This is a genomic window from Gordonia sp. DT218 (genome assembly GCF_049847105.1).
In the GTDB taxonomy this organism is placed as follows: domain Bacteria; phylum Actinomycetota; class Actinomycetes; order Mycobacteriales; family Mycobacteriaceae; genus Gordonia.
In genome coordinates this window covers 403094-460764 of record NZ_JBNCNS010000005.1, presented here as the reverse complement: position 1 = coordinate 460764, position 57671 = coordinate 403094, and the positions used below count along the sequence as shown (strand labels likewise).

The 57671-nt window shown below is 68.3% G+C and carries 48 protein-coding genes and 1 riboswitch (2 of these 49 running past the window's edge); of the genes, 1 reads left to right on the top strand and 47 read right to left on the bottom strand.

Features of this window, described 5'->3' with window-relative positions; translation table 11 throughout:
• The 33 genes from ppc to ACPXCG_RS20255 all read right to left on the bottom strand — a co-directional run.
• Window positions 1-1374, bottom strand: partial view of a phosphoenolpyruvate carboxylase gene (gene ppc / locus ACPXCG_RS20415; RefSeq protein WP_425793959.1) — the 5' portion only. It extends 1479 nt beyond the left edge of the window; only the first 1374 of its 2853 coding nucleotides appear in the window; the start codon lies at window positions 1372-1374; the stop codon falls past the left edge of the window.
• Between the two features lie 165 nt (window positions 1375-1539).
• Window positions 1540-1773: a preprotein translocase subunit SecG gene (gene secG, locus ACPXCG_RS20410; protein WP_164307914.1), complete on the bottom strand. Its 234-nt coding sequence runs from the start codon at window positions 1771-1773 to the stop codon at window positions 1540-1542.
• A gap of 305 nt (window positions 1774-2078) precedes the next feature.
• Entirely contained in the window at window positions 2079-2870 is a 792-nt protein-coding gene (gene tpiA / locus ACPXCG_RS20405; RefSeq protein ID WP_425793958.1) for a triose-phosphate isomerase, read from the bottom strand.
• Window positions 2870-4081, bottom strand: a complete 1212-nt coding sequence (locus ACPXCG_RS20400; RefSeq protein WP_425793957.1) for a phosphoglycerate kinase — start codon at window positions 4079-4081, stop codon at window positions 2870-2872. Before ACPXCG_RS20400 ends, tpiA begins: the two co-directional genes overlap by 1 nt.
• Window positions 4082-4116: 35 nt before the next feature.
• Entirely contained in the window at window positions 4117-5133 is a 1017-nt protein-coding gene (gene gap, locus ACPXCG_RS20395) for a type I glyceraldehyde-3-phosphate dehydrogenase (RefSeq protein WP_425793955.1), read from the bottom strand.
• A 147-nt stretch (window positions 5134-5280) separates the two neighbouring features.
• Complete coding sequence (gene whiA / locus ACPXCG_RS20390; protein ID WP_425794023.1) at window positions 5281-6258, bottom strand: DNA-binding protein WhiA; 978 nt, start codon at window positions 6256-6258, stop codon at window positions 5281-5283.
• 223 nt (window positions 6259-6481) lie between these two features.
• Window positions 6482-7507, bottom strand: coding sequence for a gluconeogenesis factor YvcK family protein (locus ACPXCG_RS20385; RefSeq protein WP_425793953.1), 1026 nt, complete (start codon window positions 7505-7507; stop codon window positions 6482-6484).
• A complete protein-coding gene (gene rapZ, locus ACPXCG_RS20380; protein WP_425793951.1) occupies window positions 7504-8436 on the bottom strand; it encodes an RNase adapter RapZ in 933 nt (310 codons plus the stop codon). The genes ACPXCG_RS20385 and rapZ overlap by 4 nt, the downstream gene beginning before the upstream one ends.
• Entirely contained in the window at window positions 8429-10498 is a 2070-nt protein-coding gene (gene uvrC, locus ACPXCG_RS20375) for an excinuclease ABC subunit UvrC (protein ID WP_425793949.1), read from the bottom strand. Before uvrC ends, rapZ begins: the two co-directional genes overlap by 8 nt.
• Before the next feature lie 146 nt (window positions 10499-10644).
• Window positions 10645-11052 carry a PH domain-containing protein gene (locus tag ACPXCG_RS20370; RefSeq protein WP_425794021.1) on the bottom strand — a complete coding sequence of 136 codons (408 nt, stop codon included), beginning with the start codon at window positions 11050-11052 and terminating at the stop codon, window positions 10645-10647.
• Window positions 11053-11099: 47 nt separating this feature from the next.
• Window positions 11100-11585 carry a 6,7-dimethyl-8-ribityllumazine synthase gene (gene ribH, locus ACPXCG_RS20365; RefSeq protein WP_425793947.1) on the bottom strand — a complete coding sequence of 162 codons (486 nt, stop codon included), beginning with the start codon at window positions 11583-11585 and terminating at the stop codon, window positions 11100-11102.
• The gene (locus ACPXCG_RS20360) at window positions 11582-12913 is read right to left on the bottom strand and encodes a bifunctional 3,4-dihydroxy-2-butanone-4-phosphate synthase/GTP cyclohydrolase II (RefSeq protein ID WP_425793945.1); all 1332 of its coding nucleotides are present in this window, start codon (window positions 12911-12913) and stop codon (window positions 11582-11584) included. The genes ribH and ACPXCG_RS20360 overlap by 4 nt, the downstream gene beginning before the upstream one ends.
• Before the next feature lie 3 nt (window positions 12914-12916).
• Entirely contained in the window at window positions 12917-13591 is a 675-nt protein-coding gene (locus ACPXCG_RS20355) for a riboflavin synthase (RefSeq protein WP_425793943.1), read from the bottom strand.
• 64 nt (window positions 13592-13655) lie between these two features.
• Window positions 13656-13813: riboswitch (FMN riboswitch) on the bottom strand.
• Between the two features lie 121 nt (window positions 13814-13934).
• Window positions 13935-14960 carry a bifunctional diaminohydroxyphosphoribosylaminopyrimidine deaminase/5-amino-6-(5-phosphoribosylamino)uracil reductase RibD gene (gene ribD / locus ACPXCG_RS20350; RefSeq protein ID WP_425793941.1) on the bottom strand — a complete coding sequence of 342 codons (1026 nt, stop codon included), beginning with the start codon at window positions 14958-14960 and terminating at the stop codon, window positions 13935-13937.
• A 7-nt stretch (window positions 14961-14967) separates the two neighbouring features.
• Complete coding sequence (gene rpe / locus ACPXCG_RS20345) at window positions 14968-15669, bottom strand: ribulose-phosphate 3-epimerase (protein ID WP_425793940.1); 702 nt, start codon at window positions 15667-15669, stop codon at window positions 14968-14970.
• A gap of 71 nt (window positions 15670-15740) precedes the next feature.
• Window positions 15741-17102: an RsmB/NOP family class I SAM-dependent RNA methyltransferase gene (locus tag ACPXCG_RS20340; RefSeq protein ID WP_425793939.1), complete on the bottom strand. Its 1362-nt coding sequence runs from the start codon at window positions 17100-17102 to the stop codon at window positions 15741-15743.
• Window positions 17099-18037 carry a methionyl-tRNA formyltransferase gene (gene fmt / locus ACPXCG_RS20335; protein WP_425793938.1) on the bottom strand — a complete coding sequence of 313 codons (939 nt, stop codon included), beginning with the start codon at window positions 18035-18037 and terminating at the stop codon, window positions 17099-17101. The genes ACPXCG_RS20340 and fmt overlap by 4 nt, the downstream gene beginning before the upstream one ends.
• 37 nt (window positions 18038-18074) lie before the next feature.
• Window positions 18075-20021: a primosomal protein N' gene (locus ACPXCG_RS20330; protein WP_425793937.1), complete on the bottom strand. Its 1947-nt coding sequence runs from the start codon at window positions 20019-20021 to the stop codon at window positions 18075-18077.
• A 47-nt stretch (window positions 20022-20068) separates the two neighbouring features.
• Window positions 20069-21280, bottom strand: coding sequence for a methionine adenosyltransferase (gene metK, locus ACPXCG_RS20325; RefSeq protein ID WP_425793936.1), 1212 nt, complete (start codon window positions 21278-21280; stop codon window positions 20069-20071).
• Window positions 21281-21476: 196 nt separating this feature from the next.
• Window positions 21477-22754 (bottom strand): bifunctional phosphopantothenoylcysteine decarboxylase/phosphopantothenate--cysteine ligase CoaBC, encoded by a 1278-nt coding sequence (gene coaBC, locus ACPXCG_RS20320; protein WP_425793935.1) that lies wholly within the window; start codon window positions 22752-22754, stop codon window positions 21477-21479.
• A 16-nt stretch (window positions 22755-22770) separates the two neighbouring features.
• Entirely contained in the window at window positions 22771-23070 is a 300-nt protein-coding gene (gene rpoZ / locus ACPXCG_RS20315) for a DNA-directed RNA polymerase subunit omega (RefSeq protein ID WP_425793934.1), read from the bottom strand.
• Between the two features lie 64 nt (window positions 23071-23134).
• Complete coding sequence (gmk, locus tag ACPXCG_RS20310) at window positions 23135-23779, bottom strand: guanylate kinase (RefSeq protein WP_425793933.1); 645 nt, start codon at window positions 23777-23779, stop codon at window positions 23135-23137.
• A gap of 46 nt (window positions 23780-23825) precedes the next feature.
• On the bottom strand, window positions 23826-24140 hold the full coding sequence (gene mihF / locus ACPXCG_RS20305) for an integration host factor, actinobacterial type (protein WP_012834141.1): 315 nt from the start codon (window positions 24138-24140) through the stop codon (window positions 23826-23828).
• A 646-nt stretch (window positions 24141-24786) separates the two neighbouring features.
• A complete protein-coding gene (pyrF, locus tag ACPXCG_RS20300) occupies window positions 24787-25623 on the bottom strand; it encodes an orotidine-5'-phosphate decarboxylase (RefSeq protein ID WP_425793931.1) in 837 nt (278 codons plus the stop codon).
• Window positions 25620-28955 (bottom strand): carbamoyl-phosphate synthase large subunit, encoded by a 3336-nt coding sequence (carB, locus tag ACPXCG_RS20295; RefSeq protein WP_425793930.1) that lies wholly within the window; start codon window positions 28953-28955, stop codon window positions 25620-25622. Before carB ends, pyrF begins: the two co-directional genes overlap by 4 nt.
• Entirely contained in the window at window positions 28955-30127 is a 1173-nt protein-coding gene (carA, locus tag ACPXCG_RS20290) for a glutamine-hydrolyzing carbamoyl-phosphate synthase small subunit (RefSeq protein ID WP_425793929.1), read from the bottom strand. The genes carB and carA overlap by 1 nt, the downstream gene beginning before the upstream one ends.
• Complete coding sequence (locus tag ACPXCG_RS20285; protein WP_425793928.1) at window positions 30124-30678, bottom strand: transporter; 555 nt, start codon at window positions 30676-30678, stop codon at window positions 30124-30126. Before ACPXCG_RS20285 ends, carA begins: the two co-directional genes overlap by 4 nt.
• Window positions 30675-32021 carry a dihydroorotase gene (locus tag ACPXCG_RS20280; protein WP_425793927.1) on the bottom strand — a complete coding sequence of 449 codons (1347 nt, stop codon included), beginning with the start codon at window positions 32019-32021 and terminating at the stop codon, window positions 30675-30677. Before ACPXCG_RS20280 ends, ACPXCG_RS20285 begins: the two co-directional genes overlap by 4 nt.
• Before the next feature lie 34 nt (window positions 32022-32055).
• Complete coding sequence (locus tag ACPXCG_RS20275) at window positions 32056-33012, bottom strand: aspartate carbamoyltransferase catalytic subunit (protein WP_425793926.1); 957 nt, start codon at window positions 33010-33012, stop codon at window positions 32056-32058.
• Window positions 33012-33632, bottom strand: a complete 621-nt coding sequence (pyrR, locus tag ACPXCG_RS20270) for a bifunctional pyr operon transcriptional regulator/uracil phosphoribosyltransferase PyrR (protein WP_425794020.1) — start codon at window positions 33630-33632, stop codon at window positions 33012-33014. Before pyrR ends, ACPXCG_RS20275 begins: the two co-directional genes overlap by 1 nt.
• Window positions 33633-33746: 114 nt before the next feature.
• On the bottom strand, window positions 33747-34244 hold the full coding sequence (gene nusB, locus ACPXCG_RS20265) for a transcription antitermination factor NusB (RefSeq protein ID WP_425793924.1): 498 nt from the start codon (window positions 34242-34244) through the stop codon (window positions 33747-33749).
• Window positions 34245-34259: 15 nt separating this feature from the next.
• On the bottom strand, window positions 34260-34823 hold the full coding sequence (gene efp / locus ACPXCG_RS20260) for an elongation factor P (protein WP_425793923.1): 564 nt from the start codon (window positions 34821-34823) through the stop codon (window positions 34260-34262).
• Between the two features lie 37 nt (window positions 34824-34860).
• Entirely contained in the window at window positions 34861-36003 is a 1143-nt protein-coding gene (locus ACPXCG_RS20255; RefSeq protein ID WP_425793921.1) for an aminopeptidase P family protein, read from the bottom strand.
• A gap of 109 nt (window positions 36004-36112) precedes the next feature.
• Between ACPXCG_RS20255 and ACPXCG_RS20250 the strand changes: the two genes are divergently transcribed.
• Window positions 36113-36607 carry a B-4DMT family transporter gene (locus ACPXCG_RS20250; RefSeq protein ID WP_425793919.1) on the top strand — a complete coding sequence of 165 codons (495 nt, stop codon included), beginning with the start codon at window positions 36113-36115 and terminating at the stop codon, window positions 36605-36607.
• Between the two features lie 70 nt (window positions 36608-36677).
• Here the strand turns inward: ACPXCG_RS20250 and aroB are convergent, their stop codons facing one another.
• From aroB to aspS, 14 genes are all read right to left on the bottom strand, one after another.
• A complete protein-coding gene (aroB, locus tag ACPXCG_RS20245; RefSeq protein ID WP_425793917.1) occupies window positions 36678-37784 on the bottom strand; it encodes a 3-dehydroquinate synthase in 1107 nt (368 codons plus the stop codon).
• Window positions 37781-38335 (bottom strand): shikimate kinase, encoded by a 555-nt coding sequence (locus ACPXCG_RS20240; RefSeq protein WP_425793916.1) that lies wholly within the window; start codon window positions 38333-38335, stop codon window positions 37781-37783. Before ACPXCG_RS20240 ends, aroB begins: the two co-directional genes overlap by 4 nt.
• Complete coding sequence (gene aroC / locus ACPXCG_RS20235; RefSeq protein ID WP_425793915.1) at window positions 38332-39540, bottom strand: chorismate synthase; 1209 nt, start codon at window positions 39538-39540, stop codon at window positions 38332-38334. Before aroC ends, ACPXCG_RS20240 begins: the two co-directional genes overlap by 4 nt.
• Before the next feature lie 40 nt (window positions 39541-39580).
• Window positions 39581-39967 (bottom strand): prepilin peptidase, encoded by a 387-nt coding sequence (locus ACPXCG_RS20230; RefSeq protein WP_425793914.1) that lies wholly within the window; start codon window positions 39965-39967, stop codon window positions 39581-39583.
• 119 nt (window positions 39968-40086) lie between these two features.
• Complete coding sequence (locus ACPXCG_RS20225; RefSeq protein WP_425793913.1) at window positions 40087-40917, bottom strand: shikimate dehydrogenase; 831 nt, start codon at window positions 40915-40917, stop codon at window positions 40087-40089.
• Window positions 40918-40921: 4 nt separating this feature from the next.
• Window positions 40922-42742: an endolytic transglycosylase MltG gene (locus ACPXCG_RS20220; RefSeq protein ID WP_425793912.1), complete on the bottom strand. Its 1821-nt coding sequence runs from the start codon at window positions 42740-42742 to the stop codon at window positions 40922-40924.
• Between the two features lie 100 nt (window positions 42743-42842).
• Complete coding sequence (ruvX, locus tag ACPXCG_RS20215; RefSeq protein ID WP_425793911.1) at window positions 42843-43274, bottom strand: Holliday junction resolvase RuvX; 432 nt, start codon at window positions 43272-43274, stop codon at window positions 42843-42845.
• Window positions 43271-45949, bottom strand: a complete 2679-nt coding sequence (alaS, locus tag ACPXCG_RS20210; protein WP_425793909.1) for an alanine--tRNA ligase — start codon at window positions 45947-45949, stop codon at window positions 43271-43273. Before alaS ends, ruvX begins: the two co-directional genes overlap by 4 nt.
• 208 nt (window positions 45950-46157) lie before the next feature.
• The gene (locus ACPXCG_RS20205; protein WP_425793908.1) at window positions 46158-47558 is read right to left on the bottom strand and encodes a replication-associated recombination protein A; all 1401 of its coding nucleotides are present in this window, start codon (window positions 47556-47558) and stop codon (window positions 46158-46160) included.
• A 9-nt stretch (window positions 47559-47567) separates the two neighbouring features.
• Window positions 47568-48728: a hypothetical protein gene (locus ACPXCG_RS20200; RefSeq protein WP_425793907.1), complete on the bottom strand. Its 1161-nt coding sequence runs from the start codon at window positions 48726-48728 to the stop codon at window positions 47568-47570.
• Between the two features lie 199 nt (window positions 48729-48927).
• Window positions 48928-49914 carry a transglutaminase family protein gene (locus tag ACPXCG_RS20195; protein WP_425793906.1) on the bottom strand — a complete coding sequence of 329 codons (987 nt, stop codon included), beginning with the start codon at window positions 49912-49914 and terminating at the stop codon, window positions 48928-48930.
• Window positions 49911-52670 carry a circularly permuted type 2 ATP-grasp protein gene (locus tag ACPXCG_RS20190; protein ID WP_425793904.1) on the bottom strand — a complete coding sequence of 920 codons (2760 nt, stop codon included), beginning with the start codon at window positions 52668-52670 and terminating at the stop codon, window positions 49911-49913. The genes ACPXCG_RS20195 and ACPXCG_RS20190 overlap by 4 nt, the downstream gene beginning before the upstream one ends.
• A complete protein-coding gene (locus ACPXCG_RS20185) occupies window positions 52667-56143 on the bottom strand; it encodes a DUF2126 domain-containing protein (protein ID WP_425793903.1) in 3477 nt (1158 codons plus the stop codon). The genes ACPXCG_RS20190 and ACPXCG_RS20185 overlap by 4 nt, the downstream gene beginning before the upstream one ends.
• Window positions 56144-56281: 138 nt before the next feature.
• A protein-coding gene (gene aspS / locus ACPXCG_RS20180) for an aspartate--tRNA ligase (RefSeq protein ID WP_425793901.1) crosses the window boundary here: on the bottom strand, window positions 56282-57671 show its 3' portion. Its footprint extends 434 nt past the window's final position; only the last 1390 of its 1824 coding nucleotides appear in the window; its start codon lies off the right edge, out of view — the gene reads right to left on this strand; it ends in the stop codon at window positions 56282-56284.

The following is a 57671-nucleotide window of genomic DNA, read 5'->3' as shown; positions in this document are numbered from 1 at the left end:
CAGCAGTTCGGCGATGATCTCCTCGTGCATGTCGGAGTTCTGCCGCATGTCCAGGCCGGAGAGGTTGAAACCGAAGGTCCGAACGCTCTCCCGCAACCGCGACAGACGGTCGTCGGCGATGGTGTCGTCGTGGTTGTCCCGCAGGGCGACGTCGATGATGTCGAGATCGCCGAGCAGATCGTCGGCCGAGCCGTAGGGGCTGCGGCCGTCGACCAGGAACAGTTCGCCCGACGACAGGAACTCGGTGTCGAACATTGTGTTCGCGGTCGCCGCCAGACGGGACCGGATGTGGCGCAGCGCCGCACGAAACGGTTCGTCGGCTGCCGGGTCGTCGGCGGATACATCGGCGAGTTCCAGCAGTGCATCGGTGGAGGTGATCAGCCGCGCGGACATGCTCAGTTCCTCCGCGAGCCGTTCGAGCTCGGCGAGATGGTGCGCCACCGCGGTCTCCGCGGCGCGTGTCGTCGCCATCGTCACGATCTCATCGGTGACGTACGGATTGCCGTCGCGGTCACCACCGATCCACGAACCCATCCGGATCATCGGGTCGTCGGCGAGACCCGCATCGGGGTAGGCAGATCGCAACGCCGCGCGCACCTTGGTGTTGATCTTCGGCACGACGTCGAAGAACGAGGCGTCGTAGTAGCGCAGGCCGGAACGGATCTCGTCCTGGATGGTCAGGCGTTCGAGGCGGATCAGTGCGGTCTGCCACAGCGTCAGTATCTGTCGCCGAATCCCTTCGGTGACCTCCGCATCCTCGTCCGCGGTCAGCTCGGTGCGGCCACGGAAACGCATCAGTTCGGTGATGCGATTCTGGGCCTCGAAGATCGTTCGGCGGCGTGTCTCGGTCGGGTGGGCGGTGATGACGGGGACCACGGTGGCGTCGGCGAGCGCACGACCCACTTGCTCGTCGGTCAATCCGGCAGCCGCGAGCTTGGCATAGGTGGCGGCCAGACTGCTGTCCTGGGGAGGGTCCCCGGCACGCACATGAATCGTCCGGCGACGCTCTCGGTGGATGTCCTCGGCGAGATTTGCCAGCAACGCGAAGTTGGTGAACGCGCGGATCACCGGCAACGCGACCCGGATGTCCAGATCGGTGAACATGTCGGCCAACACGTCGCGATCGATCTCCGAACGTCGGATCCGGAAGGCCGCGACCCGGGCGTTCTCGACGAGATCGAAGACCTCGGTGCCGGAATGCTCGCGAACCATGTCGCCGAGGATCCCGCCGAGCAGCCGGATGTCCTCACGCAACGGTTCGGTGAGGGCTCGACCCTCGTCGTCGACGGAGATGTGGTCGACGATGGAGATCGACGGCCGCCAGGCAGGCGCACCACGGGACGTGTTCGAGGCAGACGAGATCGCTTCGCTCATGACGTCCAGTATCCCGTCATTCGCGGGCGGGGGCATCTCGGGCCGGGATCCGGTCCGAGAGACCGCTGTCACCGCGGAAGGATTCGCCGTCAGATGCCGAACACCCCTCAGACGGGGTCAGTCCGGCCGCGGGCCGGACTGATCGAGGTGATGTCGGCGGGTCGCTCAGGAGAGCTTGATGTCGACGCCGATGCCGATGATGAAGATGAACCAGATGAGCCCGACGAAAACGGTCAGGCGGTCGAGGTTGCGCTCGACGACGCTCGACCCCGACAGGCTGGACTGCACACCGCCACCGAACAGCGACGACAGACCGCCGCCCTTGCCGCGGTGCAGCAACACCAGTACCACCATCAGCACGCTGGTGATGACCAATCCGATGTCGAGTGCGAGCTTCACGTGTAGTCAGTCCTGTTCGGTCGGGTACTTCGACCTTTGCGGTCGACAAAAGGCAACTGTGGCAGGTCACGCCCGCTGGACGGGCACAACCTGCCACAGTCTACGCGTCACGCCTCACCGACCCCGACCCTCCCCACCCCGTCACACCCCGTCCCCACCGCGCAGCCCATTCTGCAGCCGCGACGGTTCCCGTCATCCGCGACCCGGATTTGCCGTCGCGGATGACGGAAAGGGTCGCGGCTGCGGGGTACGTTCCGGGTGTTGGTGAGTGAGTGGGTGGGTGGGTTAGGGGGTTGGGGTGTGGGTCAGGGCAGTGGGCCGCCTGCGGCGATCGCCGACAGGGTCGCGAACTCGTCAGATTTCAACGAGGCGCCACCGACGAGAGCACCGTCGACATCCTGCTGGCCGACGATGTCGCCGACGTTCTTCGCGTTCACCGACCCGCCGTAGAGCACGCGGACCGAATCCGCGGTGGCGCCGTCGGCGATCTCACCGAGCGCACCGCGGATCGCGCCGCACACCTCCTGCGCATCGGCGGCGCTCGCCACGCGACCCGTTCCGATGGCCCACACCGGCTCGTAGGCGATGACGACCTTCGCGATCTCGTCGGCGCTCAGACCGGCGAGCGAGCCCTTCAGCTGGGTCACGTTGTACGCGACGTGTTCGCCCGACTCCCGGATCTCGAGTCCCTCTCCGATGCACACGATCGGCGTGAGTCCGTGCCGCAGTGCTGCCTTGGTCTTGCCGAGCACCACCTCATCGGTCTCGGCATGCAGGGTGCGGCGCTCGGAATGTCCGACGACCACGAACGTGCACCCCAGCTTGGCCAGGAAGGAACCGCTGATCTCGCCGGTGTACGCACCCGAATCGTGCTCCGACAGATCCTGCGCCCCGTAGGTGATCAGGAGCTTGTCGCCATCCACCACGGTCTGCACACTGCGGATGTCGGTGAACGGCGGCATGACCGTCACGTCGACCTTGTCGAAGTACTTTGCCGGCAGAGCGAAGGCGATCTTCTGGACCAGCGCGATAGCTTCGAGATGATTCAGGTTCATCTTCCAGTTGCCCGCGATCAGCGGTTTGCGTTTGGCCGCCATCAATTCTCCAAGACCTTCAGGCCGGGCAGTTCTTTGCCCTCCAGGTATTCCAACGACGCTCCGCCGCCGGTCGAGATGTGCGAGAAATCGCTGTCCGGCAATCCGAGGGTTCGTACCGCGGCAGCCGAGTCGCCACCTCCGACGACGGTGAATGCCCCGCCCTTGGTGGTGGCGGCGATGGCCTCCGCGACGCCCCGCGTACCCGCCGCGAACTTCTCGAATTCGAAGACGCCCGACGGCCCGTTCCAGAACACCGTCTCGGCGCCCGAGAGCACCGCGGCGAACCGCTTGACGGATTCCGGCCCGATGTCCAGACCCATCCACCCGTCGGGAATCTCCTCGACCGACACCGTCTTCGACTCTGCGTCGGCAGCGAACTTGTCGGCCACCACCACGTCGACCGGCAGTCGGATCACGTCACCGAACCGGTCCAGGAGGTCCTTGCACACACCGATCTGATCTTCTTGGAGCAGCGATGTGCCCACCGGATGCCCTTGCGCGGCAAGGAAGGTGAACGCCATGCCGCCGCCGATGACCAAGGTGTCGACCTTGGGAGCGAGCGCCTCGATCACGCCGAGCTTGTCCGAGACCTTCGATCCACCGAGGACGACCGCGTAGGGCCGGGAAACCTCGTGGGTCAGTTTCGACAACACTTCGACCTCGGCCTCGACGAGCTTCCCGGCATAGTGCGGGAGCAGCTTGGCGACGTCGTACACCGAGGCCTGTTTGCGATGCACCACACCGAAGCCGTCCGAGACGAAGGCACCGTCGTCGCCGACCAGCTCCACGAGCGCCTTGGCCAGCGAGTCCCGTTCCGCCTCGTCCTTGGAGGTCTCGCGCGGGTCGAACCGCACATTCTCCAGCAACAGGACGTCACCGTCGGTCAGCCCTTCGGCGCGGGCCAGCGCGTCGGTACCGACCACATCGCCCGCGAGCTGGACATTACGTCCGAGTTCGGCACCGAGTCGCTCGGCCACCGGCGCGAGCGAGTACTTGGGGTCGGGTTCGCCCTTCGGCCGGCCCAGATGCGCGGTGATGATCACCTTGGCACCTGCGTCGACCAGCGCCGACAGGGTCGGCAGTGAGGCCAGGATGCGGCCCGGATCGGTGATCGTCGTCCCGTCGAGAGGGACGTTGAAATCCGACCGGACCAGCACTCCCCGACCCGAAACGCCTTCTTCCAGAAGGTCTTTCAGCGTGGGTACGCCCATGGCAGGGTTGCTCCAGAGTCTTCGAGGGTGAGGTACTAGAGCGACTTGCCGACCAGGCCGGCGAGGTCGACGAGACGGTTCGAGTAGCCCCACTCGTTGTCGTACCAGGAGACGGCCTTGACCTGGTTGCCGATGACCTTGGTGAGTCCGGCGTCGAACAGCGACGAGTGCGGGTCGGTGACGATGTCACTCGACACGATCGGTGCGTCGTAGTACTTGAGGATGCCCTTGAGCGGCCCCTCGGCGGCAGCCTTCATGGCCGCGTTGACCTCGTCGGCACTCGGGGACTTCTCGAGGACCGCGGTGAGGTCGGTGACCGAGCCGGTGGGGATCGGGACACGCAGCGCGTAGCCGTCGAGTTTGCCCTTCAGTTCCGGGATGACCAACGAGATCGCCTTGGCCGCGCCCGTCGACGTGGGGACCACGTTGATCGCAGCGGCGCGCGCACGACGCAGGTCCTTGTGGGGACCGTCCTGCAGATTCTGATCCTGGGTGTAGGCATGCACGGTGGTCATCAGACCGGAGACGATGCCGAACTCGTCATTGAGGACCTTCGCGAACGGCCCGAGGCAGTTCGTGGTGCAGGACGCGTTCGAGATGATGTTCTGGCTGCCGTCGTACTTGTCGTCGTTGACGCCCATGACGATGGTGATGTCCTCGTCGCTGGCGGGCGCCGAGATGATGACCTTCTTGGCACCCGCGTCCAGGTGGCCCTGCGCCTTCGCACGGGCGGTGAAGATACCGGTGGATTCGACGACGACGTCGACGCCCAGGTCACCCCAGGGGAGGGCGGCAGGTCCTTCTTTGACCTCGAGCGCCTTGATGCGCTTGTCTCCGACGACGATGTAGTCGCCGTCGACGCTGACGTCCTCGGGGAAACGCCCGAGGATCGAGTCGAACTTGAGCAGGTGCGCGAGAGTCGCGTTGTCGGTCAGGTCATTGACCGCGACGATCTCGATATCGGTGGTCCCCAATGCCTTCTGTGCTTCTATGGCGCGGAAGAAGTTGCGGCCGATCCGGCCGAATCCGTTGACGCCTACCCGTACAGTCACTGTTGTGCTCCTTAGCGTGTTCATCATCGAGCGCTGCGGCCGGGGTCGCGGTCGGTGTTTGGCGAAGGTGAACGTACCCACGGCACACCTCAGCCTAGTAGGCCACCACACGATGAGTGATCTAAGGGGTTGATTGACCCGCCCGCCTCACGCTTCGTCGAGGAGGTCGGACGTCACCGCCGATTCGGTGTCCGGGATCCCGTCGGTGCGCGCCTTCTTGTCCGCCATCGACAGCAGCCGACGGATCCGTCCGGCCACCGCGTCTTTGGTCATCGGCGGATCCGCGAGCTGACCGAGTTCTTCCAGTGAGGCCTGACGATGGGTGACGCGCAATTGCCCGGCCGCGATCAGATGATCGGGGACCTCGTCCCCGAGGATGTCGAGCGCACGTTCCACCCGGGCCGCCGCCGCGACGGCGGCGCGCGCCGAACGCCGCAGGTTGGCGTCATCGAAGTTGGCCAATCTGTTTGCGGTGGCACGGACCTCGCGCCGCATCCGACGCTCCTCCCACACCAGCCGGGTGTCGTGGGCACCCATCCGGGTGAGCAGCGCACCGATGGCCTCTCCGTCGCGGATGACCACACGGTCGGCCCCACGCACCTCTCGGGCCTTGGCCGACACCCCGAGTCGCCGGGCCGCCCCGACGAGCGCCAGCGCGGCCTCCGGGCCGGGGCAGCTGACCTCGAGCGCCGATGACCGTCCAGGCTCGGTGAGCGAACCATGGGCGAGAAACGCACCGCGCCAGGCGGCTTCCGAATCCGCGACACTTCCGCCGACGACCTGGGCGGGTAACCCCCGGACCGGGCGTCCGCGCAGATCCAGCAGGCCGGTCTGCCGCGCGAGACCTTCGCCGTCCTTGGTGACACGAACGATGTAGCGCGCACCCTTGCGGATGCCGCCACTGCGCAGCACGTGGACGTCGGAGCCGTAGCCGTAGAGGTCGAAGATCTCTCGGCGAAGGCGACGGGCGACATTGCCGAGATCCACTTCGGCCTCCACCACCACCCGGCCCGCCACGATGTGCAGGCCGCCCGCGAATCGCAACAAGGCCGACACCTCGGCCTTGCGTGCACTCATCTGGGTCACGGTCAGTCGCGAAAGCTCATCCTTCACCGCCGCGGTCATCGCCACCGGTCCCTGCCCTCCTGTCACGGTCCTCCTGTCCCGGGTCGCGCCGTGGTCCCGCCGGGAGCCGTGCTCCGGTCGCGTCCGCGCCACTGCGTGCGGATCGCCGGGGTGCTCGCCCCCGAATCCCGGCCGCACGGTGGTCGACCTCGTACTCCTGACGTCTCACCGACATGTCGCCGTCATCGGTGGTCACGACTGAAGATTCTTGCGCCCGGACAGCTTATCGACCCAATTCACCTTCGCACAGTTCGTTCACCAGGGTGGCAACTTTCTCCGGGTCATGGACGTGCCGACCGGGAACCGCGAGGTCGCCGACATGGAGTTGTGCGCCGAACGACGCAGCGGCCCGCACCAGGTGATCCCGCTCACGGCCGGCCGGCACCGACGCGGCGTCGACGATCACGTCGTCGACCCGGAACACATCCGCGTGCGCATGCAGCACGTGCAGATGCCGTTCGACGGAGAAACCGGTCGTCTCCCCCGGTTCCGGTGCGAGGTTGACGAACAGTATCTTGCGGGCGGCGGTCTCCCGCAACGCATTCAGTTGGTCGGGTACGAGGACGTGCGGGATCACGCTGGAAAACCACGACCCGGGCCCGAGCACGACCACGTCGGCGTTCCGGATCGCCTCGACCGCCTCCGCACACGCCGGCGGCTCGGCCGGGAGCAGCCGGACCCGCCGCACCTTTCCCGGTGTGGTCGCCACCGCCACCTGCCCACGGATGCATCGGCTGATCCGCGGGTCGCTCTCCAGACCCGAGACGTCGGCCTCGATCTCCAGCGGGACCGTCGACATCGGCAGCACGCGGCCGTCGATGTCGAACACGTCGATCAGCTCGTCGAGCGCCGCCACCGGACTGCCGGTCACCTCGGTCAGGCCGGCCAACAGCAGATTGCCGATCGGGTGACCGGCGAGAGCGCCGTAACCCCCGAACCGATGCTGGAAGGTGTTGGTCCACAACTCGTGTCCGGCCGGATCGAGCCGGCCCGGCTGCCCCTCCCGGGCGGCCAGGGCGGCCGGCGCAGACATCAAGGCCGACAGCGCCATCCGCAGGTCACCCGGCGGGATGACGCCCAGCTCGGCCCGCAACCGGCCCGACGACCCGCCGTCGTCGGCGACGGTCACCACGGCGGTGACGTCGGGACTGAGGTACCGCATCGCGGTCAGGGTCGCGTACAGACCGTGACCGCCACCGAGCGCGACGATCCGCATCCGGCCCGGCTCGGCGCCGCCCCCGCGACTCATTCGCGCCCCAGATCACGGTGGATGACGCGCACGTCGTAGTTGGGCGCGCCGGTCCGATCCGTCATCGCCCGCAGACGGCGGCCGATCTCCTCGGCGATCGCGACGCTCCGGTGTTTGCCACCTGTGCATCCGATACTGATGGTCATGTACCGCTTGCCTTCTCGCAGGTAGCCGGTCGACACGATATCGAGGATCTCCAGGTAGAGATCGACGAAGTGTCCGGCGCCGTCCTGCCCGAGCACGTAGTCGCGTACGGCGTCGCCTCGTCCGTTCTGCTCTCGCAGTTCGGGCACCCAGTACGGATTCGGCAGAAACCGGGCATCTGCGACGAGGTCGGAGTCGATCGGCAGCCCGTACTTGAACCCGAAGGACTGCACAGCGACGCTCAGCAGGTTGTCGGCCTCGTCCGGGTACACGCCTTCGATGACCTCACGCAGTTTCGCGGCGGTCAGCGCCGACGTCTCCACCACCAGGTCGGCGGAACTCTTGATGGGCGCAAGGATGACCCGCTCGCGGGCGATCCCGTCGATCAGCGTCTCCCGTCCCTGCAATGGATGTCGACGTCGGACCTGCTCGAACCGGCGGACCAGGATCTGGTCGCTCGCATCGAGGAAGAGAACCTTCGTATGTGCGCCGGACGCCTCCAACGTCTTTCGCAGTCGGTCCAGTTGCCCGCCGATCTCGTCGTCGGATGCGCGGATCACCATCGCCAGCCGAGTGATGTCCGGATCGCTCGCCCGGACCATCTCGATCATCGTGGAGATCAACGTCGGGGGGACGTTGTCGGCGACGTACCAGCCGTCGTCCTCCAGCACGTTCGCCGCCGTCGATCGCCCGGCCCCGGACATCCCGGCCACGAACAACACCGTCAACTCGGACCGGGCGTCTGTGGCGGTGCCGTCGCCGGTCGCATCGGTTGGGTCAGTCACCCGTCGTCTCCTCCACTCGATCGGCTGTGTGCGCGTCGGCTGGTTTCGCATCGACTGTCGTGGCATCGGTGGTTGTGGCGTAGGTGTCGGTGGCATCCGTCGTCGTGGCGCCGGCCGGGGCCACGTCGTCCGCGAGCGCGGTACGGACCGCGCGGGCGGTGGCCATCCCGATACCGGGCACACCCGAGATGTCCTCCAGGGTCGCCTCCCGCAGGCGGGCGACCGAACCGAAATGGGTCACCAGCGCGGTGCGTCGGGTCCGTCCCAGGCCGGGCACCCCGTCGAGCACCGACTCGGTCATCCGCTTGCTGCGCTTGCTGCGATGGAAGGTGATCGCGAATCGGTGCGCCTCGTCCCGGACACGCTGCAGCAGGAACAGGGCCTCACTGGTCCGTGGCAGGATCACCGGTTCATCATCACCCGGAACCCATACCTCTTCCAGCCGTTTGGCCAACCCGATGACTGCCACGTCGTTCACACCGAGCTCGTCGAGCACCGACGCCGCGGCGTGGACCTGCGGCGCACCGCCGTCCACCACGAAAAGGTTTGGTGGGTAGGCGAATTTTCGGGGGCGCCCCGATTCCGGGTCGACGGCCGACTGTGCCGGGGCCTCCTGGTCCTGACGGTGCCGGAGAAAGCGGCGACGGGTGACCTCGGCGATCGACGCGACGTCATCCGAGCGGCCATCTCCGGCGGCGGCCCGGATCGAGTAGTGGCGGTAGTCCGATTTGCGCGGTAGACCGTCCTCGAACACCACCAGCGACGCCACCACGTCGGTGCCCTGCACATGCGAGATGTCGATGCACTCGATACGCAGGGGGGCCTGGTCCAGACCGAGTCCCTCCTGCAACTCGGTGAGCGCCGCCGAACGTGTCGTCAAGTCGCCTGCGCGTCGTAACTTGTGCTGTGCCAACGCCTCCGAGGCGTTGCGCCCGACCGTCTCGAACAGTGCCTTCTTGTCGCCGCGTTGCGGCACGCGCAGCGCGACCCTGCTGCCACGCAGATCCGACAGCCATTGCTGCAGATCCTCGTGCTCGTCGGGCAATTCGGGGACGAGGACCTCCCGCGGGATCGACTCGCCACGCAGTCGGTCGTCGTCGATCTGGACCGAGGCGTCGAGATCGGCCTGCGTGCCATAGAACTGGGTGACGAACTGCGCCACCTGCTCCCCCATCGAGTCGTCGTCCGCACGTTCCACCACCCAGCCGCGCTGACCACGCACGCGACCGTCGCGGACATGGAACACCTGGACGGACACCTCCAGATCGTCGCCGACCATGGCGACGACGTCCGCATCGGTCCCGTCGCCGAGGACCACCGCCTGCTTCTCCATCGCACGCCGCATCGCCGCCACGTCGTCGCGCAGCCTTGCCGCCTTTTCGAAATCGAGATCTTCTGCAGCCGAGCCCATTTCACGTTCGAGCCGGCGGATCATCTGATCCGTGCGACCGGCCAGGAAGTCGCAGAAGTCGTCCACGATCGCGCGATGTTCGTCGGCGGTGACCCGTCCCACGCACGGCGCCGAGCACTTGTCGATGTAGCCGAGCAGACAGGGACGGTCGATCTGCCTGTGTCGCTTGAAGACCCCGGTCGAACAGGTACGCGCCGGGAACACCCGCGTGAGCAGATCCACGGTCTCGCGAATCGCCCAGGCGTGGGAATACGGGCCGAAATAACGCACCCCGCGACGTCGGGGACCGCGGTAGACGAACAGCCGTGGATACTCCTCGTTCAGCGTGACGGCGAGGACCGGGTAACTCTTGTCGTCGCGATACCGGACGTTGAATCTCGGATCGAATTCCTTGATCCAGTTGTACTCGAGTTGCAGCGCCTCGACCTCGGTGCCGACCACCGTCCATTCCACCGACGACGCCGTGGTGACCATCTGCCGGGTACGGGGGTGCAGCGAAGCCAGGTCCGCGAAGTACGAGGTGAGTCGCGAGCGCAGGTTCTTGGCCTTGCCGACGTAGATGACCCGACCGTGCGCGTCGCGGAACTTGTAGACCCCGGGTTCGGTGGGAATCGTGCCCGCGGCTGGACGGTACGTTGTCGGGTCGGCCACGGATCCCAGGCTAGTCGAGGCCTGCGACGGGAATCGGCAGGGCGACCGGTCGGGGGCCGGCCCCGCGGTCTTCGGAGGTGAGATCTCGAACTCGACGGGCTCGATCCGGCGGATCGGCCTCCCAGCTGCGCTCGTCGACTACCCGATCAGCCGCCGGCGCGGTACTGCTCTGCCAGCTCCCGGAATCGCGTCATCGCGTCGACGGCACGATCGGAGTCCCAGGCCTGCACTGCGAGGACCGGTACGTGCTCGTCGGAGGGGAGCAACAGGCGCGCGGAGAAGCCCTTGTCCGGGTAGGTCATCCCGCGCACCCGGTCCCACCCGAACACCCGCTCACCGAACAGGTTGCGGATCGCCACGCCGGCCGGTCCCACCCGAAGCCTCGGCTGTGTGAACAGCAGGATCACGCCGGCTTCCACCAGCCCGATCAGGGCGAGCCCGAACTGGTCGGCGCCGCCGACATGCACACCGGTGTCCGAGATGGTCAGCAGTGCGGCGAAGGTGATGTGGATCGCGAGGACCACCACGGCCGCCACGATCGCCACACGCGGCATCCGGTGCGGCCGGTAGTCGAGGTCCCACGCCACGGTCGTACCGGCGCTCACCTGAGCTCACCCGGTGCCAGCGCTCGCAAGGTCAGCGCGGAGGCGAGCGCCGCTGTCGTCGCCTGGGCACCCTTGTCCTCCTTGGAGTCGGGCAGACCCGCCCGGGCCAGCGCCTGCTCCTCGGTCAGCGTCGTCAGCACCCCGTTGCCGACCGGCGTCGACTCGTCCAGCGACACCCGTGTCAGGCCTGCGGTCACCGCATCGCAGACGTAATCGAAATGTGGTGTCTCGCCCTTGATCACCACACCGAGAGCCACCACCGCATCATGGTTGCGAGCCAGCGCCTGCACGATCACCGGCAGCTCGATGGCCCCGGCCACATTCACGACCGTGGGATCGGTCACGCCGTGTTCGGCCGCGGCGCGCACGGCGCCGTCGAGCAGCGCGGTGCAGATCGTGGCGTGCCATTGGGACGAGACGATCGCCAGTCGAACCGCGCTCGCGTCGGCCAGATCCAAGGTGGGTTCACCGTGTCCGCTCACGCCGGCCCCGCCTCCCCGTCGCTCTCCACCCACTCGTCCAGACCCACCAGGTCGTGGCCCATCCGGTCACGCTTGGTCCGCAGGTACCGCAGGTTCTCCGAGTTCGCCCGGACGGGCATCGGCACGCGATCGACGATCTGCAGGCCGTACCCGTCGAGGCCGACTCGCTTGGCAGGGTTGTTCGTGAGCAGGCGCATCGAGCTGACGCCGAGGTCCACGAGGATCTGCGCGCCGAGCCCGTAATCGCGCGAGTCGGCGGGCAGGCCGAGCTGAAGGTTCGCATCGACGGTGTCCGATCCGGAGTCCTGCAGCTGATACGCCTGCAGTTTGTGGAGCAGGCCGATGCCGCGTCCCTCGTGACCCCGCATGTACAGCACGACGCCACGTCCCTCCGCCGCCACCATCTCCATCGCGGCATCGAGTTGGGGTCCGCAGTCACAGCGCAGGGACCCGAAGACGTCGCCGGTCAGGCACTCCGAATGCACGCGCACCAGAACGTCGTGGCCGTGTCCGTCCGGCCCCGAGATGTCGCCCTTGACCAGCGCCACATGCTCGACGTCGTCGTAGATGCTCGAGTACCCGACCGCACGGAAGTCACCGTGCCGGGTGGGGATGCGTGCCTCGGCGACCCGCACGACATGCTTCTCGTGGCGACGGCGCCATGCGATGAGATCGGCGATCGAGATGAGGGCCAGGTCGTGATCGTCGGCGAACACCCGGAGCTCATCGGTCTGCGCCATCGAGCCCTCGTCCTTCTGGCTGACGATCTCGCAGATCACCCCGGCGGTCGACAGCCCGGCGAGTCGGGAGAGGTCGACCGCTGCCTCGGTGTGTCCGGGACGGCGCAACACGCCGCCCTCCTTGGCACGCAGCGGCACCACATGGCCGGGCCGGGTGAAGTCGACCGCACTGCTGTCCGGATCGGCCAGGAGTCGCATCGTGGTGGCCCGGTCGGACGCGCTGATCCCGGTGCCGATGCCCTCGCGCGCGTCGACGGTGACCGTGTACGCCGTCCCGTGCTTGTCCTGGTTCATGGAGTACATCGGCGGAAGGCCGAGACGGTCGCAGTCCTCGCCGGCCAACGGCACACACAGATAGCCCGAGGTGTAGCGCACCATGAACGCGACGAGCTCCGGCGTCGCCTTCTCGGCGGCGAAGATCAGGTCGCCCTCGTTCTCGCGGTCCTCGTCGTCGACCACCACGACGGCCTTTCCGGCCGCGATGTCGGCGATCGCCCGCTCGACCGAGTCGAGCCGGACGTCGGCCTGCGCCACCCGGCCCGGCGGATCGGCAAGGTCGCCGCTGCCCACTGCTGCTTCACTCGTCATCATTCACTCCACTCCTGACGCGTCACGCACGCCATCGTCGCCTGCGACCGGCACCCGCGAGTCGACCTGGTCCCGCAGAGCGGGATGCAGGCGCTCGACGTACTTGGCGATCACGTCGACCTCGAGGTTCACCGGATTGCCCGTGGTGGCGACCCCGAGGTTGGTCTGTTTCAGCGTGGTGGGGATGAGGGAGATCTCGAACCACGACCCCGTCCCGGGGGAGGTGCCGAGTGCCGCGACGGTCAGTGAGACCCCGTCGACGGTGATCGAACCCTTCTCCACGATGTAGCGGCTCAGGTCGTCCGGGACGGCGATCCGCACGATCGTCCAATGGTCCGACGGAGTGACGGAGACGACCTCGCCCACGCCGTCGACGTGCCCCTGCACGATGTGACCCCCGAAACGTCCGCCGGCGGCCATCGCTCGTTCGAGATTCACGGGACTGCCGGTACCGAGTGCGGCGAGCGAACTGCGTCGCAGGGTCTCGGCCATCACATCGACGGTGAACTCGTCCGGTCCCTGCTCGACGACGGTCAGACACACGCCGTTGACCGCTATCGAGTCACCGAACTCGGCGTCGCTGGTCACAAGGGGTCCGCGGACGGTCAGTCGGGCGGCATCGGTCAGATCGTCTCGACGGACGATGGTGCCGAGTTCCTCGACGATCCCGGTAAACACGTGGCGCTCCTCAGTACTCGCTCGGAGCATGCAGCGAGGTGAGACGAGGGCGGCCGTCGGTGGTGCCCGTTCTCTCACATCCGGACTATGACCGTCGGCTCCGGATTCACACCGGATCTGCTGTCCCTGCCGGCCGGCAGGCGCTCGCGGGCTCGACATCCCCTCGTGTGGGAGGACACCATCACCGCCGGTGGGGAATCACACCCCGCCCCGAGAACTCTGTTATCGAAATTAGCACGCCCCAACTCACCGTGACATTTCGCGTCCGTCACAGGTGAGATCACGAGCACAGACCCGCCCGGCGCAGTGCAGCTCAATGCAGTGCAGCTCAGCGCAGTACAGCTCAGCGGGACAGACGCAGCAGCACATCGGAACCGAGCGTTTCGACCGAGCTGAGGGAAAAGCGCCTCGCGTCGGCCAGTGTCGCCACGTCGGGGACGGCCACCGACGCCGGGCCACCGCCGAGGACCATCGGTGCCACATACGCCTCGATCTCGTCGACGAGATCCGCGGCGAGGAATGCCCCGATGATGGACGGCCCGCCCTCCACGAGGACCCACAACGCGTCCGGGAGGTCGGCCAGCACCGCTGCCGGATCGTGGGTGCGGACGTGTCTCAGCGGCGCGTCGCCGTCGGCGACCTGCGCGGTCGCGGGGAGATCCCGCTGCCCCATCACCACCCGGATCGGCTGATGAGTACGCAAGTCGCCGTTGGCGTGTCGGGCCGTCAGGGCAGGGTCGTCGCGCAGCACGGTCCCGGTACCCACCACGATCGCGTCGAGCGTGGCGCGTTGTCGGTGCGCTCGGCGGCGGGCGAGCGCACCGGTGATCCACTGGCTGGTGCCGTCCGGTGCGGCGACTCGTCCGTCGATGCTCGCGGCGATCTTCGCAGTCACGAACGGGCGACCATGCCGTTGCCGGCACAGCCATCCCCGCAGTGGGCCGACCTCGGCCTGGCCGGCTCGGATACCGCCGACCACGGTCAGCCCGGCGTCGCGCATCGTCTGCGCTCCCCCGGCCGCGGCCGGATTCGGATCGTCGAGGGCGTAGTAGACGGCGGTGACGCCGGCATCGATGAGTGCTCGTGTGCAGGGGCCGGTGCGCCCGGTGTGATTGCAGGGCTCGAGCGTGACCACCGCCGTCGCCCCGGCGGCCGCCGCGCCGGCCGCGCGCAGGGCCATCACCTCGGCATGCGGGCCGCCGACCGGTTGGGTGAAGCCGCGGCCGAGTATCGCGCCGTCGGCAGACAGGATCACCGCACCCACCGGCGGATTGGGCGAGCTGGCACCCTGCGCGTGGCGCGACTCGTCGATGGCCAGATCCATCGCGCGCGCCATGTCCGTTCTTGCCGGCACCGGATCGTCGACCATGTCGCGGTCAGCCCGCACTCGCGCGCGCGGCCGCGGCCTGCGCGCGCAGTGCACCGACGGCGGCGCCGGGATCAGCGGCCCCGTAGACGGCCGACCCCGCCACGAAGCAGTCGATCCCCGCCTCGGCGGCCTGTTCGATGGTGTCGGCGTTGATGCCGCCGTCGATCTCGACGAGCAGCCGCAGACCCTCCGAGTCGACGATCTTCCGGATCGCGCGGGCCTTGGCCAGGACCTCGGGCATGAATTTCTGTCCGCCGAACCCGGGCTCCACACTCATGATGAGCAGCGTGTCGAAGTCGCGCACGATCTCCAGGTAGGGCTCGAGCGGGGTGCCCGGCTTGATGCTCAGACCAGCCTTGGCGCCTGCTGCCCGGACATCACGGGCGACGGCGACCGGATCGTCGGTGGCCTCGGCATGGAAGGTGACGTTGTAGGCGCCCGCCTCGGCGTACGGCGGAGCCCAGTGGCCCGGGTCCTCGATCATCAGATGACAGTCCAACGGGATGTCGGTCGCCTTCAGCAGGCTCTCCACCACCGGGAGTCCCAGCGTCAGGTTGGGCACGAAGTGGGCATCCATGACGTCCACGTGCAGCCAGTCGGCGCGATTGGTTCCCGACCCGGCGACGGCCTCGGCTTCGGCGGCGAGATTCGCGAAATCCGCGGAAAGGATGGACGGGGCGATCATCGGGGCAGATCCGGAATCACACATGGCCTCAGATTGTAGGGCGCACGGTCCGTCCGGCAGCGTCGGTCTCGGGTGTCGTCGGCGGGCAGCGGCGCTCAGCGCCGCAGGGCCGCCAGGAACATCGCGTCGGTGCCGTGGATATGCGGCCACAGCTGGACATGCGGCCCGTCGCCCAATGCGTCGGCGGACACCAACGGACGGGCGTCGATCTGCTCGACCTCCGGATGGGCGGCCAGGATGTCGGCGATCACCCCGGTCGTCTCGGCCGGGTGCGGTGAGCAGGTCGAATAGACGACCACGCCCCCGGGCCGGAGCAACCGCAGCGCCTCGGCGAGGAGTTCGCGCTGCAGCACGACGAGTTCGGCCACGTCGTCGGACGTGCGCCGCCACCGGGCCTCCGGCCGACGGCGCAGCGAACCGAGCCCGCTGCACGGCGCGTCCAGCAGAATGCGGTCATACCCCGGCGCCAATCCGCTCGAGCGCGCGTCGGCCACGTGCACATCGACCGGCAGGTCACGGACGACCTTGCGGATGAGTTCGGCACGATGATCTGACACCTCGACCGCGTCCAGGCGCGCACCGTCGATGTCGGCGATCGCCGCCACCAGCGCCGCCTTTCCCCCGGGGCCTGCGCACATGTCCAGCCAACGACCGGAGTCGTCGGCCACCTCGGCCACCGTCATCGCACGACCGACGAGCTGACTGCCTTCGTCCTGCACGCCGGCGTAGCCGTCGCGGACGGCCTCGAGGTCTCCCGGGTCACCACCCGGGAGATAAACGCAGTACGGCGAGTAGTGCCCCACCTCGCCGTCGCTGACCAGAGCCAGTTCCTCGGCCGTGATCAGACCCGGGCGGGCCACCAGGTGCACGGGCGGGCGTTCGTCGTCGGCGGCCAGCGCCGCCTGGAGTTGACCGGCGGAACCACCCAGAGCGTCATGGAACACCTGCGCGATCCACCGTGGGTGGGCGTAACGAAAGGCCAGGTTCCCGATCAGATCGTCGGCGATCGAGGGCGCGAGGTCGTCGATCCAGAGGTCCTCGTCACGCTGGGACACCTTGCGCAGCACCGCGTTCACGAAGCCCGCCGGGCCCATCCCCGCCTCTGATCGGATCAGGTCGACGGAGGTCGAGACCGCCGCATGTGCGCCGATCCGGGTGCGCAACAACTGGTAGACACCGAGCCGCAGTACATCGAGCACCCCACCGTCGATCTGGTCGACCGGACGATCGGCGGCCGAGGCGATGACCGCGTCGAGCAATCCCTGAGCGCGGGCCGAACCGTAGGTGAGCTCGGTGGCCAGGGCCGCGTCGCGACCGGTGATCCCCCTCTCCCGCAGCATCTTCGGCAGAATGAGGTTGGCATACGCATCCCGTTCGCGAACTGCCCGGAGGGTGTCCCGAGCCGCCGCCCGAGCGGGGTCCACCGACTTGTCGCGGATCATCGGCGAGCGCTTCATTCCACCACCGTCCCGTCTCCCAGATGTGCACCGCGCGCCCAATCCGCTGCCGGCATGGCCTTTTTCCCGGGCGGCTGCACCCAGGAGAGTCGCACGGGTCCGGTGGCCGTACCGATGTCCACCGAACGTTTCGCCACCACCAGCGCGCCGGGCGCGGGCCGGGCCGGGCCGTCGGAAACCTCGAGCGGCGACACCGGACCGACCTTGATACGGGCACCGTCGAGGGTGGTCCAGGCGCCGGGTGCCGGGGTGTGTGCCCGGATTCGTCGGTCGACGATGTGGGCGGGCAGATCCCATCGGATCCGCGCGTCGTCCACGTCGACCTTCGGTGCGTGACTGACGCCTGCGGCGGATTGGGCCACCGGGGTCAGCGTGCCCGACTCGACGCCGTCGAGCGTCGACAGCAACAGGTGCGCGCCCGCCTTCGACAGCCGTCCGAGCAGATCCCCGCTGGTGTCGGCAGACGCGATGTTCTCGGTGATCAGACCGTAGACCGGCCCCGTGTCCAGGCCTTCCTCCAACCGGAACGTACTCGCGCCGGTGATCTCGTCGCCCGCGGCGATCGCGTGCTGGACAGGTGCCGCGCCCCGCCAGGCGGGCAGCACCGAGAAGTGCAGGTTGATCCAACCATGGGTCGGCAGGTCCAGCAGGCCGGCGGGAACCAGCCCACCGTAGGCGACGACCGCTCCGCCATCGGGTCGCCAGGATCGCAGCCGGTCGAGCACCCCCGGATCGCTGAGCCGTCGCGGGGTGATCACGTCGAGGCCGTGTTCGTCGGCGAGGGACGCCACCGGCGACCGGACCACCGAACGACCGCGCCCCGACGCGGCATCGGGACGCGAGATCACCCCGACCACCTCGTGCTGCGGGGACTGCAGCAGTAGCTGCAGAGACGGCACCGCCACCTCCGGGGTTCCGGCGAATACGACCCTCATACGACCCTTTCGTCCCGGACGACGGTGATGTCCGTGCTCATCCGATCGTAGGGGGATCGAGCTGGACGCGGATCGGTCCGGTGTCATGATTCGCGTTGCGCCGCATCTGAGCGGCCACCAGCGCCGCGGCGAGGTCCTTGCCGTCGCGACGGTCGACGCGCAGCAGGATGCGCTCGACATCGCCGTCGAACGGATCGCCCGAGCCCGCCGGTGCCCGCACACCCGCCGGTAGCGGAACCGGGCCGAGTCGCTCTCCACCGTCGGGTAATCCGACCCCGTCGACAAAGGCGCCGATCGTCTCCGGCGGACCGTCGACCGAGGCCATGGTGACCGCGGGCGGAAAGCCGAGTTCGGCACGTTCGGCCAGCTCTAGTTGCGCGAAACCCACCGGGTCCCAACGGATCATGGCCTGGACCGGTGCGAGTCCGGCATCCGCGACGACGACCATGGTGCCGCCCTCGGCGTGCGGACGCACCAGTGCCCCGACCGCCATCCAGCGCCGTACCGCGTCCTCCGCGGCACGCAGATCAGCCCGATCCAGTTGTGCCCACGTGTCGAGCACCACAGCTGCTCCGTAGCCGCCGGCGACGACGGGTTCGGCCCCGGGTGTTGCCACCACGATCCGGGCGCCCGTCTCCACCTCGTCGAGGACCGACGCACCCCCGGAAGTCGCGACCGGGACTCCGGCGAAGGCACGACCGAGTTCTTCCGCGGTCCGGCGTGCGCCGGTGGTGAGTGCACGTACCTCGCTCCCCCCGCACTCGGCGCAGCGGAAGGACCTCTCCACCCGTCCGCACCAGCGGCACGACAACACGTTGCCCGCATCGAGCTGCACCGGCCCGTGACACGCCCGGCAGCGAGCGTGCGCCCGGCACCGCGCGCAGGCCAGCGAGGGCATGTAACCGCGGCGGGGAACGCTGAACAGCACCGGCGCATCGGCCGCCACCGCGGACCGCGCCGCCTCGAATGCCACTCCGGGGATACGGGCAGAGCGGGCCAGCGGGTCGCCCGCGACCCGTCGATCCTCGGCACTGAGCGCGATGACCCGGGCGGTGCGCGACCGAACTGTCGCACGATCGGCGACGAGGTCATGTGCCCAACCGGCGGTCACCAGTGACTGTGCCTCGGTGGTCCGTGCGAACCCGCCGATCACCAGGGCACACCGCTGCTGATGAGACCGCAGCACGGCAACCTCCCGAGGATGCGGATACGGCGCCCGCGGCTCGTTGAGACTGTCGTCGCCGTCGTCCCACACCACGACCAGACCGAGATCGTGCACCGGCGCGAACACCGCGCTCCGGGTACCGAGGACGACGTCGACCGATCCCCGGCGGATGGCCAGCCACCGCCGGTAACGGGCAGTCGGGCCGAGCCCGGCCGCCAGCGTGACACAGCGTTCCCCGAAGATCGGGCCGCATGCGGCCTCGAGACGATCGAGGTCGCGCTGATCCGGCACCACCAGGATCGCGCCGCGACCGGCCGCTGCCGCCGTAGCGGCCAGTTCGGCGAGGCGGGACGGCCAGTCCTCTCCCGGCGTCGCCTGCCAGATCGCCCGAGGATGACCCGAATGCATCGATGCAAGAAAGGAATCCGCGGTCGGATAGGTCATCGTCCAGGCCGAGGTGTCGGGCATCGCGACGGGTCCGGACGACCCCGGCACCGGGGCGTCCTCCTTCTCGGTCCGGGCGTGCCTCGGCGGGATGGCCAGCCGGACCACATCCGACATCGTGCCCGCGTAGCGGTCGGCGACGGCACGGCACAGCGTTGCGAGATCAGCACCGAGAACCGGCTCCGGGGACACCACCCGTTCGAGCCAGCCGAGTTTGCCGGTGTGGTCGCTCTCGGTCACGCGATCGAGGAGGTACCCGTCGACGAGCCGTCCGGCGAACCGCACGCGCACCCGGACGCCGGGAACGGCCGACACGTCCTGATCGGTGTCGATCAGATAGTCGAACGGCCGATCGAGATGGGCCAGCCCGAGCATCGGCAAGACCTTGCCGATCGGCCGCTCGGTGGCCCGCTCACGTGTGCTCAGAGGCCTGCGGCCGCCCGCAGCTTCTCGGCACGGTCGGTGCGCTCCCACGGGAGGTCGACGTCGGTGCGGCCGAAGTGACCATAGGCGGCGGTCGGTGCGTAGATCGGGCGCAGCAGATCGAGGTCGCGGATGATCGCCAGCGGGCGGAGATCGAACTCCTCGGCGATCACCTTCTCGATGACGGTGGGGTCGACGCGCTCGGTACCGAAGGTCTCGACGAAGAGCCCGACCGGTGCGGCCTTGCCGATCGCATACGCGACCTGGACCTCGATGCGCCCGGCCAGACCCGCGGCAACCGCGTTCTTGGCGACCCAGCGCATGGCGTACGCAGCACTGCGGTCGACCTTCGAGGGGTCCTTGCCCGAGAATGCACCACCGCCGTGGCGGGCCATCCCGCCATAGGTGTCGACAATGATCTTCCGCCCGGTGAGTCCGGCATCACCCATCGGGCCACCGAGGACGAACTTTCCGGTGGGATTGACCAGCAACCGGACCACCGAGGTGTCCAGGCCCGGCAGCGACAGGTCGGCGAGCACCGGCTCGAGCACCTTGGCGCGGATGTCGGGGGTGAGCATGTTGTCGAGGTCGATGTCGGCAGCGTGCTGGGTCGAGATCACCACGGTGTCGAGCCGGACCGGCTTGTCGCCGTCGTACTCGATGGTGACCTGGGTCTTGCCGTCGGGACGCAGGTACGGGAGCACGCCGCTCTTGCGGACCTCGGTGAGGCGACGCGACAACCGGTGGGCGAGGGCGATCGGGACCGGCATCAACTCCGGGGTCTCGTCGGTGGCGTACCCGAACATGAGCCCTTGGTCACCCGCACCCTGGCTGTCGATCTCGTCCTCGGAGATGCCACTGCGGCTCTCGTGCGAGGTGAACACACCACCGGCGATGTCGGGCGACTGCGCGCCGATCGCGACATTGACACCACACGACGCACCGTCGAAGCCCTTGGTCGACGAGTCGTAGCCGATGTCGAGGATCTTCTCGCGGACGATGCCGGGGATGTCGACGTACGCGGTGGTGGTGACCTCACCGGCCACATGCACCTGGCCGGTGGTGACCAGGGTCTCCACGGCGACACGTGCCTTGGGATCCTGGGCGAGCATGGCGTCGAGGATCGAGTCGCTGATCGCGTCGCAGATCTTGTCGGGGTGACCCTCGGTGACGGATTCACTGGTGAACAGGCGTGACGCAGAGGTGGTCATCTGGTCCTCTCAGGCTCTCCGGGCCCGGACGGGCGCGCCGGCAGTCGTCGCTGCCGTTGGTTGTCTCTACTGGGCAATTATGGCTACTCAGCAATTGTGACTTCTGAACAGGGGTTCTCGCACTCCGGGTCGAACCCCATGTGAACGCGTTCCAAACTACACACCGGCTCCGACCCGTCGGACGCGGCCCGGCGGGTCAGGCCGTGCCGCCGCCATCGGACACCAGAGCACGGACCTCGTCGAGAATTCTGCTCGACATGAGCGTTTTCGAGCCGAGTGGCAGAGCCGTCTCGGTGCCGCTCGACGACAACAGCCAGCCGGTGTTGTCCTCGGTTCCGAACGCCTTGCCGTCGCCCACCGCGTTCACCACCAGCAGGTCGCAACCCTTACGAAGCAACTTGGCCCGCCCGTGGTCGAGCACGCCGCCGGTCTCGTCGCCGGTCTCGGCGGCGAACCCCACGATGACGGTCGGCGCGGGGACGCGGCCCGCCTCGCGGCTCTCGACCAGCCCCCGCAGGATGTCGGGATTGGTGGTCAGCTCGATCGGCGCGGGCCCCGACTTCCCCTTCTTGATCTTCGCCTCGGAGACCGACACCGGCCGGAAGTCGGCGACGGCGGCGGCCATGATCACGACATCGGCCTCCGCGGCACGTTTCGTCATCTCGTCGGCCAGTTCCTGCGCGCTCGCCACCGGGACGATCTCGACTCCGGCCGGATCCCCCGGATCGGCGGTCGAGCCTGCGACGACGGTGACGATCGCGCCACGTTGGGCCGCCGCGCGCGCGAGCGCGAAACCCTGCTTGCCGGAACTCCGGTTGCCGAGGAAGCGCACGGGATCGAGCGGTTCGCGGGTGCCGCCTGCGCTGATCACCACTCGCACTCCGGCGAGGTCGTGGGGCAGCGCGTCCGGACGTTCGAGCAGCAGCTCGCCGATCATCGCGATCTCCTGCGGATCCGGCAGACGGCCACGGCCGCTGTCGGTGCCGGTGAGACGGCCGGATGCCGGCGTCATGACCGTGACCCCGCGCTCACGCAAGGTCGCGACGTTGGCCTGCGTAGCAGCGTGCTCCCACATCTCGGTGTGCATCGCCGGAACGACCAGCACCGGACATCGCACGGTGAGCAGCGACGCGGTGAGCAGGTCGTCGGCCCGTCCGGATGCCGCCCGTGCCATCAGGTCCGCGGTCGCGGGCGCGATGATGACGAGGTCGGCCCCCTGACCGAGGCGCACGTGGGCGACCTGGTCGACGTCGTCGAAGACGTCGGTGGTGATGGGGTTGCCGGAGAGCGCCTCGAACGTAGCGGCGCCGACGAACTTGAGGGCCGATCGGGTGGGCACCACGCGGACTTCGTGGCCGGCCTCGGTGAAGTGCCGGATCACCGAGCAGACCTTGTACGCGGCGATGCCGCCGCCGACACCGATCAGAACCCGGCGTCGTGGGGCGCCCGGCGTACCTGTGTGCGCTGTGGTCATCCCCGCGCCCGAGGTTCTATTCGCCTTCGGTGTGCTCGAGGAGGTCGGAGTGGATCTCTCGCATGGCGATCGACAGCGGCTTCTCCTGCAGACCGGGCTCCACCAAGGGGCCGACATATTCGAGGATGCCGTCGCCGAGCTGGTTGTAATAGTCGTTGATCTGCCGGGCGCGCTTGGCCGCGTAGATCACCAGCGCATACTTCGACGACGCGCGCTCGAGCAGCTCGTCGATCGGCGGGTTGGTGATACCCAGTGGGGTGTCATAAGCCGGGGCGTCGGCGATCTCGGTCACGTCGAAATTCGTCTGGGTGCTCACGCATTCTCCTGCATCACTGTGCTCTGTGCGGCGGCCACCGGGTGGCGACGGCCGTCCGCCTTACTCAAACGTCTGAGGTCGATTGTCCGGTCGGAGCCGGGCGAGACGCCGAATCTTCGGACCCGACCAGCAAGGATACCAACTCGGAGGCCACCTGGTCGACTTGGTGGTTCACCAGCACGTGCGCGAACTCACCTTGAGCGTCCATCTCGGTGCGTGCCGTCTCCAGACGGCGGGCGATCGCATCGGGCGTCTCGGTGCCCCGACCCGTGAGCCGCGACACCAATTCGTCCCAGCTCGGTGGCGCCAGGAAGACGCTGACCGCCTCCGGCAGTCGTCGGACCACGTTGCGCGCGCCGGCCAGATCGACCTCCACCAGCACGGGAACGCCCTGCTCGAGCGCCTCGACCACGGGTGCGATCGGGGTTCCCGACCGCTGGAGACCTCCGTGGATCTCGGCCCACTCGAGAAGCTCGTCGTCGGCGATCATGCGGTCGAACTCGTCGCCGGACACGAAGTGGTAGTCGCGTCCGTCGACCTCTCCGGGCCGCGGTGCACGTGTCGTCGCCGACACGCTGAAGTGCATGGTCGGCAGCAGCTCGCGCACCTTCGCCACCACGGTGGACTTACCGACGGCTGAGGGGCCGACCAGTACCACCAGTCGACCCCTCGTGCGCTCGGATTGCGGCTGCTGCGGCGGTCGGGTCACCGCCGAACCTGAGTCGTCGTCACGCGTCCGCGCTGCTTCCGCTCGATCAGGAGCTGAACTTCTCGAGCAGCGCCTTGCGCTGGCGATCGCCGAGACCGCGCAGGCGGCGCGTCGGAGCGATCTCCAGTTCGGTCATGATCTCCTGCGCCTTGACCTTGCCCACCTTGGGCAGCGCTTCGAGCAACGCCGACACCTTCATCTTGCCCAGGATCTCGTCGTTCTCCGCGTCTTTCAGCACCTGCTTGAGATCGGTGCCGCCGCGCTTCAGGCGCTCCTTGAGCTCGGCGCGGGCCCGCCGAGCGGCAGCTGCCTTCTCCAACGCTGCAGCGCGCTGCTCGTCTGTCAACTGGGGAAGGGCCACGGGGTTCCTCCGTCTTTCGTGTCTTCGATTGGACTGTCACCAGGTGCCCGAAGGCGCCTGATGGCGGTTGGTCGCCGGCGCGACCGGTGCGGTCGCGATCAGCGACAATGCCACCGCCGCCGAATGGTGCGGCGAAAGCGACCGTACTCACGTGAGCAGGCATTTGCGAGTGCCACCCCCGGGAAATCCACCGGATTCCTGTGTTGTAACGTGCCTCGCCCCTCGAACGTAAACCATCGGCCCGACAACGACCACGACAGCGCTCTGACTACGCAATTTGCCGCGAAACCGCAGGTCATCGCCGATGCCCGTAGACCCGAGCACCTCGGCGCCGCCGATCGGTGCCCAATTTCGCGTCTGCCTGCACTGATACGGGTGTGACGGGAGTGATGATCAGGAATTTCTCTGGAATCGATCGCTCGTCGCGCGTGTCGCCGGGACAACCCCGACGCCGAGCTCGCGATCCGCCGGGAGAAGTCGCCGACAGGTGGGACCACCAGTCGACGACCCCAGGAGAAGTACGTCTCAGGCAGCCGTGGTCGGACGATCACACCGACCACGACCCCGGGTCCACCTCGTCCATGCACACACGGCCCCGAAGCCGCACAGCGAGCAGCGACGGATCAGCCCGGCGAACAGTGACCTGTCAGCGCAGTGCCGATTCCACGTCGTCCCGCGACTGCTCCGCCGCCGCACGGAGCGCTCCGATGTCCGGGCCGGCGCGGAGGACGGCTCGACTGCTTGCCGGGAGCAACCACGCGGTGTCGGCACCGTCGAACACCTCGGGGAGATCGCCGGCCGTCGCGCCCTGCGCACCGAGGCCGGGTGCGAGGATCGGCCCGCGCAGGGCGCCCAGGTCGAGACCGTGCGCACGAGTGGCGCCCACCACCAGCCCGACAGTGCCTGTGCCGTCCACGTTCTCGGCGGCGGCATCGTCGACGACGGTCTGTCCGACGGCTCGTCCATCGGCGTCGGCGAGTTGGACCGAGGCGCCTTCGGGATTCGAAGTCCGAGCCAGGACGAACAGGCCCCGCTCCCCGGCACGAGCGGCATCGACCGCCGGGGCGAGGGATCCGAAACCGAGGTACGGCGAAACCGTGACCGCGTCTGCGCACAGCGCCGACCTGTCGTCGAGCCACGCGGTCGCGTACGCGGCCATCGTGGAGCCGATGTCTCCGCGCTTGGCGTCGGCGAGCACCAATGCCCCGGCCGCCTGGCAGCCCCGGATGACCCGTTCCAGCACACCGAATCCGGCCGCGCCGAACACCTCGAAGAACGCCACCTGCGGCTTGATCACCGCCACGACCGGTCCGAGGGCCTCCACACAGATGTCGCCGAAACGACTCAACCCGTCCGCCGAGACCGGCAGACCCCACTGCTCCAACAGTTCGGCGTGTGGGTCGATGCCGGCACAGAGGCGGCCACGCTCCCCGACCGCATCGAGGTAGCGGGTCGCGAATCCCGACGCCGGGGCCGTGGTCACCGCCGGTTCACCAGCACCGCGTGTCGTCGCTGCAGCGACTCGACGTTCACCTGACCGTTCATCGCTGCCTCGATGCCCTGGACCGCGGCGCTCGCGCCCTGAACCGTCGTGATGCACGGGATGTTGACCGAGACGGCCGCGCTGCGGATCTCGTAGCCGTCGATCCGGGGACCCGAGTTGCCGTACGGGGTGTTGATCACCATCGCGACCGCACCCGAACGGATGATGTCGACGATGGTCGGCTCCCCCGGCTGCGCCTCGAAGTGCTTGCGCACGGTTCGGCACTCGATGCCGTTGCGCCGCAACACGTCCGCGGTCCCCTCGGTGGCCAGGATCTCGAACCCGAGATCGGCCATGTGCTTGACCGGGAAGATCAACGCACGCTTGTCCTTGTTGGCGACGGACACGAAGATCGCCCCCGAGGTGGGCAGCGAGCCGTAGGCGGCGGTCTGCGACTTGGCGAACGCGCGCCCGAAGTCGGCATCGATGCCCATCACCTCGCCGGTCGACTTCATCTCCGGACTGAGCAGTGAGTCGACACCGCTGCCGTCGTGACGTCGGAATCGGTTGAAAGGCAGTACCGCCTCCTTCACCGAGATCGGTGCGTCCGTTGGGGATTCACCGCCGTCGCCGACGGCGTCGAGCAGCCCTTGGCCGCGCAACTCGGCGATCGACTCGCCGAGCATGACCCGCGCGCACGCTTTCGCCAGGGACACCGCGGTCGCCTTCGAGACGAAGGGCACGGTGCGACTGGCGCGCGGGTTGGCCTCGAGGACGTACAGCGTGTCATCCTTCAACGCGTACTGCACGTTCAGCAGGCCGCGTACGCCGATGCCCTTGGCCAGCGCCTCGGTGGACGCACGGACCATCGCGAGATCCGATCGGCCGAGCGTCACCGGGGGCAACGCGCACGCGGAATCACCGGAGTGGATCCCGGCCTCCTCGATGTGCTCCATCACCCCGCCGATGTAGACCTCGTCGCCGTCGCATAATGCATCGACGTCGATCTCGACGGCGTCCTCGAGGAAGCGGTCGACCAGCACGGGATGATCCGACGTCAACTCGGTGGCCCGGGAGATGTAGTCCTCCAAGGACTTCTCGTCGTACACGATCTCCATGCCCCGACCGCCCAGGACATACGACGGACGCACCAGTACCGGGTAGCCGATCCGCGCCGCGGTCGCGCGCGCCTCGTCGAAGCTGGTCGCGGTGCCGAAGGCCGGGGCGGGCAGTCCGGCGGCGGTGAGCACCTTGCCGAACTCACCCCGGTCCTCGGCGAGGTCGATGGCCTCCGGGCTGGTCCCGACGATCGGGACCCCGGCGGCCGCAAGGCGGTGGGCCAGGCCCAGCGGCGTCTGCCCGCCGAGCTGGACGATGACGCCCGCCACGGTGCCGGATTCCGACTCCGCGCGGTAGACCTCGAGGACGTCCTCGAACGTCAACGGTTCGAAGTACAGGCGATCGGCCGTGTCGTAGTCGGTGGAGACCGTCTCCGGGTTGCAGTTGACCATCACGGTCTCGTACCCGGCCTCTGACAGGGTGAGTGCCGCATGCACGCACGAGTAGTCGAACTCGATGCCCTGACCGATGCGGTTGGGCCCCGACCCGAGGATCAGCACCTTGGGGCGATCCGGCTGCGGCGCAACCTCACTGGTCGCAGCGGGATCGAGCTCGTAGGTCGAGTAGTGGTAGGGAGTCTTCGCCTCGAACTCCGCGGCGCAGGTGTCGACGGTCTTGTAGACCGGATGCACGCCGGCGCTGACCCGGAACTCGCGCACCGCCGCCTCGTCGGCGAAATCGGCTCGCAGAGCGGCGATCTGGCGGTCGGAGAAGCCGGAGCCCTTGGCCTCCCGCAACAGTGCCTCGTCGAGCGTGTCGGCGTCACGGAGCTCGGCACCGAGCGCAGCGACACCGCCGATCTCGGCCAGGAACCACGGGTCGATTGCGGTCGCCTCGTAGAGTTGCTCCACCGAGGCACCGGCCTCGAAGGCCAGCATCAGTCCGTAGAGCCGCCCGTCCTTGGGCGTCTTCAGCGACTCCAGCAGACCATCGAGATCGATGGTCGCGGGATCGGGGCGATTCGGCTCGGTCCAGAATCCGGCGGCCTTGGTCTCCAGTGACCGCATCACCTTGCCCAGCGCCTCGGCGAAGCTACGGCCCAGTGACATCGCCTCGCCCACCGACTTCATCGTGGTGGTCAAGGTGTCATCGGCGCCGGGGAACTTCTCGAAGGCGAACCGGGGCGCCTTGACGACGACATAATCGAGCGTCGGCTCGAAACACGCCGGGGTCTCCTTGGTGATGTCGTTGACGATCTCGTCGAGGCTGTAGCCGATGGCGAGTTTCGCGGCGATCTTCGCGATCGGGAAGCCCGTCGCCTTCGACGCCAGCGCCGATGAGCGGGACACACGCGGGTTCATCTCGATGACCACGAGGCGGCCGTCGTTGGGGTCCTGTGCGAACTGGATGTTGCAACCGCCGGTGTCCACGCCGACCTCGCGCAGGATGTCGATGGAGAGGTCGCGCATGATCTGGTATTCGCGATCGGTCAAGGTCATCGCCGGCGCGACCGTGACAGAGTCACCGGTGTGCACACCGACCGGGTCCACGTTCTCGATGGAGCAGACGACCACCACGTTGTCGCGGTTGTCGCGCATCAGCTCGAGCTCGTATTCCTTCCAGCCGAGGATGGATTCCTCGATGAGCACGTTGGCGGTCGGCGACGCCGCCAGTCCGCCACCGGCGATGCGCTCGAGGTCGTCGCGGTCGTAGGCCATGCCGGAACCGAGCCCGCCCATGGTGAACGACGGCCGCACGACGACGGGATAGCCGAGCTCGGCGACCGTGTCGTACGCCTCGTCCATCGTGTGACACACGCGTGAGCGGGCACTCTCGCCACCCACCTTCGCGACGATGTCCTTGAACATCTGCCGGTCCTCGCCACGCTGGATGGCATCGAAGTCGGCGCCGATCAACTCGATGTCGTACTTCTCCAGAGCGCCACGATCATGCAGCGCGACAGCGGTGTTGAGAGCCGTCTGCCCACCGAGGGTCGCGAGCACCGCGTCGATCGGATGCCCTGCGTCACGCTCGGCCTCGATCACCTTCTCGACATACTCGGCCGTGATCGGCTCGATGTAGGTGGCGTCGGCGAACTCCGGATCGGTCATGATGGTTGCCGGGTTCGAGTTGACCAGACTCACCCGCAGGCCTTCGGCCTTCAGGACCCGGCACGCCTGGGTGCCGGAGTAGTCGAACTCGCATGCCTGGCCGATCACGATCGGGCCGGAGCCGATCACCAGGACGTGGGAGATGTCTGTACGGCGCGGCATCAGGCCCTCGTTCCATCTGCGGGGTCACCCTCGAGTTGGGTGACGAACTTGTCGAAGAGGTACGCGGCGTCATGCGGACCGGCCGCGGCCTCGGGGTGGTACTGAACCGAGAAGGCCTGCCCGGAGAGCAGTTCCACGCCTTCGACGGTTCCGTCGTTCGCGCACACGTGACTGACCCGCGCCCGCCCGAAGTCCGTGTCGAACTCCTCACCGGCCTCGCCCTCCAGCGCGAACCCATGGTTCTGCGCGGTGATCGACACCTTGCCGGTGACATGGTCGACAACCGGGATGTTGATGCCCCGGTGGCCGAACTTCATCTTGTACGTGTCCCGTCCGAGCGCCCGGCCGAGGATCTGGTTGCCGAAGCAGATCCCGAAGAGCGGCAACCCCTCCCCGAGCATTCCGCGCGTCAGCTCGACCATCGCATCGGCGGTCGCGGGGTCACCCGGGCCGTTCGAGAGGAACACGCCGTCCGGCCGCAGTTCGGTGATCGCGTCGAGACCGATGGTCGACGGCAGGACGTGGACGCGGACGCCACGCTGGGCGAACATCCTGGGCGTGTTGGTCTTGATCCCGAGATCGAGTGCCGCGACCGTGAATCGGGTCTCGCCGTCGGCGGGTTCCACCACATAACCGGTATCGGTGGTGACCTCGCCGGCGAGATCGGCACCCTTCATCTCCGGCTGATCACGCACCCGGGCCACGAGTTCGTCGTCGGCCGACAGGGCGGCACCCGAGAAGACCCCGGCGCGCATCGACCCGTGGTCACGGAGAACCCGGACGACGGTGCGTGTGTCGATACCGGAGATCCCCACGATCCCCTGCCGTCGCAACTCGTCCTCGAGTGAGGTCGTGGCACGCCAGTTCGACACCCGGCGGGTGGGATTGCGCACCGCATAACCCGCGACCCAGATCTTTCCGGTGTCCCCGGAGGCCGAATCGCTGCCGGCGCTTCCGGTGCTCTCCCCGTCCTCGTCGTTCCAGCCGGTGTTACCGATCTGCGGCGCGGTGGCGACCACGATCTGGCGGTGATAACTCGGGTCGGTCAAGGTCTCCTGATAGCCCGTCATGGCGGTGCAGAACACCGCTTCCCCGAGCGTCTCGCCGGTCGCGCCGAACTCCCGGCCACGAAAGACCTGTCCGTTCTCCAGCACCAGAACTGCTGTGCTCATTGATCTTTCCTCTGTTCACTGTCGTCATCGGGCTCGGTGGCGCCACCCGGCGCAGCCGTGGCCGACTCGTGGTCGGCGATCCACCCCGGATAGATGGCCTTGTCATCGGCCCGGAGTCCGGAGTCGATCTCGGTGCCGCTGGGCAGTACCCAGCGGATCACCAGGACCCCGTCGGCGGTCATGACCTTGCCTGCCAGACCGCGTTCGGTGCGGACCGCGGTGATGGACGGCCGCGGAATCCAGATGCCGGACGCACCTTGCCGTTCGATCAGGATTCCCTCGGGGTAGGCGGAGATCTCGGCGGCGGCCCGGTCGCCGATGTCTCCCACCGCGACCCGGTCCTGCCAGCTCGGTGCGATGGTGCTGCCGACGTAGAGGCCGGTGTCGGGTCCACGTGTGGGCGCCGGGAGTTCGGCGGGGACGGTGGGCAGGACGCCGATCAGGTCGGCCTGGCGGCGCCCCCGGTTTCGCCAGCCGCGCAGCACGAGTGCGATCAGACCGAGCCAGACGAGCACCACGACCAGCACCACCACGACCTCGAGCCCGCTCATCGCACGACCTCGCCGTCACGCGCGGTCAGCACACCGCGCAGGACGGTGGTGGTCACGGTGGCGGGCATCGTCATCGCCTCGTACGGTGTGTTGCGCGACAGGCTGGCCAGATCGTCACCGTCGACGATCCAGGACGTGTCCGGGTCGACCAGCGTGAGGTTGCCGGGCTCGCCGACGGCGATCGGACGGCCCTGATCGGACAGCCCGACGATCTGCGCGGGCCGCTCACTCATCACGCGCGCGACGCCACGCCAGTCGAGCAGGCCGGGCGTCACCATGGTCTCGACGACGATCGGCAGCGCGGTCTGCAGACCCAGCATGCCGGGCCGGGCCTGGGCGAACTCGCAGGCCTTCTCCTGGGCCGCGTGCGGCGCGTGATCGGTGGCGACACAGTCGATCACGCCGTCGGCGAGAGCCTGCCGGAGTGCGAGCTTGTCGCGCGCCTCCCGCAGCGGCGGATTGACCTTGTTCACCGGGTCATAGGCCGGGAAATTCGACCCGCTTGCTCCGCTTCCGGCACCGAGCAGGCGCGAGTCGTCGAGCAACAGGTGGTGCGGCGTCACCTCGGCGCTGATCGCGATGCCCTGGTCCCGTGCCCAGCGCAGCAATTCGACGGTGCCCTCGGTCGAGGCGTGGCAGATGTGGACCCGGGTGCCGGCATCCCTGGCGAGCAGCGCATCCCTGATCACGATGGACTCCTCGGCGGCGCGGGGCCATCCGCTGAGCCCGAGCCGGGCGGCGTTCGGGCCCTCGTGGGCCACCGCCCCGACAGTGAGTCGCGGTTCCTCGGCATGCTGCGCGATGAGGACGTCGAGGCCCTTCGCGTATTCCAGTGCGCGACGCATGAGCAGCGGGTCGTCGACGCATTTCCCGTCGTCGCTGAACATCCGCACACCCGCAGCGCCTGCGGCCATCATGCCCATCTCGGCGAGCTGCGTACCGGCGAGGCCGACGGTGACTGCGCCGACCGGGTGGACGTCGACCAGCCCGACTTCGCGACCGGTCCGCCAGACGTTGTCGGTGACGGTCGCGTTGTCGGCGACGGGGTCGGTGTTGGCCATCGCGAACACGGCGGTGTAACCGCCGAGCGCGGCGGCGGACGAACCGGACCGGATGGTCTCGGTGTCCTCGCGCCCGGGCTCGCGCAGATGGGTGTGCAGGTCGACGAAGCCGGGCAGCAGGACGGCTCCGCCGCCATCGACCCGGTCGACGTCCTCTGGCACGGTCAGGTCGGTGCCGATCGCGGTGATCTCACCGTCGACGACGAGGACATCGACCGGATCGCCCTCCCCGTAGGGCCGGACGTCGGCGATCAGGATCGAACCGGTTGTCGGAGCGGTCACTTCTGCATCTCCACTCGCTGAGCTCCTGGCTTGTTCACTGGGCCCCCGGGTTGTCGGTGCCGACGAGTAGGCGGAACAGGACCGCCATCCGCACGTGCACTCCGTTTCGGACCTGTTCGAGGACCGTTGCGCGCGGCGAGTCGGCGACCGAGTAGCCGATCTCCATCCCGCGCAGCATCGGACCCGGGTGCAGCACGACCGCATGGTCGGCGAGGAGAGCCATCCGTCGGTCGTTCAGACCGAACCGCACCGAGTACTCGCGGGCGCTGGGGAAGAACCCGCCGTTCATCCGCTCGGCCTGCACGCGCAGCATCATCACCGCGTCGGCCGCGGCCAATTCCGCATCGAGGGAGTTCGACGTGACCACCGGCCAGTCCTCCACTCCGACCGGCAGCAGTGTCTCCGGCGCCACGAGCACGACCTCGGCGCCGAGCGTCGCGAGCAGGTGCGCGTTGGAGCGGGCCACCCGGGAGTGCAGGACATCACCGACGATGGCCACCCGCCGGTCCTTGAGCGAGCCGAGCCGTTGACGCAGGGTCAGCGCGTCCAGCAACGCCTGGGTCGGGTGTTCGTGGGTGCCGTCGCCGGCGTTGATGATCGCCGGCCCGGTTGTCTCGCCGTTCGTCACGCCGGCGGTCCAGGCCGCGATCTGATGAGCGGCGCCCGACGCCGGATGACGCACGATCAGCGCGTCGGCACCCAACGCGTGCAAGGTCTTCGCGGTGTCCCGCAACGACTCTCCCTTGCCTGCCGAGGAACTCGACGCGCTCACGTTGATCACATCGGCGCTCATCCACTTGCCGGCGACCTCAAAGGAGACCCGGGTGCGGGTGGAGTTCTCGTAGAACACCGTCATCACGGTCCGACCGCGCAGTGTCGGAAGCTTGCGGACCTCGCGCCCGGTGAGTGCCTGCTCGAACCGTTCCGCCTCGTCGAGCAGTCCGGTCGCCTCGTCTGCCGTCAGATCCTGGGTGGACAGCAGATGTCGCATCAGGCCTCCCCTCCCGCCGTCGACGGCTGGGCGGCGGGTGCCGGACTCAAGACGACCTCGTCGACCTCGTCGTGCTCGACGAGATGCACCGAGACGTTCTCGTCACGCGAGGTCGGGATGTTCTTGCCGACATAGTCGGCACGCAGCGGCAGTTCCCGGTGCCCGCGATCGACCAGCACGGCAAGTTGAACCGCCGCGGGACGGCCCAGATCACGCAGCGCGTCGAGGGCGGCACGCACGGTCCGGCCGGAGAAGAGGACGTCGTCGACCAGGATGACGACCGCGTTGTCCACGCCACCGGCGGGCACCACGGTCCGTTCGAGAGGGCGATGCGGTTTCGCGCGGAGATCATCCCGGTAGAGCGTGATGTCGAGATATCCGACGGGCACCTGGGTGTCCGCGAACTCGTTGATCTTCTCAGCCAGCCGCGAAGCCAGATAGGTTCCACGGGTTGGGATTCCGATGATCACCACCCGTGGGGCATCGGGCGAGTCGAGTGCGGTCTTCTCGATCACCTCGTGGGCGACCCGGGCAATCGTGCGGGCGACGTCGGACGCGTCGAGCAGGACCCGTCCCATGGACCGGGCACCATCGGTTGGCCGCGCACCATCAGCTGGCATGGTCAAGCCGACCTCCTTCTCCGCCTCGCCGGACGGATCGTTAAAGGATGTCTGTCTCGCGACACTTTACACGCCACCACCCCGCCGAACCGAGCCGACGAGGTGTGCGCTTGATCAAACGCCGTCGTTGCGCTCACGGTCGGCGGGTGCATCGTCGACTCCGCTCCCGGCGGCGGCCGCGGCGCGGACCTGGGGTGCGAGCTCGGCGATCCGCGCCAGGACGCCGTTGACGAACGCGGGCGAGTCGTCGGTCGAGAGCTCTTTCGCCAACTCCACCGCCTCATCGACGATCACGACCGGGTCGACATCCGTCGCGTTGAAGAGCTCCCACGTCGCCAGCCGGAGGATCGCGCGGTCGACAGCGGGTAACCGCTCCAGCATCCATCCACGCAGGTGCGAGGACACCACCGCGTCGACCTGCGGCAGGTCGGCGGCCAGGCCCTCGATCACGGTCGCCGTGTAGTCATGGATGGTCCCGACGCTCTCGTCGTCGCGGACATAGAGCCGACGCTCGGAGACCAGTTGGGCCGGGCTGACCTTCTTGGCCTCCGCCTCGAACAACAGATCGACCGCGCGACGGCGGGCCTTGTGTCTGGTACCGGGCTGTTTCACGGGAGAATCGCTCGATCAGCCGTTGACGCGGCCGAGGTAACCGCCGTCCCGGGCATCGACCTTCAGCTTGTCGCCGGTGTTGATGAACAGCGGGACCTGGATCTCCGCGCCGGTCTCCAGGGTCGCCGGCTTGGTACCGCCGGTCGATCGGTCGCCCTGAAGACCGGGGTCGGTCTGGGAGACGACGAGTTCAACGGTGACCGGGAGCTCGACGTAGAGCGGATTGCCCTCGTGCATGGCGACCTGCACGGTCATGTTCTCCAGCAGGAAGCGGGCGCCGTCACCGACGGTGCCAGGCTGGATGGAGATCTGGTCGAAGGTCTCGCCATCCATGAACACATAATCGGTGCCGTCGTTGTAGAGGTAGGTCATGTCGCGCCGGTCCACGGTCGCGGTCTCCACCTTCACCCCGGCGTTGAAGGTCTTGTCGACCGTCTTCCCGGACAGCACGTTCTTGATCTTGGTGCGGACGAAGGCCGGCCCCTTGCCGGGCTTCACATGCTGGAATTCCTGGATCTGCCAGAGCTGGTCGTCCATGCGCAGCACGAGGCCGTTCTTGAAATCGGCGGTGGTCGCCATGTGGTTCTCTTCCCTGTCTTCTCGGGGTCAACGACCGTCAGATGACGGTGAATGTCTTGTCGGTGGCGGTCAGCAGGTCCGGCGTGTCCCCAGCCGTCTCCATACTGGTGACGACGAGCGTGTCCTCGATCCTGACGCCACCTCGCCCAGGGAGGTAGACGCCGGGCTCCACGGTCACCGCTGCGCCGCAAGGCAGTGTACCCGTCGCCAGGGACCCGATTCCCGGCGCTTCGTGTATCTCCAGTCCGACGCCGTGGCCCAGACCGTGGACGTAGTGATCGCCGTGGCCCGCGTCGGCGATCACCGTCCGAGCGGCCGCATCGATGTCGCGCAGGTCCGCGCCCGGGCGCAGGGCCGCGCGGCCCGCGGCCTGGGCGGTGGCCACCAGTTCGTAGATCTCGCGCTGCCAGTCGGCGGCATGGGACAGCACATAGGTGCGGGTCATGTCCGAGTGATAGCCGCCGACCACCGCCCCGAAATCGATCTTGACGAAATCGCCGTCAGCCAGGATCGCATCCGTGGGCCGGTGATGTGGAACCGCGGAGTTCGCGCCGGCCGCGACGATGGTCTCGAAGGCGATGTCGTCGGCGCCGAGGGCATACATCTCCCATTCGAGCGCGCGGGCGACCTCCCGTTCGGTCGCGCCGGCGCGGATCACTCCGCGATCGATGATGGCCGCAAGGCCCTGATCGCCGATCGCGCACGCCCGGCGCAGCAGTTCCACCTCGGCGGCGTCCTTGATCTTCCGGAACTCCTGGACCAGCCCACTGCAGCCGATCAACTGCGCGGCCGGACCGTCCTGCTCCGCCATCCGACCGACGAGGGCTCGATGGGCCGCCACCGTCACCGCGTCGGCCTCGAAACCGATCGACCGGGCGCCCACTCGGCGCGCCTGCATCGCGAGTTCGGTCAGACAGTCGCGGGCGATCACCGCCTGGAGATCCCCGGCCTGCTCGGCGACCTGGGTGAGGTAGCGACCGTCGGTGCAGATGCGGTCGGCCGTCGCGTCGTTTGCGCGGATGAGCACCGCGCCGTTGGAGCCGGTGAACCCCGTGAGGTAACGGACGTTGACGAGATCGGTGACGACCACGGCATCGGCGGGCTCGTCCAACCGAGTGAGAGCGGTGCGGACACGATCGCGGCGGGCTCGGTAGTCGCTGGTCATGGCATCGGCAGACATCTCTTCACGCTACCGCGCGGCACGTCTGGGGTCCGCGGGCATGTCCTCGCGGACGTATCCGCGGGGGATGTGTTTTGGAACACGTTCGTCGTTGCGTACCCTGTCGCCTATGTCTTCGTGGTTGCTGCGCGGTGTGGTCATGACCGCCGTACACGTCATCGCCCGTGTGTTGCTCGGTGTGGCCGTGGTCAACGCCCCGCTCCATTCCACCGTCTGGAAGACGATCGCCATCGCCGCGGTCGTGCTCGTGGCGCTCCTGTGGGGCGGCATCGACGGCACTGCGGATGCCCGTGCGAATCCGGATCCCGACGACTACCGGGACCTCACCGTCCGCTGGTTGCAGGCGGGTCTGCTCGCCGGCGTCGTCGCCGGACTGATCTGCTGGATCCTCGGCCGGTTCGTGTTCGCCGGCATCGGCGAGGCAAGCCTCTTCGTCGAACTGATCGCGGGTGGCTCCTTCACCGCACTGCTGGTGTTCGCACCCGCGTTCGTCGGTGCGGCCGTCGGTCGATTCCTGGTCCGCCGGGATCAGCGCAAGGGTCAGGACACCGAGGACGACTGGTCGGTGCACCCCGACCGCGACGGCGAACACGTCGCCGGCTGAACTCAGGTCACGAAAAAACTCCCACCAGCACACGAGATCTCGTGCCGGTGGGAGTTTTCTGTGGCCCGGGTCAGAGAAGCACGCCGCCCGACGGTGCGGCATCCCCCGCGATCGCCGAGTAGGCGGCGGCGACGAGACCCGGGTCTGGACCTTCCAGCCGACCGGGCTTGGCCAGACCGTCGAGGACGACGAAGCGGAGCACGCCGGAGCGGTTCTTCTTGTCCCCCGACATCGCCTCCAGGAGGTCCGGCAGGGCATCGGCGTCGTAACTCGTCGGCAGGCCGACCAGCTCCAGCACCGTACGGTGACGGTCGGCGGTGGCATCGTCGAGCCGGCCGGCCAGTCTGGCCAGCTCCGCGGCGAACACCAGCCCCACCGAGACCGCCGCACCGTGGCGCCAGCGGTAGCGCTCGCGCCGCTCGATGGCGTGCCCGAGGGTATGCCCGTAGTTCAGGATCTCACGCAGTGACGATTCCTTGAGATCCGCCGACACCACGTCGGCTTTCACCTGGACGGACCGCCTGATCAGTTCGGGCAGCACATCGCCCGCCGCGTCGATCGCGGCGGCGGGGTCGGCCTCGATGATGTCGAGGATCACCGGGTCCGCGATGAATCCGGTCTTGATCACCTCCGCCAGACCGGCGACGACCTCGTTACGCGGGACCGTCGCGAGCGTCGCCGTGTCGATCAGGACGGCGTCGGGCTCGTGGAAGGATCCGACGAGATTCTTCCCCGCGTCGGTGTTGATCCCGGTCTTCCCGCCAACCGCGGCATCGACCATCGCCAACAGTGTCGTCGGGATGTGGATGACACCGATGCCGCGCATCCAGGTGGCGGCGACGAAACCCGCGAGATCGGTGGCGGCACCGCCGCCGAGACCGATCACCTTGTCGTTGCGCTTGAGTCCGATCCGGCCGAATACGTCCCAGCAGAACGCCGCGACCGAGAGATCCTTGCCCGCCTCGGCGTCCGGGATCTCGACCCGGTGGGCATCGAAACCCTTGTCCGACAGGAACTCCCGGATCTGCTCGGCGGTCTTCGCCAGCGTCGGCTGGTAGAGGATCGCGATCCGGTCCGCCCCGGTGGCCGCGGTCGCGACATCGTCGAGCAGACCTCGTCCGATGACCACGTCGTACGGGGCACCGGCGTTGACGGTGATGGATATCGGCTCGGTCATGTGGTGGCCGCCCTTTCTGGTACGAGTGCACGGGCGAGTTCGGCGAGAATGGCATCCGCCACGTCCCCGGGCTCGCCCGCTGCCGCGTCGACGGTGAACTTGGCCGTGCGGAGGTATGTCTCGTCTCGTTCGGCGAGCAGTTCGCCGTATCGCCGGTGCGGATCGTCACCGGCGATGAGCGGGCGGTCGCTGTCGCGCACCCGCGCGAAACCCTGCTCCGCGTCGATCTTCAGGTAGACGACCCGGTGGCCGGCCAGTCCCGCGGCGACCGCAGGCGTCATCACCGCACCGCCACCGAGCGCCAGCACACCGCCGTGTGAGCGCAGGATCTCGAGGACGACGTCACGTTCGATCTCGCGGAATCGTTCCGGACCGTCGGTGGCAAAGATGTCCGGGATGGTCCGTCCGGTGCTGCGGACGAGTTCGGCGTCGGTGTCGAGGAAGTCCACACCGAGGCGGTCGGCCAGGATGCGGCCGACCGTGGACTTGCCCGCGCCCATGAAGCCGATCAACACCACCACCGGACGACGCTCGGGACGGGGCGCACTCATCGCTGCGGCGGCCGCGCGTCGATGAGCTTGCGGTAGCCGGCCAGGTTCTCCGCGGTCTCGGTCACCGAGTCGCCACCGAACTTGTCCAGGGCGGCCTGGGCGAGCACCAGGGCGACCATCGCCTCCGCGACCACGCCGGCCGCGGGTACGGCGCACACGTCGGAGCGCTGATGGATCGCCACGGCCTCTTCGCCGGTTGCCATGTCGACGGTGGACAGCGCCCTCGGCACGGTCGAGATCGGCTTCATCGCCGCGCGCACGCGCACGTCCTCGCCGTTCGTCATGCCGCCTTCCAGACCGCCGGCGCGGTTGGTGGATCGCAGCACACCGTCGGGGCCCGGCACCATCTCGTCGTGGGCCTGGCTGCCGCGGCGTCGTGCCGTGGTGAAGCCGTCGCCGACCTCGACACCTTTGATCGCCTGGATGCCCATCAGGGCCCCCGCCAGCCTGGCGTCCAAGCGGGTCTCGCCACTCACGTGGGACCCCAGACCGACCGGCACACCGGTCGCGACGACCTCGACGACGCCGCCGAGGGTGTCGCCGTCCTTCTTCGCCGCCTCGATCTCGTCGATCATCCGCTGCCCGGCATCCGCGTCGAACGCGCGGACCGGGCTCTCGTCGATCGCCGGCAGATCGGTGATGCGGGGGGCCGGGCCGTCATAGGGCTCACTCGCGCCGATCGAGATCACGTGCGACAGGACGTCGATCCCGAACACCTGGCGCAGGAAGTTGCGGGCGACGGTACCGGCGGCCACCCGTGCCGCAGTCTCGCGCGCGCTGGCACGTTCGAGGACCGGACGCGCATCGTCGAAGCCGTATTTCAGCATGCCCGAGTAGTCGGCGTGCCCGGGCCGCGGCCGAGTGAGCGGCGCGTTGCGCGCGCTGCCCGCCAACTCGGCGGGGTCGACCGGGTCGGCAGACATCACCGTCTCCCATTTCGGCCACTCGGAGTTGGCGATCTCGATGGCAACGGGGCCGCCCATCGTCGCGCCGTGCCGCAGCCCGCCGACCAGGGTGATCTTGTCCGCCTCGAACTTCATCCGCGCCCCTCGCCCGTAGCCGAGGCGACGACGCGCCAATTGTTCGGCGATGTCGGACGAGGTGATCTCCACTCCGGCCACCATCCCCTCGACGAGGGCGACCAGGGCCGGGCCATGGGATTCTCCGGCAGTTATCCAGCGCAACACAGTGGTCAATTGTTCCATGACCTCGTCGTCACCCGACGACCCCACCTCGTAGACCCCGTCATGCGATGCCGAGAGTGAAGAGCGCGGCGGTGACCAGCGCCGGACCGTGCGGTCGACCGGGCTCGCCCGCATGTGCTCGCAGATGTGGGCCGAGCGTGACCATCGCGGCGAGGACGACGACGACCAGCCCCGCACCGACGTCGCCGACCATTCCGCCGATGACGAAGGCGAGCTTGAGATCGCCGCCCCCGCACGCGCGGGCGAGCACCGCCACCAGGTAGGGGGTCGCCGTGACGACGGCGGCGGCCAGTACTCCCGGGTGTCCGACCGACATGCCGATCGTCGCCGCGATTCCCGGCCAGACGAGGGCCGTCGCGATCCGTCCCGTGCGCAGATCGCCCACCGCCACGACCGCCAGCCAGATCAGCACCAGGAATGAGCTCATCCGCCGAGAGTGCCGGTCGCGCGGACCCGGGGCATCACTCGCTCGACGGCGCTGTGGATCGCTGTTCCCCTGTGGAGGGTCGATCGCTCCGGTATCGGAACCGTGCTACCGCGAGTCGATCATCCGGCGCCGCCGAGCGCGGCGGCCATTGCCTCCCGAGGCGCCGGGCGACCCGTGAATTGTTCGACCTGGCTGAATGCCTGATTGAGCAGCATCACCAGTCCCCCGACCACGCGGCCGCCCGCGGTCGACACCGCGGCCGCCAACGGCGTCGGCCACGGGTGATAGATCACGTCGACGACTTTCGCCGCGGACGCCAGCGAACCGACGAGTGGTGTGGTCGCGCCGGCGGGGACCGTGGAGATCACCACGCCGGACGCAGCGGCGCGCTCCTCGAGATCGGCGCCGGGCTCGAAGGGCAGCACCGCGGTGGTCATGCCGACGGTCCGTCCGAGCTCGATCACAGGTGCGGCCCGGCCCGCATCCCGCGCCACGACCACCAGATCGGTGAAGCCGGCGTCCGAGAGTGCGGCCACCGTGGGCAGCGCGGTACCTCCGGCACCCACGACGACGGCGGACGAGTTCGCCGCGGCGTCGGCGCCCACCTCGAGCAGTGCGCCTGCCATGCCGTCGATGTCGGTGCAGTCGGCGCGCCAGCCATGTTCGGTGCGTACCAGCGTGTTGGCCGACCCGACGAGTTCTGCCCGCGTCGTGCGCTCGTCGGCGAACGCGAGGGCCGCGAGTTTGGCCGGCATGGTCACCGACAGGCCGACGAAGTCGGGGCCCAGGCCACCCACCAGCTCCGGCAGCTCGTCGGCAGTGCACTCGATCCGGTCATAGGTCCAGTCGGTCAGACCCAGCGCACGATAGGCGGCCAGGTGCAGGTCCGGCGAACGCGAATGACCGACCGGTGATCCGAGTACCGCGGCCCGGCGAGCTGTCAGGTCCATCCGATCAGCTGCACCCGGTGCTCAGGAGCTTGTTCTCACAAGCCTTTTCGCGGTTCTGCTGATGCTCTTCAAAAGTGTTCGCGAACAGCGTGGTGCCCTGCCGGTCCACGGTGACGAAGTAGAGCCAGTCACCTGCGCTCGGATGTTCGACCGCACTCAGCGCACGCTCACCAACCGCCCCGATCGGCGTCACCGGCAGTCCCGTGTTGCGGTAGGTGTTCCACTTGTTGTCGGCCTTGTAGGCGTCGCCGTAGACGTCGATGTTCGTCACGTTCGCCGTGTAATTGGTAGTCGAATCCATCTCCAGCCGTTGGTCTTTGGCCAGGCGGTTGAGGATCACCCTGGCCACCTTCGGGAAATCCTCGGGGTCGGTCACCTCACGTTCGACGACCGACGCCGCCACCAGCGTCTCGTACGGGGTCAGTCCGGAGTCCTGCGTTTCGACCAGTCCCCACTGCTGGAAGCGGATCGAGCTCGCGACGATCAGATCGTGCAGGATCTGGGTCGCCGAGTGGTTCGGATCGATCGTCTCCCAGGTCCCGGGCGCGATCAATCCCTCGATCCGACGATGATCACCCGTGAGCTGCTCGACAGTGGGGCGAGCCCACGCGGGCACCCCGAGCTGGTCCGGTGTCGACTCGGCGGCCGCTTTCTCGAGTTGTCCGACGTCCGCACCGACCCGCTGACCGTTCACGGTCACCGCCGTGGCGTCGGAGATCATCTGGAAAATTCCCGGAGTGGTCTTGCCGTCGACGCCCTTCTTGTTGTCGAGCTGCAGCCCTTCCGGCACCACCACGCGACCGACGCGGTGTTCGTTGTCGTCGGTCATCATGGCGACCGCGGTGGACGCGGGGATCTGGGTTCGGAGCTTGTAGTAACCGCCCGACATGGCCTGTCCGCCTGCGGCGTCGAGGAACGCGTTGACACTGCCGACCACATCGTCCTTCTCCAGGATCCGGCCGAAGTCCATCAGCGTCGAGTTCTGCGGGATGTCGACGATCACATCGGCCGTGCCTGCCGCATCGGAGTAGTCCTTGTGGTTCTCGAAGACCCCGAGCGAGCGCAGACCGACGAATCCGACCCCGGCGACCAGGACCAGCATGCAGGCCATCACCAGCGCGAGGATGACGCGACGTCGCGTGCGATTCGGCGAGCCGCCTCTCTCACGGCGGGGACGCTTTTCCCTGGAACGCCCGGCGCCGCTCTCCCGTCGCGGACGACGACGACCACGATCCGGGAGGTCGTCGGCGGTCTCGCCCGCGACATCCTCGTCGTTGTCGAGGAAGTGCGTGCGCGGCGGTTGCGGCTCGATCGTCTGTGGACGTACCCGGTGCGGCACCGCGCTGCGCAGCGGGTCGCTGTACTCGCCCGACGAGAGCGTCAGGGGCCGGTCCGGATCGGCGTCGTCCGCTGGGGGGATCCGCTCGGGGGGGATCCGCTCGGGTCGGCTCCGTGGCGGCGGTGCGCTCGGCGCCCGTCGGCGGGCTTCGGGTGCCACGCGCTGCGGAGCGGTCCGCGGCGGGGCGGGCGGCGGCGGAGGGCTCGGCACCGGCGGAGCACTGGGCATCGGAGCACTGGGCATCGGACCGCTGGGAGGGGGTGGTTGAGAACCCGCGGGCGGGTTCGGCGGGGCCGCCGCCTGCGCAGGTCGCCCGACCTCCGGCTCGACTGACTCCATCTCGCGGCGGCGACGATGACGGGTCGACGGCTTGCCGTCGGCGGGCTGGGTGAAGTAGCGCAGTCGATCGAGATCGAGCTGCTCGGTGGGCTGTTCGGAGATGTCATGTCGCCGCGATCGCGGCCGATGCTGGTGCTCGTCGGTCACCGAGTGGTTCCTCTCCGGTTCCGGCGAAAGTCGGCTGCACTGCAGCGCCGATTCGCGATCGCGAATTGCGCTGGGCTGTGGGGCCGGACGGATCTAGAACTCATCGTCGCGTATCCAGCCACCCCTGCAGAATAGCGACCGCGGCCGCTTGATCAATCACGGCGCGCGAGGATTTCGCTTTCACCCCGCTCGCACGCAGGGCCTGGGTCGCAGTCACCGTGGTCAGGCGTTCGTCGTGATATTCGACACCGATCGGGCTGATCCGGTCCGCGAGCTCATCACCGAACTCACGTGCCAGCCCGGCCGCCGTCCCGTCCTCGTTGCGCAATGTCTTGGGCAGACCGACCACCACGCCGACGGCGTCGTACTCGGCCACGATGGTGGCGATCCGTTCGATGTCCGCCTTGCCGGCCGGTGTCCGCCGAACGGTCTCCACGGGCGTCGCGAGGATCCCGTCCGGATCACATACCGCGACACCGATGCGAACCGATCCGACGTCGACGCCGATGCGACGTCCGCGGGACGCCGTCATCGGTCCCGGACGAGTTCGCGCAGGCGGGTCATCGCAGCGTCGACGCCGGTGGGATCGGAACCGGATCCCTGAGCGAGATCGGGCTTTCCGCCGCCACGGCCGCCGACCAGTCCGGCGACCTCCTTGACGATGTCACCGGCCTTGACGCCGAGTCCACGAGCAGCATCGGTGGTGGCCACGACGAACGGCACCTTGGTGGTCGCACCGTCGGTGGTCGATGAGAAGAGCGCGATCACCGCGGGCCGGTCGGCGACCTTGCCGCGCAGATCGGTTGCGAGCGAACGCAGCCCGTCGGCGTCGAGCTCGTCGGGCAGACGCCCACCAACGATCAGTGTCGAACCCACCGTGACGGCGGAATCGATCAGCCCCCCGGCCGCCGCACGAGCCGAATCCGCGCGCATCCGTTCGACCTGCTTCTCCGCATCGCGCAGTCGGTTCACCAGTTGCTCGACCCGACCCGGCACTTCCTCGGAGGGCACCTTGAGCGACGACGCCAGGCCGGCCAGCAGCGCCCGCTCCTTGGACAGGAACCGGAAGGAATCCATGCCGACATAGGCCTCCACACGCCGGACACCCGATCCCACCGACGATTCGCCGATCACGGTGACCGGACCGATCTGTGACGACGACGCGACATGCGTTCCGCCGCACAGTTCCATGGAGAACGGCCCGCCGATCTCGACGACGCGGACCACGTCGCCGTAGTTCTCACCGAACAGCGCCAGCGCCCCCATCTGCTTCGCCTCGGTCAGTCCGGTCTCGAAGGTGTGCACCGGATAATTGGCCTCGACCGCCGCGTTGCTGATCTCCTCGATCTCACGACGCTGGCTCTCCGACAACGGCTTCCCGGAGTGGAAGTCGAACCTGAGATAGCCCGGCCGGTTCAGGGATCCCGCCTGTGTCGCGGTGGGTCCGAGTACCTCGCGCAGTGCGGCGTGCACCATGTGGGTGCCCGAATGTCCTTGTGTCGCACCGTGCCGCCACGTCTGGTCGACCGATGCGATGACCTCGTCGCCTTCGGCGATCTCACCCTCGTCGACGGTCACCTTGTGCAGCCACACCGACTTGCCGGCCTTCTGGACGTCGTTGATACGCAGGCGCACACCTTCTCCGGTTGTGATGGTCCCGACATCCGCCATCTGACCGCCGGATTCGGCGTAGAGCGGACTGCGGTCGAGGACCACGACGAGTTCCTGTCCCGGCGACGCGCTGCGCACTCGGGCGCCGTCGGACACAAGTCCGAGAACCTTTGCCTCCGAGACGAGTTCGTCGAATCCGGTGAAAATGGTAGGCCCGCGGTCGAGGAACTCGCGGTACACCGACATGTCGGCATGACCGGTCTTGCGGGCGGTCGCGTCGGCCTTGGCGCGCTGCTTCTGTTCGGCCATCAGCGCGGTGAACCCCTGCTGGTCGACCGACAGCCCGGCCTCGGCGGCCATCTCCAGTGTCAGGTCGATCGGGAAGCCGTACGTGTCGTGCAAGGTGAAGGCATCGTCACCGCTGATCGTGGTGTTCTCGGCGGCCTTGGTGGCCTGCGCCGCGTCGGCGAAGAGCTTGGAACCGGCGGCCAGCGTCTTGCTGAACGACGCCTCCTCGCCGATCGCCACATCGACGATGTGCCTGCGCTGCTCTGCCAGGTTCGGATACGAGGGCGACATGGTGTCGACGACGAGGTTGATGAAGTCGCCCATCGTCGGCTGATCGGCGCCGAGAAGGCGGACCGACCGAACCACACGTCGCAGCAGGCGGCGCAGGACGTAGCCGCGACCGTCGTTGCCGGGCAGGACGCCGTCGCCGATGAGCAGGGTGGCGGTGCGGGCGTGGTCGGCGATCACCCGGAACTTCACGTCGTCATCGTGATTGCCGGCGCCGTAGGCCCGGCCGGTGAGTCGCGCGGCGAGGTCGATGATCGGCTTGCACAGGTCGGTCTCGTACACATTGTCGACGCCCTGCAGGATGCAGGCGACGCGCTCGATTCCCATACCGGTGTCGATGTTCTTCTTCGGCAGCGGGCCGAGGATCTCGTAGCCCTCCTTGCCACCACCCGGACCGCGCACGTTCTGCATGAACACGAGGTTCCAGATCTCGATGTAGCGGTCCTCGTCGGCCTCGGGTCCGCCTTCCTTGCCGTAGGCGGGCCCGCGGTCGTAGAAGATCTCCGAGCACGGGCCGCAGGGTCCGGGAACACCCATCGACCAGTAGTTGTCCTTCAGACCGCGCCGCTGGATGCGCTCGGCCGGTACACCGATCTCGTCGCGCCAGATGGCCTCGGCCTCGTCGTCGTCGAGGTAGACCGTCGGCCACAGTTTGTCGCCCGCGATCCCGTAGCCACCGTCGGAGACGCTGTTGGTCAGCAGCGTCCAGGCGAAGGTGATCGCCTCGCGTTTGAAGTAGTCGCCGAACGAGAAGTTGCCGGCCATCTGGAAGAACGTGTTGTGACGCGTGGTGATCCCGACCTCCTCGATGTCGAGGGTGCGCACGCATTTCTGCACGCTCGTCGCCCGGTCGAAGGGCGGGGTCTGCTCACCCAGGAAGTAGGGCTTGAACGGCACCATGCCCGCGTTGACGAACAGCAGGTTGGGGTCATCGAGGATCAGCGAGGCGCTCGGGACCTCGGTGTGGCCCGCCTTGATGAAGTGATCCAGGAAGCGCTGCCGGATGTCATGCGTCTGCAACTGAGTTCGTCCTTGGTGAGTGGTCGGTCTGACGTCTGGTGGTCCGGACCGGCGGTCGAGACCGGTCGGCGACACTCCAGACTACCGCCGCGGTGGGAACGAGCCCGTGTCCGGCATCGTGTCGGAGCCCGGTGGCAGACTCGAACCCGGTGAACTTCCCGGTCCGCCACGAGGCGGTCGTCGAGGTCGGCTGACCCGCCCGCGAGGCCTATCGGCGACGCGAACGGGCGACCGCGGCCCGCACGATGGACCGCAACTTGCCCAGCCGGGCGCCGATCTCGCGTTCGTATCCGTGATCGGTCGGCTGGTAATAGTCGACCCCGACCAACTCGTCGGGCGCGTACTGCTGGGCGACCACCCCGTCCGGGTCGTCGTGCGGGTATCGATAGCCGATGCCGCTGCCCAGGCCCTTGGCGCCGGCATAGTGGCCGTCCCGTAGATGTGCGGGCACCGCCCCCGACTTCCCGGCCTCCACATCGGCGATCGCAGCACCGATCGCGGAGACCACTCCCCCGGATTTCGGCGCGGTCGCCAGATGGATGGTGGCCTGCGTGAGGGCCAGCTTCGCCTCCGGCATACCGACCAATGCCACCACCTGCGCGGCGGCCACGGCCGTCTGCAGGGCGGTCGGATCGGCCATGCCGATGTCCTCGCTGGCATGGATCATCAGCCGACGGGCGATGAATCGCGGGTCCTCGCCCGCGACGATCATCCGAGCCAGGTAATGCAACGCGGCATCGACATCGGAGCCGCGGATGGACTTGATGAATGCGCTGGTCACGTCGTAGTGCTGATCACCGTCGCGGTCATAGCGCACCGCGGCGCGGTCGATCGCCGCCTCCACCTCGGTGACGTCGAGGACGGGCCGGTGACCGTCGCCCCCCGCCGAGTCCTCGTCGTCGCCGCGCAGCGCCGCGTCCGCGCTGGCCTCCAGTCCGGTGAGGGCGCGACGCGCGTCCCCACCGGCCACCGCCACGAGATGGTCGATCGCCTCGTCGCTGACCTCGACGCGCCCGTCCAGCCCGCGCGGGTCGGCCACGGCCCGGCGCAGTACCTCGCGGATGTCGTCGTCGGAGAGGGAACGCAGCTGCAGCACCAGTGACCGGGACAGCAACGGCGCGACCACCGAGAACGACGGGTTCTCCGTGGTCGCGGCCACCAGCAGCACGATGCGGTTCTCCACCGCGTCCAGCAACGCGTCCTGTTGCGTCTTGGAGAACCGATGGACCTCGTCGATGAACAGCACGGTCTGCTGTCCCTCGATCAGCCGCCGCCGCGCGACGTCGATGACGGCGCGCACCTCCTTGACGCCCGCCGACAGGGCCGAGAGCGCCTCGAACCGCCCGCCCGTGGCGCGGGAGATCAGGGCGGCCATCGTCGTCTTACCGGTGCCGGGCGGGCCGTAGAGCATCACCGATGCCGCGCCGGAACCGTTGATGAGGCGTCGCAACGGCGACCCGGCACCCAGCAGATGCTGCTGGCCGACGATCTCGTCGAGCGATTCCGGACGCATCCGCACCGCCAGGGGGGCGTGCGCGCCGGGAGGTGACGCGAGGCCGCCCGAGCCGGGACCCGGGGCGGCCGTCGGTGTGTCGAACAGCCCTTCCACGGCGCGCCGTCAGGTGAGCCAGGTGCGCTGCAGCGCGGCACCGAGCCGGGACGCGAACTCGGCGATCTCCGCTTCACCGGCCCGAACCGCCGCAGCCGACAGATCCGCCCAGCGCGCGACGACGACGCGGGGGTCGTTGGTGTGCAGCGCCCAGTCGTGGGTCTGGCCTGCGTGGGCCGAACGTGGCTCCGCGACCGATGCGGCGCCGTCGTCGGGCAGCATCCACACGGTCGACAGCCACGTCCACAACAACCGGGCGGTGGTGATCTTGCGGGTCGCCTCACCGTCGTGACCGAGCCCCGGCCAGATGGGATAGACCTCGGATCGCCACGCGTCGACCATCGCGATCTCGAGGTCGGCGCGGTGATCGACGTTGACGTGCGACAACTGCGCACCGAAGGTGACCAGGGCATACGCGATGTCGAGAGTGGCGTCGCGGAAGCCGCCCCACTCGTAGTCCATGAACTGCACGCCCTCGTCGTTGAGCACGATGTTCTCCGCACCGACGTCCGACGGGCTGAAGGCCCGGTGATCACCGTCGGCGAACAGCCCGCAGGCGATCGTCAGTCGCTTCGCGACGTCATCCGGCAGCTCAACACCCAGGCGCTCGGTCAACCCCGGGGCGTCCTCGACCGCCCGCGCGGCGGCCTCGCCGAGGACGTCGACGTCGTCGGTGCCGTTCGCCCCGCGTCGCAGGATGGCCAGGAAGTCGATCTCACCGCCGACCGTCGCCGTGTGCATCCGGCCGAGGGCCTGGCCCCAGGCACTGACCGCGTGCGACGTCTCGACGACGTCGGTACCGGACAACAGCGAGGTCAGCGAGCGTCCGTGTCCGAGGTCGGTGAGGACGAGCACCCGCATGTCGGGGTCGGATGCGATGAGCTGTGGTCCCGGTCGGGATTCGGTGGGCAGCGCGGTGGCGTATTTGTACGAGGCGAGTTCGCGATGGAAGGCACGGGGGTCCTCGTCGGCAGGCAGTGCCTTGATCACCAGGGTGCGATCCATCGACAGAGGATTGACCGCCACCCTGGCCCGCACCACGACGGTGCGGCCACTACCCCCGAGGTCTTCGGGGTCTGCGAGGGTGACGGGGGAACCGGCCCGATGCGAGAGAACCGCCTCGGCCGCGCGCACCACACCGGCGATGCGACTCTCAGTGATTACCGTCATGTCACCCACCAACCTACCCAATCGCCGATCACGGCGTCACGACTCTTCATCCATCTGCAATGCATTTGCCACTGGTAAACCACGCCCACCTCGGCAGATGTCAGATCCCGTCTCGCACAACAAGGGTCAGGTCGAGGTCCAGCCCGACGCCGGTGGGTGTCATCCGTTCGGGTGACCCGACCCGAATGGGCCGGTGACGCTAGTCCGCGTTCGTTCCCGACGACCCCTCGGTGATCTCGGACACATCGCCGGGACCGATCGGGCTGACGTCCACCGACACATCGATCCGGCTCTTCTTCGACTCGGTGTAGATGACCCCGCGCAGCGGCGGGACGTCGTCGTAGTCGCGACCCCACGCCACCGTCACGTGTCGTTCGTCGACGAGCTTGTCGTTGGTCGGGTCGAAGGCCAGCCAACGGTCACCGGGCAGCCACACGGCCGCCCATGCGTGGCTCGCGTCGGCGCCGAAGATCCGTTCCCGACCAGGCGGCGGATCGGTGGCCAGATAGCCCGACTCATAGCGCGCGGCGAGCCCGACCGAGCGCAGACAGGCGATCGCGACGCGGGCGAAGTCCTGACAGACACCCATGCGCCGTTCCAGGACGGTGTCCACGCGGGTGCTGATCGCCGTCGATCCCGACTTGTAGGTGAACTCCCGGAAGATCCGCGAGGTCAGGTCGGTGACGGCCTCGATCAGCGGGCGGCCGGGCCGGAAAACCTCCGCCGCGTAGTAGGCCACCGCGGGGGTGATCTCGGGGGGCCGGAGATCGAGGACGAACTCGACCGCACCGGCACCCGCGGTACCGACCGCCGACGGACGGGCCTGTTCCCACGGACCGAGTGCCGCCGGCGAGAGGAGCAGCCCCGCGTCGGGTGGATCGACCTCGACGACCGAGGTCGAGGTGACGACCAGCTCGTCGTGATTGGACCGGACGTGGAAGTACGAATCACCGTTGCCGTAGACATCCACCCCTGTGGACCAGTCGTCGGGCTCGGGCTCGATGGTCACCCCCGCTGACAACACCCGCTGATGCGGCAGCTCGCGAGGGGTGAGGTAGCAGCGGCCGTACGACGACGAGACCACGTCGTCGTAGGTGTAGGACGTGCGATGCATCACCCGGTAGCGACGCCGGTGATCGGCGATCATCGCGGCCGGTTCCGTATCCGGTTCCGGTGCGCTGGTCATGCGCCGTCACCTCCCCCGCCCCAGATCGGCTGCGCCTGCCGCGGCAAGGCGAACCGGGTGCTGGTCAGGACGTCGGAGAGGTCTCGTGCTCCGGCGCCCAGCGCGGTCATCAACTCACCGAGCTGTGCGCGGCGGCCCGCCGCGTCGACGGCAGCGAGATCTTCCGGATCGGACCGACGCAGTTCGGCGATCAGCTCCTCGACGATCCGCTCGGAGCTCGCGGAACGCAGTTCGTCGGGCAGCGCGGACAGGTCGTCGTGCATCCGCGTCAGCTGGTAGATCATCGCCCGGGGGTTGGTCTCGTCGAAGAACAGCAGACCACCGACGGCGTCGAATTGGTAGAGCCCGCGATTGCGCCTGCGGTAGATCACCGACGACTCGTTGGCGACCAGGAAGGACTCCAGCAACGCCTGCTCGACCTCGCGGTCCTGCGCCACGACGAACAGTGCCGCGGTGAGGTCGGCGAGGGTGATGGTCCGTTCGATGCGCCGGCCGATGTCCATGAACAACCAGCCGGGATCGTGCACCATCGAGTCGGCCTGCAGACCGGCGAGCGCGAGCACCCCGTGCAGCACCTCGTCGTGGGCGTGGCCGAGATCGGAACCCAGGTCCAGGGTCGAGTCACCGGCGGCGGAGCCGGGACCTGCCGAGGCGCGGGCGCCGCGGACCTGCGTGCCGAGCTGGTCGATCGCGCGTTCGACCGGTGCCAGCACCATCCACGTACTCGTCGACATCTGATCACGGACCGCCCGTGCCGTCGCTACGAGTCGATCGGCAGAGTGGGCGATGGTCCCGGCCACGGATCGCGCGATGGTGAGATCCGTGATCTTCGCGATGGCCTCATTGACCCGCTGAGGCTCGATCGGCCGGTCGTCGTGTTCCGCGGCGAGGTCGGCGGTACCGAGGTAGAGGGCGGTGCCGGTCACCCGCGCGACCGCATGAAGCACCAACGGCACCGCAGCCGATCCACTCATCCACGGGCGGTACTGCACCTCCTGATACCGCTCCCGAGCCACCTTCGCCAGGCGCGTCGTCGACTCCGTACGTTCGCCGTAGCGCCCGAACCAGAAGAGGTCGGCAAGGACGCGGGGACTCGCGGCCGCGGCGACGTCGTAGTAGGCCGCGGTGCGCGGAGTCCGGCCGGGACGCGGCGTCGCCACCAGCTCCTCGGTGGCCGCCGACCGGGTACCCGATTTCCGCGAGACGTGACCGCCGACGTCGGCGCTGGTCACCCAGACGTCCTTGGCCGACACGGTCCGCTGGGCCGCACCGGCAACACCGTCGGCGAGCACCATCCCCAGTCCGCCCGGCATCACCGCGTAGGTCGGCCCCTGCGCCACGCTGAACGCACGGACCCCGACCTGGGCGGCGCGGAGCACCCCCCGACGATCCGAGGTGGTCCGCCCGGGCGTCATCGTCGGCGCGATCGAGACGGGTCGCAGCGTCCGGGCCACCCACTGCCACGGGTGTGCCTCGATCCGGGCGACGAGATCGGCACGCCGCGCGGTATCGAGCATCGGGCCGACCACCTCTTCGTCGGTGGCGAAGTTCGACAGCACCAGTTCGCCGATATCGGCGCGGATCTTGGTGCGCTGCAGATCGTCGCCCGCCCACAACGTCGACACCGACGGCAGCGCGAGATCCTCGTCGAGCAGGACCGGTGCGAGCTTGTCCAACACCGTGTGCAGCGCGGGGTTCTCGAGCACGCCGCTGCCGAGGGTGTTCACGACCGTGACGGTGCCGCGCGAGATGGCCTCCACCAGGCCGGCGACCCCGAGCCGGGAGTCGGTGCGCAGGTCGAGCGGGTCCGCATAACCGGCGTCGATCCGCCGCAGCAGGACGTCGACCCGCTTGTACTTGCCCAGCGACCGCATGTAGACGGCGCCGTCGCGCACCGTCAGGTCGTCTCCCTCGACCAGGGGGAACCCCAGCACCGACGCCAGATACGCCTGGTCGAAAGCTGTTTCCGACATGCTCCCGGGACTCAGCACCGCGACCGTCGGATCGTCGACGCCCGGTGGGGCGTAGTCGAAGAGGGCCAGCCGCAGAGTGCCGGCGAAGGTCGCGATGGATCTCGGCGCGATGGTTTGGAACAGCTGCGGAAAGGTCCGTGAGAGCAGTCTGCGGTCGACCATCGCGAAACCGATGCCCGACGGCGCCTGCGTGCGGTCGGCGTACACCTCGAACCTGCCGTCGGAGGTCCGACCGAGATCCAGGGCATGCAGGAACAACGCGTGCGGTCCGGCGACCTCCAGCCGTGCCGCCTTCCGGATGTAGCCGGGATGCCCGAACACCATCTCCGGCGGGACGAGGCCACGGCGGATCGTCTTCTGATCGCGGTAGATGTCCCGCAGGAGCTGATCGAGCAGCATCGACCGCTGGATGACGGCCTTCTCCAGTTCCGCCCACTCCACCCCGTCGACGACGAGCGGAACGGGGTCGACCTGCCAGTCCCGTGCGACGGTATCGGCGCCGTCGAACTCGTTGTAGATGACGCCTTCGTCGCTGACCGCGGTGGCCAGGCGCGCCGCGGCACCCCGCAGGCGTTCATCGCCACGCGCCGCGTACCCGGACACCAGTTCCGTCCAGGCCTGCCTGGTCCCGCCGCTGCTGTCGAGCATCTCGTCGTACGGCGCCGGCGCTGCTGTGCCGTGGGACAACCCCTCGACATCGAACAGTGCAGAGCCCTCGGGCCGGTACCCGTCGAAGACCCCGGGCAGTCGGTTCCCGCCCGGGCTGCCCGACGAAACGATCACCGAAGAACTGTACGTGCCCGGCGCAGATCCAGGATCGCCGGCACCCCGGTATCGGTGGCCTGCCGGGCCTGCCGCTCCCGGAGGAGCCCGATGTCGACCGAGCCGCTGGTGTGACCGCTGGCCTCGAAGCGTCCGTTGCGCCGCGATTCCGCCTCGACCGCGTTCACCGGGGGCCGGTCATATGACCGGCCGCCCGGATGGACGACGTGGTAGGTCGCACCGCCCACCGACCGGCCGGCGACCGTGTCGATCAGGTCGAACGTGAGCGGGGTGTCGATGGTGATCGACGGATGCAACGCGCTCGGCGGCTGCCAGGCCCGGAACCGGATCCCCGCGACCCGCTCACCGGTGCGGCCGGTGGGACTCAACGGAATGGGGAAACCGTTGCACGTCAACAGGAAACGGTCATCCTCACCGCCCTGGACCCGCACCTGCACACGTTCGATCGACGAGTCGACGTACCGCGCTGTCCCGGTGCCGGTCGACTCCTCGCCGAGGGTGTTCCACGGCTCGATCGCGCCGCGGAGCTCGACCTCGTGGTCGCGGATCGAGACCGTACCGAGCCGGGGGAACCGGAACTCGGTGAACGGGTCGAGCCATGCCGTGTCGAACGGATAGCCTGCCTCCCGGAGGTCCTTGGCGACGGCTGCGATGTCACCGATGATGTAGTGCGGCAGAAGATATTTGCCGTGCAGATCCGCACCGTGCCGGATGAGCCTTCCGCGATGCGGGTGCTCCCAGAACCACGACACCAGCGACCGCACCAGCAGTGACTGCACCATCGCCATCCGGTGGTGCGGCGGCATCTCGAACGCCCGGAGTTCGAGCAGACCGAGACGTCCCCGAGCCGAGTCGGGACTGTAGAGCTTGTCGATGCAGAACTCGGAGCGATGGGTGTTGCCGGTGATGTCGGTCAGCAGGTGCCGCAGAGCACGGTCGGTGACCCACGGATTCGGTGGGGCGTCGACACCACCGGCACCGTCGCCCTTCACACCCAGCCGGTCGATCTCGGAGAACGCGATCTCCAGTTCGTACAGAGCCGACTCGCGGCCTTCGTCCACGCGCGGTGCCTGCGACGTGGTCCCGACGAACCGCCCGGAGAAGAGATACGACAGCGACGGGTGCCGCTGCCAGTAGGTCAACATCGACACCAGCAGATCCGGACGGCGCAGCATCGGTGAGTCGGCCGGGGTCGTCCCGCCGAGCGTGATGTGGTTGCCGCCGCCGGTACCCCCGTGACTGCCGTCGAGGTCGAAGGTCTCGGTACCGAGCCGGGTGTGCCGCGCGTGATCGTAGAGGTCGTCGAGCAACTCGGATTGTTCGACGAAACCGGCGGTCGGCTGGATGTTCACCTCGATCACACCGGGATCTGGTGTGACGGTGAGCGTGGTGAGCCGGGCATCCGAGGGCGGCCCATAGCCTTCGATCACCACCGGGGTCGAAATGGCCGTCGCCGCGTCCTCGACGAACTCGATGATCGCCAGGAACTCCTCCAGCGCGGCCAGTGGTGGCATGAAGACGGCGAGCACGCCGCCACGGACCTCGGCGACCACAGCGGATCGCGGCACGAAGGCCGCCGGATCGACGTCACGGACGATGAGCCCGAGGGTGTCGGCCGGGTCCGCGGGCAACACGCCCGCCCGGACGGACGGATCGACCTCGAACATGGTCGGGGCCGGCCCCCACGACAGGGAGTTCAGCGGCAGCCGCAGGCCCGCGGGCGACGTACCCGGGGTCAGCACCAGACGGCCACGGCGCGTGGTCCACCGGGCGCTCTGCCACGCCGTCTCGTCCTCGGAACGACTGAGCGGCAGGACGAAAGCGGTCGGGTCGGTGATCGCGCCGTCCAGACGCTCCAGCAGGGCCCGGCGGGTGTCACTCGAATCCGCCGGCGGCGTGAGATCGGTCTCGTTGTCGGCCTCGGCTGCCGCGGCCGCCAGCACGGCACCGCGCGCCGTCAGCACGGTCGGGTCCGCACCGGGATCACCGGGTGGTAACGCCGCCAGCTCGCCCATCCGGACCAGGGGATCCTCGTAGGCGGGCATCACCTGTGTGGTCGGCAGCCCGATCGCCTTGGCCACCGCGGTCAACAGCGTCTCGGCCTTCGACGAGTCGGTGGCGCCGTTCGTCGCACGTTCGCTCGCACCGGCGCTCTCCACCTCGATGCTCGCCGTGGCCTGTTCCTGCGTCGCCCACGGATCGGCGAGGAGTTCCGGGCGACGCCAGATCGGCAGGCCGTCGGTCCGCCACATCAGTGCGATCTGCCAGCGCGGCAACGGTTCACCCGGGTACCACTTACCCTGGCTGCGCTGCACCAGGCCGGCAGGCGCGTAGGTCCCGCGCAGCCGCTCGGCGAGCCGCGACGCCAGCAGGCGTTTATGCGGACCATCGGCGGCGGTGGTCCACTCCGGGTCGGTCTGGTTGTCGATCGAGACGAAGGTCGGTTCACCACCCATCGTGAGTCGGACGTCGTTGTGGGCCATCCTGGCGTCGACGGCAGCGCCGAGATCGACCACCCGATCCCATTGTTCGGGGGTGTACGGCAACGTCACCCGCGGGTCCTCGTGGTATCGGGTCACCGTGTTCGCGAAGTCCAGCGTGGCGTGGCAGGGTCCGGTCGCGCCGGTGATCGGTGCGGCGCCACCGGGGCTCGGCGTCGCGGCGAGCGGGATGTGTCCCTCGCCGGCGAACAGACCGGATGTCGGGTCCATGCCCACCCACCCGGCGCCGGGCAGATAGACCTCGGTCCAGGCATGCAGATCCGTGAAGTCGGCGTCCGGCCCGGAGGGTCCGTCGATCGACTTCACGTCCGACGTCAACTGCACCAGATACCCGGAGACGAACCGCGCGGCCAGCCCCAGTTCCCGCAACAACGCGACGAGCAGCCAGGCGGAGTCGCGGCAGGACCCGATCCCACTGGACAACGTGTACTCGGGAGTCTGCACGCCCGACTCCAGACGGACGGTGTAGCCGACCGCGTCGCGCACCGCCTGGTTCAATCCGACCAGGAAGTCGATGATCCGGACCTTGCCGGCGGGGCGATGGCCGGCGGCGAACTCCACCACGGACGGATGGACCGACGCGCCGGCGAACTCACCCGCGGTCACCCCGACCGAACGGAGGAAGATCTCCAGGTCGGTGCGGAGATCGTCGGGATAGGAGAAACCGAAGTCCTCCGCCCAGTCCTCGATGAAGAAGTCGAACGGGTTGACCGCGGTCAGGTCCGCGACCAGGCTCACCGAGATCGAGAGCATCTTGGCCGGCTCCGAGAACACCAGCCGCGCCATGTAGTTGCTGAAGGCATCCTGCTGCCAGTTCAGGAAGTGTTCGGCCGGTTCGACTTTCAGTGAGTACGCCTCGATCGGCGTACGTGAGTGCGGAGCCGGTCGCAGACGGACCACATGCGGGAAGATCTTGACCGGGCGATCGAATGCGTAACTCGTGCGATGCTCGAGGGCCACCTTGATCGTCATGGTGTGAAATCACATCACACATGCCGACCCGCTGCCGGATATGCGGGCAGCGTCACGCCCGGACGGCCATGCCGCCCATGGATTCCGGGCGAGCCGCCGCCCGGGTTCAGGCGCCGCTGGGATCAGGCGCCGCTGGGATCAGGCGCCGCCGACGCCTGCTTCCGCCGCCGCACCGTCTCCGTCGGCCTCCGCCTGCTTCCGGATCACCGGCTTGGCGTCGATCCCCGATTCCTTGCGCTGCTGAGGTGTGATCGCAGCCGGTGCGTCGGTGAGCGGATCGACTCCGCCACCCGACTTCGGGAACGCGATCACCTCTCGGATCGAGTTCTCCCCCGCCAGCAGCGCGGTGATCCGATCCCAGCCGAAGGCGATCCCGCCGTGCGGTGGCGCACCGTAGGCGAAGGCGTCGAGCAGGAAGCCGAACTTCTCCTGAGCCTCGTCGTGGCCGATGCCCATGATCTCGAAGACGCGCTCCTGCACGTCGCGCCGGTGGATACGGATCGACCCGCCGCCGATCTCGTTGCCGTTGCAGACGATGTCGTATGCGTAGGCCAGCGCCGACCCCGGATCGGTCTCCAGCACGTCCAGCGACTCCGGCTTGGGCGCGGTGAACGCGTGGTGCACCGCCGTCCAGGCGCCCGAACCGACGGCGACGTCACCACTCGCGGTCGCGTCGTCGGCCGGCTCGAACAGCGGCGCGTCGACGACCCAGGTGAACGCCCAGTCCCCCTGCTTGATCAAGCCCAGACGATCGGCGATCTCACCGCGGGCGGCACCCAGCAGCGCGCGCTGCGCCTTGGCCGGACCGGCGGCGAAGAAGACACAGTCACCCGGATTCGCACCGACGTGGGCGACGAGTCCGGCGCGCTCGGCATCGGAGAGATTCTTGGCGACCGGTCCGCCGAGTTCCCCGTCCTCGCCCACGAGCACGTAGGCCAGCCCCTTCGCCCCACGCTGCTTGGCCCACTCCTGCCACGCGTCGAGCTGGCGTCGGGGCTGCGACGCCCCACCCGGCATCACGACCGCACCCACATAGGGCGCCTGGAACACCCGGAACGGGGTGTCGGCGAAATAGTCGGTGCATTCGACCAGTTCGAGCCCGAACCGGAGATCCGGCTTGTCGGTCCCGTACCGCCGCATCGAGTCGGCGTAGGTGATTCGCGGGATCGGGGTGGTGATCTCCACACCGATCAATTTCCACAGAGCCGTCAGCACCTCCTCGGCGAGCGCGATCACGTCGTCCTGATCGACAAAGCTCATCTCGAGGTCGAGCTGAGTGAACTCCGGCTGCCGGTCGGCACGGAAATCCTCGTCGCGGTAACAGCGCGCGATCTGGTAGTAGCGCTCCATCCCGGCGACCATCAGCAGCTGTTTGAACAGCTGAGGGCTCTGCGGCAGGGCATAGAAGGTGCCCGGCTGCAGGCGCGCCGGGACCAGGAAGTCGCGGGCGCCCTCCGGGGTCGAGCGCGTCAGCGTCGGCGTCTCGATCTCGACGAAGTCATGGTCGGCGAGCACGCCGCGGGCCGCC

Coding starts and splice junctions, on each gene's coding strand:
- ACPXCG_RS20330 (WP_425793937.1), bottom strand. CDS start 20,021: ATGCTCGGGCTGGCCCATCTCGATCGGCCGTTCGACTATCTGATCGAC.
- fmt (WP_425793938.1), bottom strand. CDS start 18,037: ATGAGGGTCGTATTCGCCGGAACCCCGGAGGTGGCGGTGCCGTCTCTG.
- rpe (WP_425793940.1), bottom strand. CDS start 15,669: ATGTGTGATTCCGGATCTGCCCCGATGATCGCCCCGTCCATCCTTTCC.
- ACPXCG_RS20385 (WP_425793953.1), bottom strand. CDS start 7,507: ATGAGTCGCGGGGGCGGCGCCGAGCCGGGCCGGATGCGGATCGTCGCG.
- ACPXCG_RS20225 (WP_425793913.1), bottom strand. CDS start 40,917: ATGGACCTGACAGCTCGCCGGGCCGCGGTACTCGGATCACCGGTCGGT.
- ACPXCG_RS20255 (WP_425793921.1), bottom strand. CDS start 36,003: ATGTCTGCCGATGCCATGACCAGCGACTACCGAGCCCGCCGCGATCGT.
- ACPXCG_RS20250 (WP_425793919.1), top strand. CDS start 36,113: ATGTCTTCGTGGTTGCTGCGCGGTGTGGTCATGACCGCCGTACACGTC.
- carB (WP_425793930.1), bottom strand. CDS start 28,955: ATGCCGCGCCGTACAGACATCTCCCACGTCCTGGTGATCGGCTCCGGC.
- ACPXCG_RS20185 (WP_425793903.1), bottom strand. CDS start 56,143: ATGACGATCAAGGTGGCCCTCGAGCATCGCACGAGTTACGCATTCGAT.
- ribD (WP_425793941.1), bottom strand. CDS start 14,960: ATGGTCGACGATCCGGTGCCGGCAAGAACGGACATGGCGCGCGCGATG.
- whiA (WP_425794023.1), bottom strand. CDS start 6,258: ATGACCGCGGCGGTGAAGGATGAGCTTTCGCGACTGACCGTGACCCAG.
- ACPXCG_RS20195 (WP_425793906.1), bottom strand. CDS start 49,914: ATGACCAGCGCACCGGAACCGGATACGGAACCGGCCGCGATGATCGCC.
- ACPXCG_RS20340 (WP_425793939.1), bottom strand. CDS start 17,102: ATGAAGCGCTCGCCGATGATCCGCGACAAGTCGGTGGACCCCGCTCGG.
- ACPXCG_RS20370 (WP_425794021.1), bottom strand. CDS start 11,052: ATGCCGCGTGTGGCGATCGTGGCGGCCGTGGTGGTCCTCGCGATCCAC.
- ACPXCG_RS20200 (WP_425793907.1), bottom strand. CDS start 48,728: ATGACGGTAATCACTGAGAGTCGCATCGCCGGTGTGGTGCGCGCGGCC.
- ACPXCG_RS20230 (WP_425793914.1), bottom strand. CDS start 39,967: ATGAGCTCATTCCTGGTGCTGATCTGGCTGGCGGTCGTGGCGGTGGGC.
- efp (WP_425793923.1), bottom strand. CDS start 34,823: ATGGCGACCACCGCCGATTTCAAGAACGGCCTCGTGCTGCGCATGGAC.
- ACPXCG_RS20400 (WP_425793957.1), bottom strand. CDS start 4,081: ATGGGCGTACCCACGCTGAAAGACCTTCTGGAAGAAGGCGTTTCGGGT.
- ACPXCG_RS20275 (WP_425793926.1), bottom strand. CDS start 33,012: ATGCGACATCTGCTGTCCACCCAGGATCTGACGGCAGACGAGGCGACC.
- ruvX (WP_425793911.1), bottom strand. CDS start 43,274: ATGACGGCGTCCCGCGGACGTCGCATCGGCGTCGACGTCGGATCGGTT.
- ACPXCG_RS20360 (WP_425793945.1), bottom strand. CDS start 12,913: ATGACGAGTGAAGCAGCAGTGGGCAGCGGCGACCTTGCCGATCCGCCG.
- tpiA (WP_425793958.1), bottom strand. CDS start 2,870: ATGGCGGCCAAACGCAAACCGCTGATCGCGGGCAACTGGAAGATGAAC.
- carA (WP_425793929.1), bottom strand. CDS start 30,127: ATGAGCACAGCAGTTCTGGTGCTGGAGAACGGACAGGTCTTTCGTGGC.
- coaBC (WP_425793935.1), bottom strand. CDS start 22,754: ATGACCACAGCGCACACAGGTACGCCGGGCGCCCCACGACGCCGGGTT.
- aroC (WP_425793915.1), bottom strand. CDS start 39,540: ATGGAACAATTGACCACTGTGTTGCGCTGGATAACTGCCGGAGAATCC.
- ACPXCG_RS20285 (WP_425793928.1), bottom strand. CDS start 30,678: ATGAGCGGGCTCGAGGTCGTGGTGGTGCTGGTCGTGGTGCTCGTCTGG.
- ACPXCG_RS20240 (WP_425793916.1), bottom strand. CDS start 38,335: ATGAGTGCGCCCCGTCCCGAGCGTCGTCCGGTGGTGGTGTTGATCGGC.
- metK (WP_425793936.1), bottom strand. CDS start 21,280: ATGACCACCTCTGCGTCACGCCTGTTCACCAGTGAATCCGTCACCGAG.
- pyrR (WP_425794020.1), bottom strand. CDS start 33,632: ATGCCAGCTGATGGTGCGCGGCCAACCGATGGTGCCCGGTCCATGGGA.
- aroB (WP_425793917.1), bottom strand. CDS start 37,784: ATGACCGAGCCGATATCCATCACCGTCAACGCCGGTGCCCCGTACGAC.